Genomic DNA, 57,055 nt, shown 5'->3' with positions numbered 1-57,055 from the left:
TATCCGGCTTCTGGAAAAAAAGGTGGTCCGTCTTCATCCTGATGAGATTGAGATTCTTAAACAAGACAGGTTAATAGAAACAGCCAAACAAATCGTTCACCTATTAGAGTTGGATACCGTCGAATCAGAATTGGCCTACCTTGTCATTCAGTTATTAGGACTTTCATTGGGAAATGCATCTGCTGTACAGGATGATTATGATCTGTTGCTGCAAATATGTGAAAGGCTGGTCACAGACTTTGAATCCAAGGCATGCATCTCATTTGAAGAAAAGAATACAGTCGTTGAAACACTCTATCAGCATCTGAAACCCGCTTACTACCGGATGAAGTACCGAATACCCATCCACAATCCTTTGCTTATTCAGATCAGAGAAGAACACAGGGAACTATATACGATTGTAAAGGAACTGCTTGAGCCCGTTGAAATCCTTCTCAATATCTCTATACCCGAGGAAGAAGCAGGGTTTATTACCATCCATTTTGGAGCTTTGCTCGAAAAACCGAAGCACATTGCAGCTAGAAAAAAGAGAGCATGGGTGGTTTGTCCGAGTGGAATAAGTTCCTCACTGATGGTAAAGCACCAGCTCGAGTCCCTGTTTTCAGAGATCACGATTGACCGTACGATGTCATTGCAGGAATTTAAAAAGGATCAGAGCTCCAATTTTGATCTTATTTTCTCGACTGTACAGCTTCCGACAAAAAAACGCTATTTCCTTGTCAAACCGATCATGACGCCCGTTGAAAAAAGTACGCTTATCAATGATGTTTATCAATTTTTATTTGGGATCCAATATGAGCCGGTTTCAACAAAAGACATCCTTACTATTGTTGAAGGTTTTGGGGAGATCCATGATAAAGCAGGTTTGACCGAGGCTTTAAATCAATTTATGTTTCAAAAAAGGACCAACGTAAACAGGAGGAACAGACCAGTGCTAAGTGACTTAATTACAAATGATACCATCCAATTTGCGGAACAGCTCCCAGACTGGGAGGAAGCGATAAAGGAGGCAGCCCAGCCGCTTCTTATTAAAGGGGTAATAGAGTCTTCCTACATTGATGCCATGATCGAAAACGTACACACCATGGGCCCTTATGTCATTTTGGGCCAAGAAATTGCTATTCCGCATGCACGCCCGGAAATGGGAGTGAATCAGGTAGGTATGAGTTTTCTTAAACTTGAGCGGCCAGTCTATTTTTTGAACGATGAGAAGCATCCTGTGTCCTTATTGTTCTGTATAGCTGCGATCGATAATACGACCCACTTGCAGGCTCTGTCACAGCTTACAAAACTTTTAAGCAATAAAGACAATGTAAAAAGATTAAAAGCTATGAAAAACATAGATGAAATCATGGAGCTTATTCATGAATATTCCAAAGCGGTGCAGTAAAAAAAGGAGGGACTAGAAATGAAAATTTTAGCTATTTGCGGTTCAGGTTTAGGAAGCAGTTTTATTCTTGAAATGAATGTTCAGGAAATTATTAACGAGCTGGGGGTGTCAGGTGTGGAGGTAAGCCATTCTGATTTAAGCTCTGCGACCCCTGATATGGCAGATCTATTTATCGCTGCCAGGGATATTGCGGAAAGTGCCACCCACTTGGGAGAGGTCGTTGTCATTGACAGCATTATTGATATGGATGGAATTCGAGAGAAACTAAGAGAAGAGTTTACCAAAAAAGGAATGCTCTAAAGAGCCTGAAGGGGGAACTGGTCATGGGTGAAAGATTTCTTAAATTGATGATGGATATTCTAAGTCAGCCTGCTGTTCTTGTTGCTTTGATTTCTTTGATTGGTCTGCTTCTTCAGAAAAAACCAGCGAGTGAGGTTGTCAAAGGAACAACAAAGTCCTTTTTAGGATTTCTTGTTATTGCTGCAGGCGCAAATATCCTCGTTGGGGCACTCGATCCATTCGGAAAAATGTTTCAGGAAGCGTTTCATGTAAATGGTGTCGTGCCCAATAATGAAGCCATTGTAGCAATGGCATTGACAAAGTACGGATCGGCTACGGCATTAATCATGTTTTTTGGAATGATTGCCAACATTCTCGTTGCCAGATTTACCAAATTAAAATATATCTTTCTCACAGGACATCACACATTATACATGGCTTGTATGATTGCCATTATATTGGTGGTTTCAGGGTTAAAAGGGATAGGGCTCATTGTTGTGGGTTCCATTGCCCTTGGTTTAACGATGGCAGTTTTCCCGGCGATGACCCAGCCTTTTATGCGAAAAATAGTAGGAAACGATAATGTAGGATTCGGACACTTCTCTTCTCTTGGCTATATCCTGTCAGGATTGGTAGGAAAAGCAGTTGGAAAGGGATCTCGCTCTACAGAGAAAATCAATTTCCCTAAAGGCCTTGCTTTTCTTCGTGACAGTTCAGTCACTATTGCACTTACGATGACGGTTCTTTACTTGGTTATTGCCTTGTTTGCGGGCCCTTCCTATGTTGAGAAGGAATTAAGCAATGGAACACATTACCTTGTCTTCGCTGTCATTCAGGCGGTCACATTTGCTGCCGGGGTGTTTGTGATCCTTTCCGGTGTTCGACTCGTATTGGCTGAAATTGTACCTGCTTTTAAAGGAATATCTACTAAACTCGTGCCAAATTCCAAACCTGCACTTGATTGTCCAATTGTATTTCCTTATGCACCAAACGCGGTTTTAATAGGTTTTTTCTGCAGCTTTTTGGGCGGAATCGTAGGCATGGCAATCTTGGGCTGGGCTGGTGCCGTAATCATATTGCCAGGAGTTGTCCCTCATTTCTTTACAGGGGCTACGGCAGGTGTATTCGGTAATGCTACAGGAGGTATACGCGGTGCGACCATTGGATCGTTTGCTAACGGTTTGCTTATTACATTTCTTCCTGTTTTCCTGCTTCCGGTACTTGGGGATCTTGGATTTGCGAATACCACCTTCTCAGACAGCGACTTTGGGGGCGCTGGAATTATTTTAGGAAATGTGGCTGATTCGTTCGGGGCGACAGGTGTTACGGTCTTTGTGGCAGCCATGTTAGTGATTGCCGTTCTCTTCGGGTTACGAAAAAAACCGCAGCAAGAAAAGGAAGAGATTTCGGCTTAAAGCGAAGTGCTAATATGGGAGGTTTTCGATGAGTCAAACGATTACTGAAATGGAACTCTTAAGAGATAAGATCCGTTTAAAAACGTTAAAGGAACTCCACCATCTGGGCTTTGGTCATTATGGGGGCAGCTTATCGATTGTTGAAACGCTGGCTGTGCTATATGGAGGCGTCATGAAGATTGACCGTGCCAACCCCAAGTGGGAGGAACGGGATTACTTTATCCTGTCAAAAGGCCACGGAGGCCCGGCGTATTATGCGGCCTTAGCAATGAAGGGATTTTTCGCGGAAGAGGTGCTGTACACTCTAAATCAGAATGGGACATCGCTGCCCTCGCACCCTGATCGAAACCTGACATCGGGAGTCGATATGACAACAGGTTCACTTGGCCAGGGTATTTCTGTAGCGGTAGGGGTGGCTCTTTCTCATAAACTGTCAGGCAAGTCGAATAGCACCTATTGCATTGTGGGTGACGGTGAATTAAACGAGGGGCAGTGCTGGGAGGCGTTTCAGTTTGCGGCGCATCACAAATTACACCATCTTTCTGTTTTTGTAGATGATAATAAAAAGCAGCTCGACGGATTAACAAAGGATATCATCGAGCCCATCGATTTTGCTGAAAAGTTTAATGCCTTTGGATTCTATACCTTAAAAGTAGACGGAAGCTCCATTCCTGAAATTTACGATGCGATTAAGCTTGGAAAGTCGCAAATTGAAAAACCGGTTGCCATTGTATTAGACACGATAAAAGGCCAGGGCGTTCCATACCTTGAAACAAAAGCAGACAATCACCACATCCGTCCTAATGCTAAAGATGAAGCGGCCATACTCGAAGCGATAGCAGAACTTGAGCGCAGTATGGAAAGGAGGATAACAGGATGATTGAATCAGCAGCTGCATTTTACGAAGTGGAAGAAGTTGAAATGAGGCAGGCATATGCCAGCACTCTGCTTGAGCTGGCAAAACAAAATCCAAACATCATTGCACTGGAAGCTGACCTCATGAGCTCGATCTCTACCAATAAAATTCAGGGGCAGATACCGGGGCAGCTGATCAACTGCGGCATCATGGAAGCCAACATGATGGGAGTAGCTGCCGGGCTCGCACTGACAGGAAAAATTCCTTTTCTCCATACATTTGCCCAGTTTGCAACCCGACGTGCCTTTGATCAGTTGTTTGTCTCAGGGGGATATGCACGGTTAAACCTGAAAATTTTGGGCTCTGATTCAGGGGTAACGGCGGAACACAATGGTGGAACACATATGGCATTTGAAGATATGGGACTCGTTCGTCTGATCCCGAATGCCGTTGTATACGAAGCAAGCGACTCAACCATGTTGTCCTATTTACTCCGTAAAATTTCCAGTGAATACGGTGTGCATTATATACGGACGATGAGGAAAGCAGCCATGAAAATTTATAATTCCGGCGAGACTTTTGAAGAAGGAAAAGGAAAGATTCTCCGTGAAGGAGGCGATGTAACGATCATCGCCAGTGGGATCATGGTAGCCGAGGCTTTAAAGGCTGCCGATATCCTCCGAAATCATGGAGTACGGACAACGGTGGTAGATATGTATTCCATAAAGCCGATCGATGAAGAGTTAATTATTAAGTTGGCAAGAAAAACGGGGGCAGTCGTAACCGCGGAAAACCACAATGTCATTGGAGGGCTGGGAAGTGCAGTGGCTGAAGTATTAAGTGAGCATTGTCCTACACCTTTGAGAAGGATCGGCGTCAGGGAACAGTTTGGCCAGGTAGGTAAAACTGAATATTTGAAGGAAGTTTACAACCTGGCAGCCAAGAATATTGCCGAGGCTGTAAGAGAGTTAAAGCCGTATTAAAAGCAAACCCATTGGGTTTGCTTTTTTTCATCACATCCACTACCGAAGATAAACGAAATCTTCTCCCAGTAAATAAGAATTTATTCCTAGATAGAAAAGGTGAAAAAAGTAAAAAACTCACATTCAATTATTGGATATTTATGGAATAATAATACTTGTTTAATCCATAAAGGAGGGAATTAGATTGAAAGTATTAAAAGCTATGTTAGTTTCAGTCAGCTTGTTTGCATTGTGCCTGACATACGTGCCGAAGCCGGCAGAAGCAGCTAAAGTGAAGGGGTTTGATTACAAAGCAGGAGATATATTGATCACCAAATCCTATAACTCCTACAAATTGGTCGGTCATGCGGGAATTGTGCTGCCCGATGGAAAAAATGTTCTCTTTACGAGCATGAGCTACAATAAAAAGCCTTATGTGTGGAGCATCAGCAAGTGGCTAGACCATTATGACACGACGAAGGTCGTTCGCCACAATAAAGCGTCTGTTGCAAACAAAGCAGCTCAAAATGCGTATGATAATTATTGGAAGAAAGGCGCGAAATATAAAAATAGTACATATAAGGTTTCAACTGATCCTACTAATCGAAAATATTTGTATTGTTCCGAGATCGTTTGGCAGGCTTATTATTATGGAACTGGCGTTGATTATCAAATGAAAATGTATAACCATGGTACCGGAAAGGAAATCTACGTAAGACCCTCTGTAGTAAAGCCGTATTTCTATGTGGACACAGAACTTCAAAAACATAATGGCTTTAAAACGGTGAAGAAGATCAATTGGAAGTAAATAAAAAAAGCAGACATTATGTCTGCTTTTTTTATTTACCGATGGTTTTGTAGGCGGGGATCTCCAGAATGAGTTTATAAGATGAGAGCAGTTTGTACAGGTTGTACATTTGGGTCGTCTGTTTGGAAGCCCAGCCGATATCTGTTGCATATTGATGAGTCGCCGTGCCGGTTAAAGACGCAGCCAGCGGATTCCATCTCATTTTATAAAGAGTATCCTGTCCAGCCTGGATATAATCTTTGGAAATAAACTTTGCTCCGCCGATAATGGCGGCTCTAGGGGTAAACCAGCCTTCGTCGTAGGCGCGTTTGGCTCCCATGTTGATCGGGTCGCGGTCAACCGCTCCAATTCCATACATATTGTAAACGGTTTTGCCATTATAGACGACACCGGTTGCGAGTTTGGATTTTCCGTTCCCGGTTTCAAGCAAAGCATGGGAGATGAGGTAAATTTCATTTATTCCGTACGCTTTTCCAGCTTCAATAAAAGCATCGGCGTTTCCTTCCAAAATGCCCTTGCCTGCCAGAATCTTTTCATTGACTTCACTGTTATCTAAGCTCGCACTCTGAGAAAGTTTTAAAAATTGATAGGACTTAACCGGATCGTTTTTAAAATTGTTAACGTTCAGCTGGTATCTTACGTCCTTAGGGCTGGCATTGACCCATGTTTTATTGTAGATCACCTGATACCAGGTATAGCCGTCAGAGCCTTTAACCGTATTCACTATCTGAAGCTTTTCCCCGTTGCTGACATTGCCGACAACCCAGTATTGATCTCCTGCGCCGCCCCTGACACGCCAGCCGGTCCCATCCACCACCCCGGTGGTGCTGCTCGTAAGATCAAGCGCATCTTTACGGATAAACGTAGTGTACTTTTTATCGGTTTGCGGGTTCACTTTCATCTGAATGGCGGCCATCTCATCCAGTGTCATTCCATAAGCTGTATTGGTGATCCCTGGATTGGTTTCTGCCTGAACCGCCAAGTAGGAAGTACTGACATACCCGGTTTTTCCGCCGGCAGATACTTTGGCCCAGCCCTTGGCCTCCGAATGAACGGTGACAGGCGTGTTGTGTTTAAGTACGGCCATTATGGAATACGTAGTTGCAGGACCAGAACGCATGTTAAGGCTCGAGTTTATTCCGACCTTAACAAACTTAGTCACTGTCTTTGCAGGTTCAGCAGGCTTGCTGGGCACTGGCTTAGCAGCAGAGAGATAGCTTGAATCCACATACCCGTTTTTATTGTTGGCCTTAATCTTAGCCCAGCCATTGGATTCGGAATAGACCGTTACTTGCAGGCCGTTCACAAGTTTAGTAATGATGGCTGCATTGGCCGAAGGGCTTTTTCTCAGATTTAGCTTATCGGATGATGATACCTTTACATATTTGGTTGTCGGTTTGGGAGCTGGCTTGGATGCACTAACCACCGGCTTCTTGGCAGATAGATACACGGAGCCGGCATACCCGTCCTTGCCATTGGCTTTGATTTTAGCCCACCCTTTCGACTCGGAATAGACCGTAACCGCTAAACCATTCTTTAGTTTTGTTACGATCGCTGATGTGGCAGAAGCACTTTTTCTCAGATTGAGAGTGTCTCCTGACTTCACCATAACATATTTCGTAACGGTTTTCGGTTTAGCTGTATTTGGGGCAGCCGGAGGGTTTGAAGTGGACAAATAAGCTGAGCTGACATAGCCTGTTTTTCCACCGGCTGTGATTTTTGACCATCCCCTGGATTCAGAATAGAAGGTCACCTTTGTTCCTTTTGCTAATTTGGCGATGACCGCTGCACTTGAAGAGGCGCTTTTGCGCATATTTAAAGTGCCCTGGCTTACTTTTACATATTTAATGGCCGTTTGTGGTTTCGCGGCGCTTATCGTTGTTTTGGCTGAAGGTTTGGTAATCAGGTACTTGGAACTGACATAGCCATATTTCCCGTTGTACTTAAGCCTTGCCCATCCTTTGCTTTCTGAATAGACGATTACCTTGTTGCCTTGGCGATAATGGCTGACTTTGTCGTTGCGCTTTTTCGCAAGTTCAGGCTTGAGCTTGCACTGACATTCACATACTTCGTTTTTAACTCCTGAGCGGACACGGGTTTGGCATGTATACTCTGGTATAAAGCGGCTGTGGTTAGTACGGCAAAACAAAACCCCGGAATTGCTAGCTTTTTCATCTCGATCTCCTCTGCACATCATTCTAAAATCAAAATGCTTCACATTGTTTGATTCATAGATGTGTATCGGCCACTGGTACGAAATGTTTTATTACATTTAGTTAACAAATCGGAAAAATAGTTCTATTTACGCAGACGATTAACAAGGGATTCAAAGGCATTCTGGGGAATTAGTACCTAACAGATTATAGGCTCTAACAACTTCAGCATGGCATTGCTTGTTTTCACTCTAAAAAAAGTGGGAGGAAGAATGGATGTATCCGACGATTGGAAGGTTATTTGAGCAGACGGTAAGCAAGTATCCGAATAAGGAAGCGCTGGTTGATGTGTCCTGTAACCGAAGATGGACGTATGGAGAATGGGATCAGTATGTCAACCGGACTGCACAGGCGTTCTTAGCTGCGGGGGTAAAGAAGGGGGATGTGGTTTCTGTCTTCATGTACAACACGAGTGAATTTGCGACGGTTTACTTTGCTTGTGCAAAAATAGGCGCCGTCATCAATGCGATTAATTTCCGGTTAAAATCAGGTGAAGTCTCGTATATTCTCAATGATTCCAAACCTGTTCTTTTTATTTATGAAAAAGATCTGGAGCAGCAGGTGAAGGTTTTGTTTGATGAGTTTCCACTTGTTTCCTTCTGGTCGGTCAGCGATGAAGCACCGGAGCGGGCAGTTCGTTTTCACGACAGGGTTCAAGAAGCTCAAGGCTCACCGCCACATGTTGAAATGGACGAGAACGACTTGTATGCGATCATGTATACGAGCGGAACGACTGGACAGCCAAAAGGAGTGATGCACCGCCACAGGGACATGGTCGAGCAGAGTTTAACCTGCATGCAGGCTCTGCAGCTGAGGCCGTCAGACAGAGGATTGGCGGCTGCTCCCATGTTCCATTGTGCTGAACTGCACTGTGCATTTTTGCCGCGGGTCCATAATGGATGTACGACAGTAATCATGCACCATTTTGATGCAAAAAAAGTCCTTCAAACGATTCAGGACGAAAAAATTTCGGTGATGTTTGCCGCGCCTACCATGTGGAACATGATGCTGCAGGAAGAACTCTCTCAATACGAGACCTCTTCCATGAGGTTCGGTCTTTATGGCGGAGCATCGATGGCCCCCGTTCTCGTTCGGGCGCTTGGGGAGAAGCTGGGCATTCAGCTTGTACAAGCGTATGGTATGACGGAGATGGGACCCGCTATCGCCTTTTTGTTTGAAGACGAACAGGAAGCAAAAGCCGGCTCTGCCGGAAAAGCTTGCTTTAATCATGAAATCCGTGTCGTTCGGCCCGGTACTAAAGGTCCGTCTGACCCCGAAGACATCCTTCCGCCGGGAGAGGCCGGAGAGATCATCGTCCGGGGGCCAAGCATGATGAAAGGGTACTACAACCGGTATGATGCAACCGAGCAAGCAGTACATAAAGGATGGTATCATAGCGGAGATATTGGTTATATGGATGAGGAAGGATACCTTTTTGTTTCTGACCGGATGGACGATATGATAATCAGCGGGGGAGAAAATATCTACCCGCGTGAAGTGGAAGATCTTTTATACGAGCATGACGGAGTACTTGATGTAGCTGTGCTTGGAGAGCCTGATGAAAAGTGGGGAGAGCGGGTGACGGCCATCGTCGTGAGGAAAACAGGGGAACTTTCCGAGGAAAACCTTGATGCCTTCTGTAAAAACAGCCAGAAGCTGGCGGATTACAAGCGGCCAAGAAGATTTGTTTTTGTCGATGAAATGCCGAGAAACGCAAGCGGCAAAATTCAAAAGTTCCTGCTCCGTGAAAAGTATACAAACATACCTGCACAATAAAAAAGCAGCCGGTGACGGCTGCTTTTTAACACGAAAGTTCCATTACAATTGCTGAAGGAGGGCTTGCTGAATTCTTCGGATAACGTCTCCGCGGCTGATGACACCGACAACCCGTTTTTCCTTGTCAACCACCGGAAGCTTTTTAAAGTGATGTTTAGCGAGAAGATGCAGTACTTTTTCCATTTCATCCTGCGGAGAAACGGTGACGAGTCCTGTTCGCTTGGCGATTTTCAGCACGGAAACTTCCCCTAATTCTTTAAGATAGCTTTCGAGCTCCTGCCTTTCTTCATAGATGACGAAGGAAAAGAAATCATAGATTTGCCGTTCACGGGGTTTGATGGAACGTAATATATCACCGTCGGACACCATACCAAGCAGCTTTCCGTGCTCATCGACCACTGGCACTCCACCGATCTTTTCTTGAACAAGCAAACGAAGGACGTTTCGGAGGGTATCATCCGGGTTGGCTTTAATTGGAGATCATGAACTCTTGAACTTTCATAAAAAGCACCTCTTTTAAAATGGTTAGTGAAAAGCCATAGAAGTCAACATTCTATGGCTTTTCTCTATTTATTATCGCGTTTTTTATTCATTGCTTTTAAAGCGTTGCGGTAATCGCTATCTTTCATCGAAAGCTTCTCCGGTTCATCCTGAGGAGCCGCAGGCTTAGACGTTTTTAATCTCTGCAATGCATGACGGTACTCGATGTCACCCATCTCATTCGAGTCTTTCTCAGGCACGTTCTCTTGTACTGCTGGCGATGATGCAGCTATATTCTCGTGATTTTCCTGGGCAGCGGCGGTTTCATCTCGTGCAGGTTTGTGCACGGGTTCTTCCACAGCTGGAGACTGAACGTCTTCATTCTCCGTATTTGCCTTGTTCCTGGCGGCAAAAGCCCTCGTATTAATAACAATTAAGACTGCAATTAAAATCACGGCGACTACTATAAGTAATATGCCGATCATTTTTCCATCACCTACCGTTCTGTAAATTGCTGTACAACCTGAGCTACACGCTCTCCCAATGCGCGTCCAAGCGCCTGGTCGTCCTCGGTAATGAGGTCATTCCCTTCAATCGGACAAGTTATTCCGACGCCGTAGTAAGATCCATACAGGGCATTTTCCGGGATGTTGCCAGGAAGGCCTGCAATAATCATACCTTGGTGAAGCATTGGAGTAATGAGGTTAAGAAGAGTCGCTTCCAATCCTCCGTGGGTGGTGGCTGTTGTACAGAATACAGCCCCCACTTTGTTGATGAGTTTTCCTTCCGCCCATAAATAGCCAAGCTTGTCGATCCAGCTTTTTAGGCCAGAGCTGATGGTTCCGAAATGGCCGGGGCATCCCCAAATGATCGCATCCATCTTAGGAAGGGAATAAACATCAGCTTCATCTACATGCTGCAGGTACACATTGGCGCCGCTCACTTGCTGTGCTCCGGCTGCGATGGATTCGGCTAATGCCTTTGTGTGGCCGCCTTCACTATCATAGACAATACATATATTCATGAAACATTCCTCCAGATTTTAATACAGTACGTTGTTAGGACACGTTCTTAGGCGCAGGCAGCAGCAGAATTTCATCTTTCTGAGGCACTGGCGCGGCCGCTTCTCTGACCTTGTCTTTTCGAACGTCACGGAGAAAGAGGCTTAGTACCAAACCAATGGCCGAAATAACGGTTGCGATAATGAAAGCATCGTTAATGCCATTAATGCTGGACTGCTGGCTCGCTTTTCCAAATAGAATCGTTACCGCCTGCTGCTGAGCCTGTGAAACAGGCAGATGCAGTGTGACCGCTACTTTTTGAACAAATTCATGGAAGGATGCCATAAAGAAAGGATCAGCTGTATTCATGGATCCCTCCATTTCATTCATATGAAACGTTGTCCGGTTTGTAAAAATCGTAGTGATCAGGCTGATACCAATGGAGCCCGAGACCTGGCGCAGCGTATTGGACATCGATGTACCATGGCTGCTCAGGTGCTTAGGCAGCTGGTTAAGACCCGCTGTCATGATCGGCATCATTAAGAATGACATTCCGAACATACGGAACATATATAGGATGACGATGAACGTGTAAGGTGTATCCATCGTTAATCGTGTAAAGAAATAAGTCGTTACCGTTGTGATCGCCATACCAAAAATCGCGAGAGGACGAGGCCCCAATTTATCAAACAGTGTTCCTGAGACCGGAGACATGACCAGCATGATCAATGCTCCCGGCAGCAATAGCAGTCCGGAATCAAGCGGTGAATAGCCGCGGATGGTCTGCAGATAGATCGGAAGCAAGAACATCCCGGAGAATAAACTGATCGTCAAAACGACATTTATAACACTGGCTAATGAGAAGATTCCATAGTTAAAGATCCGCATGTCGAGCAGCGGCTTCTCAATACGAAGCTGCCTGATCGTGAAAATCATGAGCAGGACAGCCCCTGCAATCATGGTTGAAAGTACGACCGCATCATCCCAGCCATCATTTCCTGCTTCACTGAATCCATAAAGGAGCAGCGACATACCGGCAAGAGATGTAAAGACGGAAGGGCCATCAACCGTAACCTTTTTTGGCGGCTGTATGTCCTTCAGGCTGAAAAACGCGAGAATTAAGACGACAAAACCGAGCGGCACCATTCCAGTAAAGAGAAGATGCCAGTCATAGTTCTGTACGACGAAACCTGAGAGTGTGGGGCCGACTGCTGGAGCAAACATCATGGCAAGACCAAAAATCCCCATCCCTTTACCTCGGATTTCCGGAGGGAATATAAAGATAATGATGGTCATTACAAGAGGTGCCAGCACACCGCCGCCAACGGCCTGGATTAAACGTCCAACCAGCATGATCGGGAACCCTGTTGAGATCCCGCAGATCAAAGAGCCGAGCGTAAAGCAGAACATGGCGAACAAAAAGAGGCGGCGAACCGCGAACCGCTCAATCAGAAACGGTGAGAGCGGAATAAGTGCACCATTGACCAGCATATAGCCTGTCAGCAGCCATTGTGCTGTATTTGCTGACACTCCGAATTCCGTGATTAAGTGGGGAATGGCCACGTTCAGCAGCGTCTGATTCAGGATTGCAAGGAATAAACCGACCATGAGTATGGCTAATAAAGGAATAAATCTTTTTATATTGTGTGAGTCTTGCGGCTGTTGAAATTCGCTTGACATGTTATTCTTCCTCCTTTCTTAGGAAGTATCATTCTGATCAATCATTAGTTTTTAGAAATTTTTACTTCTGCGTTCATACCTGGCAATACTTTATCAGATGAGTTTGTGATTGGAATTTTAACAGGTACAGTTTGAGTTACTTTTGTGTAGTTGCCGTCATCGTTTGATTTAGGCATTAATGAGAATAAAGAATTTGTGGCAAAACCAATTTTTTCAACGTTCCCATCAAGGGTAGTTTCATCGTCACCATCGACAGTAACGTCAACTGGGTCACCCTCTTCAATATCTTTTAATTCGTCTTCTTTAATGTTCGCGATCACGTATAGATCGTCCATGTTGACTTCACTTGCAAGGGTTTGGCCCGCTTGAACCATTTGGTCATCGCTCGCTTGTTTTTTAATGATGGTTCCATCGGCAGGAGTTTTAATATCCATTGATTTTTCAGCACCGGAAATTTTTCCGATTTTATCATCCTTTGTGACCTTTTTACCTTCTTCCAGGTTCCAATCAGAAAGTTTTCCATCGGTTGGAGCTGTGATGTTGCGCAGATCACCTGTTACCTTTGCATTGTCAGTCGAAACATAATTGCTATTCTGGAAATAGTAATACGCTCCTCCTGCGATTAAAACTATGACTACGAGAAATGCTACGATGTTGGTCATGAGTAAACGACCTCTAGACATTTAGTTGCCCTCCTTAATTATTAATATTATTAACTGTAGATCACAGCTAACTGTTAATGATTGATACCTCTGTGAAGTTTTACTTTTATCCAAAGATACTTTATGATAAAGGTATTATATAAGTAAACACTTTACCACAAAAAGGCTGAAGTGCACAATAAAAATGAATTTTAATTTTTTAAGGGTTAATGATACTATCATGTTGAGCCAAATAACCCAAAGGGGATTGCCATGGAACAAAAATTACAAGCTCAAATCGAGCAGCTTGATCGCATCAAGGACACGTTCTTTCAATTGCAAAGAGCGTTTATTCAAAATCAAATCAAGGAATTCCCATATAGTTTGACACCAACCAAGTACGCGGTGCTTAAGATGCTGTTTCAGAAACAAAGAAGCATGGTAGTGGATATTTCCAAGACGATGGGAATGACTTCAGGAGCGACAACGACACTTTTGAACCAGCTGGAAGAAGACCAGCTGATCCAGCGTACACGTGATGAAAAGGATCGGAGAGTGGTCTGGGTCGTATTATCGGAAGCCGGAGAATCGCTCATTTCTGCCATCATTGAAAAACGGAATGGCTTTTGGGCAGAAATGCTTTCCACTCTAACCAAGGAAGAGCAAGATGAATATATTCGATTGTTAAAAAAAATAGAAGCTGGGATTAAAGCCAAAGTTTGACGCAAGCCAGGCTTTGCTTCATCATTTCCTGCAATGCCAGCAAGGAGAATAGCTATGAAAAACCGAGAAGCGCTCGTTCAGGATCTCGTGACAACCTATAGAAATCAAAATAGAAAGGCCAGGGCATGTTTTCATCCTTTGCTAAAGGATTTTATTCCGCTTAACGAATATGCGGCTCTAAAGGTACTTCGCTGCCACGGTGATCAGATGGTATCGGAAATTGCGGATCGGCTGCAGGTGACGAACAGCCATATTTCTGTGACAAGCGATAAATTGATCAACCGCGGTCTCGTCACACGAAAACACAGTGAGCAGGACCGGAGAATCGTTTATTTATCGATCACGCCAAAAGGGGAACAGCTCGGGGATGAAATGGATCAAGTCCTGCATGATTTCTATCAGGAAACGTTCAGTGAATTTACAGTAGAAGAAATAGAAATATTTATCAAGTTATTGAATAAAATAAAAGTGTAAATCAGAAGGGGGAGGCACCCTTTTTCATTGGGAATTCGATTGTAAATTTTCTGAAATGCTTTAGTATTAAAGGGTATAGTCTACATACAAAGGACGTGCTCAATGAAAAAGCATATACCCAATCTGCTGACACTTGGAAATTTATATTGCGGTTTTTTTTCGATCGGCTATATTATAGAGGGCGACAGCAAGAACGCCACCATCCTGATCTTTATCGCCATCATGCTCGATGCGGTTGACGGCAGGGCAGCAAGAATTCTTGGAGTGACCAATGAGATGGGAAAGGAACTCGATTCCCTAGCAGATATCGTTTCATTCGGGGTAGCACCAGCCTTTTTAGCCGCTCATACGTACTTTGCCGACTTTCATTATATATACGGGGTAGCGATGTCCGGAATCTTTCCAGTGTTCGGAGCCTACCGTCTGGCCCGTTTCAATGTAACCTCCCAAGAAGAATCGCTAAAGCACTTCACCGGAATCCCGATCACACTGGCAGGAGCGATCGTTACGTTCTTGGTTCTGTTTGTAAAAATGATCCCGCTGTGGGTTTTCATCATTGCTTTCTACGGGTTGGCGATTCTGATGGTCAGCACCATTAAAATTCCAAGCTTCAAAAACATCAAACTGCCCAAAAACGGTGTCATCGTCACTCTGTTTTTGTTCTATATGTTCTATCTCCTGGCTAAGGCAAGATTTGAGAAAGTGCCGGTGTTCTTCTATGTAGCACTGGCGATCTACATCCTGTTTATCATCATTCGGTTTATCCGTGTTAAAGAGCCGAGGCTTCCGAAGTGGAAGCGCGGGAGATGATCTTGGAGCACCCATCCTTATTAGTGAAGGATGGGTGTTTTTGTGTGTCAAAACATGTCGATGTATGCCTAACATCAATATGCAGTTTTCGAACGCCTCCTTTTAGAGCTCAAGCCATGGAAATCGTTATCATCATAAAGCAAACAAAAACTTATGCATTTTCACCGGGAATATCTTTGCAGCAGCCTGGCTGAATTTTGACGAAAAAATCTTGTTGACCAGAGTGGTCAACGAGCATATACTGACATTGACCGATATGGTCAACCGATTGGCGATAAATGATGAAAGAAGTGCTGCCTGTGTTTTCGAAATTTTACAATCTGGAAGATGAAAAACAAATCAAAATCTTGAATGCTGCCATCAAAGTGTATGTGCAGAAGGGGTATGACCATGCTTCGACCAACGAAATCGTGAAGGAGGCTGGCATATCTAAAGGATTGCTGTTTCATTACTTTAAGAATAAAAAGACGTTGTATCTTTTTTTGTTTGATCACTGTATGGAGGTGGTCGTGGAAGACTTTTACAAAAAGGTGGTCATGGAGGAAACAGACTTCTTCAAAAGGCTCCAGGACATGACGCTGATTAAGATTGAGCTTCTTCATACGTATCCAGATATCTTCCGATTTTTTGAGAAAGCGCTGCTGGAGGAATCGGATCAAATCAGAGGCGATTTTCAAAGCAAGATTAAGGATTTTAAGGCTAGCAGCTGCACGTGGCTTTTTGATGGAATTGACACCTCGAAGTTTCGGGACGATCTGGATCTTACAAAAGTCATTAAAAGTATGCTTTGGGCTTTTGATGGCCTCAGTGAAGAAATACTGGCCAAAGCGAAAGTGCAGGATGAGGCGGTTGATTATGACGAGGTGTTTGCGGAAGCCAGTGAGTACATTGATTTATTCAAAAAGGCTTATTACAGATAAGGAGGCTTGGGCCATGAATGTGATTGAAATTAAGAACTTAACGAAAAGATATGGCAATGCCAGAGGAATCGAGGACATCAGCTTTCATGTGGAAGAAGGGGAGATCTTTGGTTTCATCGGTCCGAATGGCGCCGGTAAATCCACAACACTCCGAACACTGTTGTCCATCATCTTTCCAACAAGCGGAAGCGCAACGATTTTCGGTAAAGACGTCATTAAACACGGGCCGGAAATCAAAAAACAAATCGGGTATCTGCCTTCAGAGGTGTTCTACTACGACAAAATGAAAGTGAAGGACCTCCTGAACTATTCGGCGAGCTTTTATAAAAAAGACTGCAGAAAAAGGATTCATGAACTCGCGGAAATCATGGATCTGAACCTTAATAAGCGCATCGAGGATTTGTCCTACGGAAACCGGAAAAAGGTGGGTATCGTTCAGGGGATGCTGCACGAGCCGAAGCTGATCATTCTGGATGAGCCGACTGGGGGATTGGATCCGTTGATGCAGCAAAAGTTCTTTGATTTATTAAAAGAAGAGAACAAAAAGGGAGCGACCATCCTGTTTTCTTCCCACATTCTGAGTGAAGTGCAGAAGATGTGTGACCGGGTCGCGATCATTAAAGAAGGAGAGCTCATTACCGTCGAGAAGATCAGCACCCTTCAGGAAAACAACCATAAGAAGATTAGAATTGAAACAAAACAGCCGGTGGATGCTGGATGGTTTGCAGTGGATGGCGTCACCAACATTGAGAGTGATGGTCATAAAATCAGCTTCCTGTACAGCGGCAACATTAACATCATCATGAAAAAGCTTGCCGAAATGGAACTGTCCAACCTTTGGGTGGATGAACCAGACCTTGAGGAAATCTTTCTTCATTATTATGAGAAGGAGGAGGGTTCCAAGTGAATATCTTCTTGCATGAGCTTAAGGTGAACCGTAAGTCCATGCTAATATGGGCATTTGCGCTGGCGGCAGTCACGGTGCTGTTTTTTTCGATCTACCCATCAGTTGAAAAGGATGGTGATCAGTTTATTAAGGTCCTTCAAAATTATCCGGAAGGTGTGCTTAAGGCATTAGGCGTTCAGATCAGCACGATCACATCACTTCTGGGATTTTACTCGTATTTCTTTTTATATGTGATGCTGTGCGGTGCCATTCAGGCGATGAACCTTGGCACTGGCATTCTTTCCAAGGAAGTCAGCGGGAAGACAGCCGAGTTTATTCTCACGAAACCAGTGACAAGAGCACGGATCATCACGTCTAAGCTGCTGGCTGTCCTTTGTACGCTGGTTTTCACGAATGTCATTTTTATCGCTGTTTCATACGGTATGGCATCTGCAGCAGCGACATCTGATTTTAATGAAAAAGCTTTCTTTTTCATGTCTGCGGCAAATTTCTTTGTTCAACTCGTGTTTGCATCGCTTGGTTTTCTCGTAGCTTCAGCTTTTTCAAGGATTCGGCAAGTATTGCCGATTTCGCTCGGTACGGTATTTGCTTTCTTTATCATCAGCACGTTCGGCTCTGTTATAGGGGATAAAGCCATACGTTATATTACACCGTTTAAATTTTTCGATCTGCCGTATATTATGAAGCATTCCTCTTATGAACCGGTATATATCAGTATTGGTGCGTCCGTTGTAGTGGTGGCGGTGGCTGCCAGTTACATGCTGTTTACGAAAAAAGACATCCATGCGGCATAGCAGGATAAGGAAGAGGTGACAAACAATGAATATCTTTTGGAGAGAGCTGAAATATAGCCGTAAGTCCATGATTTGGTGGTGCGTCGGCATTCTGTTTATGGTGGTTTCAGGAATGAGCAAGTATGGAACGATGAAAAGTTCCGGGCAGTCGGCGAACGAGATCTTCGGTGCGATGCCTAAATCACTTCAGGCGATATTTGGGTTGAGCTCACTGGATTTGTCAACGGTCATGGGGTTTTACGGAATGCTGTTTTCGTATCTCGTCTTAATGGCAACTATCCATGCTGTCATGCTCGGAGCCAATATGGTTGCAAAAGAAGAGCGTGACAAAACATCAGAGTTTCTAATGGCCAAACCCGTCTCCCGCATAAAAATCATAACATCGAAGCTTGCAGCATCACTCGTGCTGCTCGTTATCTTTAATCTCGTAACCTATGCTTTTTCCACTGCCATGGTGAAGCACTATGAGTCCACTGCAGACACAGGTGAGATTTGGAAGCTCATGGCTGGATTGTTTTTGCTGCAGGTCTTGTTCCTGGCAATCGGCATGGTGATCGCGGCTATCACCAAGCATCCTAAGAGGGCCACGTCCCTGGCGGCCGGGATCCTTCTCGCTGCCTATATCCTGTCGATCGTCATCGAACTGAATGACAAGCTTGATGCTCTCAAGTACATTACGCCTTTTAAATACTTTGAGGCGAAGAACCTGTTAAGTGACAGCGGGGTGGACGCGGTGTTGGTTACTCTGGCAGCGGTTATTTGTGCAGCTTGCTTATCGGCTGCCTTTGTCTTTTATAAAAAGAGAGATTTGAAGAGTTAAAGAAAATGCAGGGACAAAACCATCTTCCCGGATGGTTTTGTTTTTTTATGGATCAGCGTGTATAGCAACTTTCAAAATGAATAATCGGAATAGTCGAAAAGTATTCTCATTCTTCTTTCAATATGGTAGTGTAAGAATTAACGAAGTATTTGATTCTCTTTTATAAAAAATGAAGGATTTAATTCTAAAAGGAAAGGAGTATTTGATGGATCAGCTTCCTTTTAAACGTTTAGTAAAAGAAAAATTCCCGCATTTATCGGGAGGCCAGAAAAAGGTCGCAAACTATCTGATCGAAAACCTGGATGAAGCAGTCTTTAAGACCGCTTATCAGATTGGAAAAAAAGCAGGTGTAAGTGAAACGACGGTTATACGTCTTTCTTACGCATTAGGCTTTGAAAGTTTCAGTAAAATGCATGATCAGATTCAAGATCAGCTGCTGCAACTGGCTCAAACTGATCATTTGAAGGAAAAAGAACGTGATGACCGCCATGATCTTTTTACCAAAGTCATCGAAAGCGAAGTCCACATTTTAAGGCATCTCTTAAACGAGGCCAATGTCCAGGAAATTTGGAAGGCAGTAGAGGTCTTGATCCAGGCGGATCAAATATTAATTGCGGGTCATCGTATTTCACATGCAGCGGCTTACTGGTTTTCCTATACGCTAGGCTCTTTACGAGAAAATGTTTGGTTAAGTTCTCCTTCTGGAGATTTTTTTGAAAAGTTCTGCAGTCTTACCGACAAATCGGCCGTCGTTATCTTCTCTTTTCCGAGATATGCAACCGAAGCCCTGAAAATGGCAGAAATCGCGAAAAAACACGGGATTTGCCTCATATCGGTCACTGACCGTCTCCTTTCTCCCGTCGGAAGCATTTCTGATATTGCATTAACCACGGAAGAAAATGCAGAAGCCGGCCCGAATTCCATTGCGTCTGTTATTACCTTATTGGATCTGATCATTGCAGGTATTTATGAGAAGGACAAAAAACGCATTCAAACCAGGCAGGAAAAATTAGAGAATCTGTACACAAACTACGATGTTTTTAGTGAATAAGAAAAAGAAAAAGACGGATAAAAATTAGAGAAAGAGGTGTAATAATCATCGTGCAAAATTCTCCATCAGCCGTTCGTATTGAAGATGCAGCACGGCCAGTTTCCGGCGAAACACACTTGGAGAGAAAGCTTAAAACAAGACATCTTTCCATGATTGCCATTGGAGGCACCATTGGAACGGGACTGTTTTTAGCCAGTGGTTCAATCATTCACACAGCAGGACCCGGCGGTGCAGTTGCTGCTTATTTGGTTGCAGGTGTTATGGTTTACTTTCTCATGACGAGCTTAGCTGAAATGGCGGCGTTCATTCCTATTACCGGTTCTTTTAGTACGTATACGTCCAAGTTTGTCGATCCTGCTCTGGGATTTGCAATAGGCTGGAACTATTGGTATAACAATGCAATTGTCGTCGCTCTGGAATTGGCAGCTTCATCTCTGATCATGAAATACTGGCTTCCTGGTGTGCCTGGTATTGTCTGGAGTGCTTTATTTTTGGCTCTTATCTTCGGCTTAAATATTTTATCGGTAAAGGGTTATGGTGAATCTGAGTTTTGGTTTGCGATCATAAAGGTAGCGACTATTATTATTTTCTTAGCTGTAGGAGTGTTGATGATTTTTGGGATTATGCACGGGAATTCAGCAGGATTTGAAAATTTCACTAAGGGACCGGCGCCGTTTAATGGAGGTATTTTTTCTATTTTAGGAGTGTTTATGGTGGTCGGCTTTGCCTTTCAGGGTACGGAGCTCGTAGGGATTGCGGCAGGAGAAAGTGAAAACCCGAAAAAGAACATCCCAAAAGCAATTAAACAGATTTTCTGGAGACTGCTTTTATTCTATGTACTGGCCATTATTGTCATTGGATTTTTGATCAGTTATGATGACCCGCGATTGTTAAGCACGGATATACAAGATATTGCGGTCAGCCCTTTTACGCTCGTCTTTAAAAATGCAGGGCTTGCGATGGCAGCTTCTGTTATGAATGCAGTCATTCTTACTTCTGTGCTATCCGCCGGAAATTCAGCGATGTATGGAGCATCGCGGGTCTTATGGGTACTTGCTAAAGAGGGCAAAGCCCCTTCGTTCCTGAAAAAAGTAAATGCAGGCGGGGTGCCGGCAAACGCCGTGTACTTTTCCGCCATTATTGGGATGGCCGCTTTTCTAACTTCGCTTTTTGGAGAGGGAACGGTCTATACTTGGCTGCTGAATGCAGCAGGCCTGTCGGGCTTCCTTTCATGGCTGGGAATTTCCATTACACATTATCGCTTCCGAAAAGCCTACCTGGCTCAGGGTAGAGCGTTACATGATTTGCCATACGTATCTAAATGGTTTCCGCTAGGTCCGATCTTGGCTACCGTCCTGTGCCTGACTGCCATATTCGGACAAAATTACGCTGCTTTCTTTGGAACGCAGATCGACTGGTATGGCATATTAGTGTCCTATATTGGACTTCCTTTGTTTTTACTTGCTTTTCTCGGATACAAAATGATAAAGAAAACAAAAATGGTTCCATTGCAGAAAGCGGATTTCAACCAGGATTAAACGGAGGTGCTGCATGACACAGAGTATTGTAATCCGATCCCTTCGTCTTATTGAAGAGCTGGAGGATGTAAGAAGGCTGGAGGCAAAGATCTGGGGAGAAGCCGACTCGACACCATCACACCAGACCATTACTGCAGTGAAAAACGGCGGATTGGTATTAGGAGCCTATGACGGGGAACGCCTGGTGGGATTTCAATACAGCTTTCCAGGATATAACGGAAAAACGAGTTATCTTTGTTCCCATATGCTTGGGATTGATGAAGAGTTTCGAAATAAAAAAATTGGAGAGAAATTAAAGATCGCCCAGTGTGAGGAGGCAAAAAAGATAGGCTACCCTCTTATTACCTGGACGTATGATCCATTGGAAAGTATTAATGGTTATTTGAATATCTCAAAGCTTGGCGGCGTTTGTTCTTCCTATATTAAAAACTGTTATGGTGAACTGGAAGATCCATTGAACAGTAAAATTCCTACAGACCGCTTTCTTGTCGAATGGCATATCTATCAGGAGCACATCCCCCGCAGATCTTCGGTTCATCACCTTGAACAGGCGGTGGAAATGTCACTCATTCAATGGAAGAAAAATGGGGACGGGCTGCCCGTTCCTTTGAGCGCTCCTCTGGCTGGGACAGAAAGCGATAAGGCGATTGTGGCTATCCCAAAGAATTTTAGAATGATCAGAGAAGCCAGCCTGAAGGAAGCCATAAACTGGCGTTTGAAAACACGGGAAATTTTTACTGGCTTGTTTCAGAACGGCTGGCAGGTGACCGATTTCATAAAGAATGACGTTAAGGAGCTTCCAGTACAATTTTATGTGCTGACCAAAAGATAATTGGACTTTGCTTTATGGCGAAGGAAAAGAGGAGAAACTGCAAATGAAAATAAGCCAAGTCATATTACGGCATATGAAACTAGATTTACTCCACCCCTTTACAACCAGCTTCGCCACAGAATATGACAGGGAATTTATTCTCGTCGAAGTAAGAAGTGAGGATGGAACTTCTGGATGGGCAGAATCAGTAGCGATGCCTGATCCTGTCTATAATGAAGAAACAGTGAAAACCAACTGGCACATGCTCGAGGATTACTTAATCCCCATCTTGCTTCATAACGATATTCAGCATCCAGATGAACTCACTGAACAATACTTTGCTTTCATGAAAGGCAATTATATGGCAAAAGCTGCTATAGAGGGGGCCGTTTGGGATTTGTATGCGAAAAAGCAAAACCAGCCCCTTTCAAGTGCACTTGGAGGAACAAAAAAACAAATTGAGGTCGGCGTCAGTATCGGAATAAAAGACTCTGTTGCGGAAACGCTAAAAACGATTGAATCCCGTCTTGCAGAGGGCTATAAACGCTTTAAACTTAAAATTAAACCAGGATGGGACATTGAATTAATCGAAAAGGTACGTTCGGCTTTTCCAGATATCCCTCTTATGGCTGATGCAAATTCTGCGTACACCTTAAATGATGTGGATCGGTTAAGAGCGCTTGACGATTATCATTTAATGATGATTGAACAGCCGCTCGCCTATAACGACATTATTGACCATGCAGACTTGCAGGCCGAACTGAAAACACCGATTTGCCTCGATGAAAGCATCCACTCTTTGGATGATGCCCGAAAGGCTTTAAAGCTGGGAAGCTGTAAAATTATTAATATCAAAATTGGCCGTGTGGGAGGCCTTACTCAAGCCAAAAAAATTCATGACCTGTGCCAGGATCAGGGTATTCCTGTATGGTGCGGGGGGATGCTCGAATCGGGAGTGGGAAGAGCCCACAATATTGCGATTACTACTCTTCCGAACTTTGTTTTGCCAGGTGATACTGCGGCCTCCTCACTTTACTGGGCAGATGACATTATTGAGCCTGAGGTAACAGTGGAAAATGGATGGATCTCAGTTCCAGACTCCCCAGGTATCGGCTATCAGCCAAGCCTTGAAAAAATAAATAAATATACGACATATAGCCGAACATATAGAACGGAGAGGACTGCAGCCCAAACCGAGTCTTGCCCCATCTAAGTACAAACCAGAAGCACAACAACCCGTATGGAGAGTTGTGCTTTATTTTATGGCATTAATGATTTCTTTCGCCAGAAGTATTATAATGACAGAACGTGAACCAGAAAATTGATCGATGAATTGGGTGGAATGATGAGTACAGCTCGTGTGAAAATAAAATCTTCCGATAAAAGCATCAAAGGTGGATCACCGCTGATCGTAAGCGATGCCGTCTCCTGCGCAGACAAAGGTCTTGTCGAGGGGACAATCATTGAAGTGGCTGATGATAGCGGCAAGTTTATAGGCAAAGGTTATTATGGCAAGCAGAATAAAGGGATCGGCTGGATTTTGAGCCGGAACCCCAAGGAACGGATCGACCAGTCCTTTTTTGAAAAGAAATTAAAGGCAGCCTTCAAAGACCGGGAGCCGTTTTTTGAAGATCCGCTCACTACCGCCTTCCGTGTTTTTAACGGAGAAGGTGACGGAATCGGCGGTGTCACCATGGATTATTTTGATGGATATTACGTCATCAATTGGTACAGTGAAGGGATCTATCAATTCAAGGAATTTATTTTACAAGCGCTTAGAAACCTTATTGATTTTAGAGGGATCTATGAGAAAAAGCGGTTTGCTGAAAAAGGAACGTACATTGAAGATGATGACTTTGTTGAAGGAGAGCGAGCGCAGTTTCCACTTATCGTCCAGGAAAACGGCATACACTTTGCGACGTATTTAAATGAAAGTGCGATGGTCGGTGTATTCCTGGATCAGCGGGAAGTGAGGAAAGCCATCCGGGACAAGTACTCGGAAGGCAAGAGGGTATTGAATACCTTTTCGTATACCGGTGCTTTTTCTGTGGCAGCCGTATTGGGCGGAGCAGTAAAAACGACGAGTGTCGATCTGGCCAATCGAAGCCGAAGCAAGACACAGGAACAGTTCAGCATCAATGGTATTGATTATGAGTCACAAGATATTATCGTCGAGGACGTATTTAACTATTTCAAATATGCGGTAAGAAAAAAGCTGCTTTTTGATCTGGTCATTCTCGATCCGCCGAGCTTTGCGCGTTCCAAGAAACATACGTTCAGCGCTGGAAAAGACTATCCGGCACTGCTGGAACAGGCAATAGCGATTACCGAAAAAAATGGTGTGATCGTTGCTTCCTCCAACTGCAGCACGTTTGGGATGAAGAAGTTTAAAGGATTTATTGATAAAGCGTTCATCCAGACCGGCGGGAAATATAAAATCCTTGAAGAGCATACCCTTCCTGAAGATTTTAAGACGATCAAAGAGTTTAAAGAAGGGGACTATCTTAAAGTCGTCATCCTGAAAAAACTGGCATAAAAGAAAAAGCATCGGCCTTTCGGGCGGATGCTTTTCTTTTTTTAAGTGAAACCGCATTTTATTCAGCCGCTTCTGCTGAGATTTTCAAATCATGCTTGACTGCCCCAATTAATTCCATTACCATTAAGATTGAAAAATTTGAATATTTGGTAAACCGCTGGGATTCATTTGGCAAGGAACAGCGAACCTGTCGCCTGTTAAAGGGGTTTTCTGTAAGCGTTTAAAAAACCGGATAAGTATACCACAGCGAACCTGTGATTGCTGCCGCCGCAATCTTTTTTCTTATAGAGCTATTAAACTATAAGGCGAGTTTGGGCGGTTTTTTTATTTACATATAAGAGGAGAGGATTATTGATGAGCAAGATCAAAAATCGATGGCTTATCGCGCTGTCGGGCGTGGGAATTCATATTTCCATCGGCTCCGTTTATGCGTGGAGCAATTTTACCACGCCTTTATCGGAAAAGTTTAAGTGGACAGCCAGTGAGGTGCAGCTGACGTTCAGTCTGGCCATTCTTTTTCTGGGGCTGTCTGCAGCATTTTTGGGGCATTTCGTAGAGAAGTACGGCCCTCGTAAATCCGGATTGCTGGCTGCCGCCTTTTTTGGGGCCGGTGTGGCTGGTTCGGGACTGGCCGTTCAGTTAGAATCATTGCCATTATTGTATGTTTTTTATGGGGTACTTGGAGGAATCGGTCTTGGCGTAGGTTACATCGCTCCGGTATCGACACTAGTAAAGTGGTTTCCTGATCGAAGAGGGCTGGCGACCGGACTTGCCATCATGGGGTTTGGATTCGCTGCGGCCATCAGCTCGCCGATCATGGACAGTCTCATTAAATCAGTCGGGATTGCCAACACGTTTTATATCCTTGGAATCTCATATTTTGTGGTCATGGTTCTTTCCTCTTTATACCTGGAAAAACCAAAAGAGGGCTGGGTGCCTGCAGGCTATCGGAAGAAGGTGGACAGCGGAAAGGCAGCTGTCACTGAGGACTTGTCGCAGCTGACAGCCAATGAGGCGGTTAAGACAAAACGATTCTATTATTTATGGCTCATGCTGTTCATTAACGTGACCTGTGGGATCGCTATTCTATCAGCAGCTAAACCGCTCGCTGAGGAAAGCATAGGAATGACTACCACCGAAGCGGCAGCGCTGGTGGGTGTTTTAGGCTTATTTAATGGATTTGGAAGGATCGGCTGGGCGTCCGTATCCGACTATATCGGCAGGACCAATACGTACACAACGTTTTTCGCCGTGCAGATCGTCCTGTTCTTTTTACTTCCGAACGTTACGACCACGATCATTTTTGAAATCATGCTCGCTATCGTATATACCTGTTATGGAGGAGGATTTGCGTCCATTCCGGCATATATCGGTGATTTATTTGGAACCAGACAGCTCGGTGCCATCCATGGTTACATTTTAACGGCATGGGCAGCCGCAGGATTGGCAGGTCCGCTGTTTGCCGCCTGGGTGAAGGATACTACAGGAAGCTACGCAGAAAGTCTTACCTTCTTCGCTGCCCTGTTTATCGTGGCGCTGATCGTTTCATTCCTTGCACGGTTGGATATCCGCAGGATTAAAAGGGAGAAAGAATCGGACGAACAGTTGCGCGTTCTCCATTTGTGATTTATAATTTTATAAGCAAAAAGCACAAAAAAAGGTTGTCGTTTATGAACAATTATGAAGCGGAATTCAGTAATCTGGTAAGAGCTTTTCGTAAGCGCCATATGGGGAAAGGCCCCCGGCAGATTAAAACGACCTTTTGCAAAAATTGGGCCATTTGTGAAATGGAAGGCAATCTTTCACCGGTCGAGAAGTTTATTTCAGGCTCTAATGAAGGCAGGCAGATGCTTCGTTCGGCTCGAACCGAGATGGTAAAGGACATGTACAAAAAGAACCATCCAGTTGAAATGGAAGAATTGCTGGGCGCTTCGTTTCTGGAGCTTTTTGTAGATATTGATATCGAAAAAGACTTCGGGATGTCCATCTTCGTTTTTAACGAAAATATTCAAGACAAATTTATTAAAAAGTAAGGACCATCTGTGTTGGCACTTGGCAGCGTTCCTGTTAAAGACTACCACCGCGGTTCCCGGTTTCGCGTAATCGGGTCCCCGGTGGTTTTTGTTTTTTAAGGGCTGGTTCTGAAATTCTATGTTCCAGCACCCCATATACTTTTAAGAGGAATTAGATAATCGACAATCGCAATCATTCGACAGCCTATAAAAAAGTTAAAAAGGAGTGTGCCGTATGGGAAAAACGAAACATCAAGGACCGATAAAACTTCCAAAAACACCTGCTCCCAAGCATTGGGTCAGCCCGGTTCCATTTGGCCTTGGAAAGATAAAGCCCGGCCATATTCGTGATACGATGAAAGCCGCATGGGAAAACCGAGATAATCTTTCTTACGCGGGCAAGATCCTGACGCAGGGCGTCTGTGACGGGTGTGCGCTTGGGGTGTCCGGACTTTACGACCAAACCCTCGCTGGGCCGCACGTTTGTACGACACGATTAAATGTCCTTCGATTGAACACCATGCCGGCGATGAAAGAAGAGATCGTTCATGCTGACATTGACGAACTTCGTAAATACTCAAGCGCCGAGCTGAGAAAGCTTGGACGTGTTCCTTATCCTCTCATCCGCCGCAAAGGAGAGCGAAAGTTTTCACGAATTTCATGGGATGACGCCATGAACACCATCGCGGGTAAGATGAAGAAGCTTGATCCAAAACAGATCTCGTTCTTCCTTACATCAAGGGGGATTACGAACGAATCGTATTATGTGGCGGCCAAAGTGGCGCGGTATCTGGGAGTGAACAATATTGATAACGCTTCCCGCATCTGCCACTCGCCGTCAAAAACCGCTTTGAAACGATCGGTTGGAGTGGGTGCTTCTACCTGTAACTATCAGGAATGGATCGGATCGGACGTTATTGTCTTTTGGGGTTCAGTCGCCGCGAACAACCAGCCGGTCTCCACAAAATACATGTATGCAGCTAAGCGTAACGGCACGAAGATCATCTGCATTAATCCGTACCGTGAACCATCGATGGAGAAGTACTGGATTCCGTCCATTGGAGAATCTGCCCTTTTCGGAACGAAGCTCGCGGATGATTTTTATCAAGTCAATATTGGCGGAGATATCGCGTTCATGCACGGCATCATGAAGCATTGGTTTGAGATGGAGAAGAGAGAGCGCGGCTCAGCGATCGACCACAATTTTGTGAATCAGCATGTGAACGGCTATGAGGAATTAAAGAGGAAGGTTCAGAAACAGAGCTGGGAAGCGATTGAACAGTCATCAGGCGTCAGCAAGGAGCGCATCTATGAACTTGCAGAGCTTCTTGCCAGAAGCAAGTCCGGTGTTTTCGTCTGGTCCCTTGGATTAACGATGCATACCTTTGCTTCTGATAACATCTCACAGGTTGCCAATCTGGCGCTGCTGAGGGGCTTTTTGGGACGGAAGCATTGCGGGCTTATGCCGATACGGGGGCATTCCAGTGTTCAGGGGTCCGGGGAGATGGGTGCCGATCCTTTTGTACTGCCGGGAGGTGATTTTGAACCGAAAAATATAGAGCGAATTGAAAAGCTGTGGGGATTTGAGATTCCAAAGTGGCAGGGAGATGTACTGGGCGTTTCACTTGAAAATATCATGCTGCCAGAGGGACATGAACGGAAAATCAAAATGTATTATCTGTCCGGCGGCAATTTTCTTGAAACGATGCCGGATCCGGTCTTTGTGGAGAAGGCACTCTCTTCCCTTGAGCTGCGTGTCCATCAGGATATCATCTTTAACACATCTACATTGGTGGATGCAAAAGAGACAGTCATCGTTCTTCCTGCAAAAACACGCTACGAGCAGGAGGACGGAGGGACCTCGACTTCCACCGAACGCATGGTGTATTTTTCCCCTGAAATTAAAGGGAACAGCCAGAAGGTTGAGGAAGCGAGAACCGAATGGAAAATTTACATCGATCTTGCTAAGCGTGTAAAACCAAAGAACGCCCATCTGGTTGGATTTAAGAGCGGCCATGAGATTCGCCGGGAGATTGCAAAAGCCAATCCGAACTACGAGGGGATCCAGCATTTAAAAGACCGAGGCGATGTATTCCAATGGGGAGGCGCATGGCTCTGTGAAGATGGGATCTGCCCGACTCCGGACGGCAAAGGCAACTTAATTCCAGTCGATATTCCTGATTTGAAAAAGGGTAAAGGAACGTATTATGTAACTACGCGGAGAGGAAAGCAGTTTAACTCCATGGTCTATAACGAATCCGATCCGTTCAATGGTGCAGAGAGATACGATGTGCTGATGAATGAAAAGGATGCGAAGGAACTGTCCATCGAAGATCGAGAGAACATCGTCGTTTATAATCAGCACGGCGTTTTCCAGGGGCGTGCCAAGTTCATCGACATCGCCAAAGGAAACATTGAGCTTCATTTTCCTGAAGGCAACTTCCTGCTGCCTAAAGGTGTGTATGAAAAATTCGCCAAGATCCCAAGCTATAATGTTGCGGTCAAAGTGGAAAAAGCAGAGAGATTTAACGCCCGCAAGGATATGAATTACCTGGAGAAGCCGATTCCTGATCTGGAAACGGAGATCAGCTAAAAGGAGCAGCCATGAAAGATAACGTCATGAAAAGCATCAACATTGTAAAATATGATGGGGATTCATTCCGTCACGTACAGGATCAAGTAGCGAATGAATACGCCCTGACCATCTATGTGAATGATGATGAGTTCGCCACCATGGTCTGCACGCCGACCTATATGGAGGATCTCGTCACCGGTTTTTTGGCGTCAGAGGGTGTCATCCGTCTGCCGCGAGAAATCGAGTCGCTGTCCATCGATGAAGACAGAGGGTTTGCGTATGTACAGCTGGTGGATAAGAAGCCGGTGGCAAATCAGCTTCAATCCAAGCGGTTCATCGGATCCTGCTGCGGAAAGAGCCGGCAGTTCTACTTTCAAAGTGATGTGAAGAATGCCAAAACCATCCTATCGAAATCAACCATTGGGGCGGAGGAGTGCATCAAGCTGATGGAAGCGATGCAGGACTGCTCGGATGATTTTCATTCTACCGGGGGCCTGCATAATGCTGCTCTTTGTACGAGTGACGAGCTGCTTCTCTCCCGTTCGGATATTGGCCGCCACAATGCGCTGGATAAAATTTACGGACATTGCCTCAAAAACAAAATTGCGCTTGGCGATAAAGTGATTGCGTTCAGCGGAAGGATCTCATCGGAAGTGCTGCTGAAGGTATCCAAGATTGGAGCGGGCATCATCCTTTCGAAGTCAGCCCCAACCACACTGGCTCTAGAACTCGCACATGATCTTGGAATTACAGCTGTCGGATTCATCCGCGGCAGCCGGTTGAATGTGTATACGCATCCTGAGAGGATTATTTTGTAATGCCGAAAGCCGATTCTTCAATGGAATCGGCTTTCTGCTATGTGTGGATTGAATAAAAAAACCGGACTAATCCCATCCCTAATTAAATGGATAAATGATGACAGACACCGTGTGAAGTATTCATATACCCAATGAGTCTTTTAAAAAAGTTGTCAAGTATTCGACACTAGTTATTTTTTTATTGCATTCGCTGCTATCAGCGCAAATAAGATTGCCGATGGCCTTGTAGTAATCCGGGTTTTTAGACTGTTTCGCTTTGGTTACAGTGGAAAAATAGTCGACCTGGCCATAACCATTACAGAAGGAACAAATATTACTTTTATTAGTTGGTGTAAATTTACATTCAATGCCTGCCATTCTTCCATCCAGCTCATATACAATAAATTTTTTATTGGATCTTAGATCGTTCCAGCTTAAATAGGTCAGCTGGCTGTGGTCTATTTTTGATAAATCAGGCAGCTTTAATTTTTTATTCTTCGGAAACATTATTTTAAGCTGCTGTTCGGTGATTTTTGGAAAGGGCAGCAAAAAGGCTGAAAGACGCTGGATATATTGCTCATACTCGGCATCTGTTTTCAATCTCGAAAGATCGAGGATTTCTTGCTGGTCAAATGATGCATTTGGAATGTGGCCCAAGATTTTGGCAGTGGCTGAGTCGACCACAGCCGCCAAAACAGTTGTAGGTAAATTCTTTTTGGTGCTGTCCTTGATCAAGGAAATCTGTTGTTTTATAAAATTTAACTGTTCATTTTTAATGAATCTTTCGGTCATCACATATCTCTCCAATCATTTGCTGACGTCTCTTTCCATTTATTCTAAAAAATTCAGCAGGCTTTTAAAATGGAGAAAATGACTTGGAAATGTTTTTTACATAAAAAAGCACTGATGGAGGATTTTCACCAGTGCGGTTCTCTACTTTTTTTGTGAATAAACGATTTTCTTAATGGTTTCGGTCGAGAGGTAATATTTCTTAGCGAGTTGCTGGATACTGCTGCCACTAATAAAAGAATGTTTAATGGCGGTATTCCGATGATCAAGCAGCCGTCTCCCGCCACTTAAAGTTCCCCATTTCCGATACTCCGTTTCCTGCTTAGGAATGTAAAGGGTCTCCCCTTGAACATACTTTTGGATTTCCACAATCAGATTTTCAGGTAAAACTTTGTTTGCATTAATATATTTCAATTTTGCCAGCCCCTTATTTTGATTTTGAGAAAATAAGGTGCAAAGCCAAAATATTAGAAAAGCCTGTTCAGCGATAGAACTAAATGTTTCGCCCCATGCAAAGTATCGCCTTTCCAATAATAGGCTTTGCATGAGTGGTAGAAGTTCCAGAAAATCTTATGCGATTTTCCATCAGTAAGCACCTCCTTTACCTTATTATAACGAAATTTTCGATTTGGTCGAAACGATTTAGCTTTTTTTATATGCACACCTGTCCATAAAAGAACAGATCTTTCCGTATTGTTTTCAGTTCCTTCCTTCAAAAAACCAGATTTATGATGAAATTGTCGAATGCCGATGCTCCGAGCCGAATTTTTTCATTTGGACAAGCGTTTTGCTAACATAGAGTCATCAATAAACAAGGAGTTGAGCACTACATGGCAAATCAAACGAGACTAGGAAGGACAGATCTGTTAGTTAACCCGATTGGACTTGGCACTAACGCGGTAGGAGGACATAATCTGTACCCCAATCTGGATGAGGAAGCAGGTAAAGAATTGGTGCGCCGGGCATTAGACATCGGCATTAACTTTTTGGATACCGCTTTTATTTATGGCCCTGAGCGCTCAGAGGAATTGATCGGCCAGGTATTAAAAGAAACAGGCAGCCGTAATAAAGCAGTCGTTGCTACAAAAGGAGCTCACAAATTCGTTGGCAAAGAGATCGTGTTCGATAACTCGCCTGCTTTCTTGAAAGAAGCGGTGGATGGAAGCTTAAAGCGTCTGCAGACTGACTATATTGATCTGTTTTATATTCACTTTCCTGACGAGGACACACCAAAGGACGAAGCGGTCGGCGCCCTCAAGGAACTGAAGGATCAGGGGAAAATCAAGGCGATCGGAGTCTCTAATTTTTCCATCGAACAATTAAAGCAAGCTAATGCTGATGGCTATGTCGACGTATTCCAGGGAGAGTACAATCTATTGCAGCGTGACGCTGAAAAAGAACTGCTTCCTTATACTGCAGATAAAGGGATTTCTTTTGTTCCTTATTTCCCTCTGGCGTCCGGATTGTTGGCCGGACAGTATGACAAGGATACGAAGTTTGATGACCTTCGTGCCAAGATGCCTCACTTCCAGGGCGAGAACTTTGTCCGCAACCTGGAGAAGGTCGACCAGATCCGTAAGATTGCGGATGCTAAAAATGCAGAAGTCGCACATGTTGTTTTGGCATGGTACTTGACCCAGCCTTCCATTGATACGATCATTCCGGGAGCAAAGCGTGCGGATCAAGTAAGCAATAACCTGAAAACATTGGATGTTCAATTGACGGATGAGGAGATCAGGGAGATCGGGAGAATTTTCTCTTAAGAACAACGCTTGAAGAAAAAAAGGAATGGGTGGATAATAGGTTTGATATGATGCTGTAAGGTTTTTGAATATGGCAGCACGGAAAAGGTGAACCCCCATGTATCTCTCCTTGAAAGAAACGGCGGAGTTTCTTGATCTGCCGGAAACGTATATTGAAAGTTTAATTCAGCAAAAAAAGATTCGTGCTTTTCATGATGGGAACGAGTATCTCATCAATAAAGAGCAGTTCAATACCCACCTTGAGCAGATGGAGAAGTACAAGAAGCTGGTGGAAGAGTATATGAACGAGCCCATTCCTGAAGATTGGGATGCAAAAGATGAGGACTGATGAAAACCCTGAACGCAATCTGAGGATGCGTTCAGGGTTTTTTCATGAGGAATCAGTGCACTCCTTGGGTGAGCCGATATAACTAGTGACAAATGTAAACGTATTCATTCGATGGAAATGAGAGGAACGTAAACGATGAGTTTGATGCACTATAAATGAACGCGATCTCCACGAACGTAAGAGATTTGTCCAACACCGTAAAAGGGCTCGGAGCCCGCTCTGGGTGAGATCGGTCACATTGTTGAAGTGATTGAAGGAATTTCGGAACAGACGAACCCTTTGGCGCTCAATACGGCCATTGAAGCGGCAAGAGCAGGGGAGCACGGAAAAGGTTTCGCAGTCGTGGCAAGCGAAGTACGGAAGCTTGCCGAACAATCCGGAGAAGCCACTCGGCAGATCAGTGACATTATTTTTCACATACAAAATGAGACGGTGCAAGTGGTCCAGAAGATGGAACTTGTGAATGCAGAGGTAAGAGAAGGGATCGGTGTAATGAATGAGGCAGGTGCATCCTTTAAACAGATTCAGCATTCCATTCAGTCAGTGACAGAGCATATCAGACGGGTTTCTGACGCCATGCATGGCGTCTCTGCAGGAACCGAACAGCGGTTTCGTCCATGGATTCCATCTCGGGGATAGCCGCCGAAACAGCCAGGTCTTCACAGCAAGTTCTGGCTTCAACACAGGAACAGTTGGCTTCCATCGAAGAAATGTCAGCCTATACCGCTTCACTGGCAGAGCTGGCACATACGTTTAAAATGTAAAAAAAAAAGCAGAGAGTTTCTGCTTCTTTTTTATGTTTAGTTAATGATCGCGGAAGTTCCTACTAATGATTCAGGTGTTCTTCCAATGGACAGCAGGCTAAGTTTAGCATAGCCTGCATTGTGGCATCGTGCGATGGTTTCACGCAGAGCCCCAATGTTTGTATCTGCCAAAAGTTTTTCAACTTCACTTTTATAGAGCTGGATGACAGATTCATGGACGAACTCTGGAGAGTAGCGTCTGCAATCTTCATTCATGATAAGAGACCCCATGTATTGATATTTGAACTGAAGGGCTCGAGTGAGATTGATGATGTGTACCCATTTTTCGTAGAGGGAAGGAAACGTACGCTCAAGGTTTTCTAATGCTGCCTTCGCTTCTTTCAATTCGCTGTGGCTGCTTAGGGTGATCATACTAATGCGCCTTCCTTCTCCCAAGGTTTACGGAGTGAAATGACCTCAGCGAGTTCTTTGCTTCGCGCTCTGCGGATCTTACGCATTTCTGCGCGGTCGCTTGCTGTATTGAAAAGGAATTTTTCCTCTTCGGTTTCAGGAATCACAGCCGGTACTTCAACCGGACGTTTGTCATCACCTAATGCAACAAATGTTAAAAAGGCTGTAGCTGCAATTCTTCTTTCACCTGTAATGATATCTTCGGCAATTACTTTACAGAAAATCTCCATCGAGCTTTTTCCTGTATAAGAGACGAAGGACTCAATACAAACGGAGTCGGTCTGGTGAATGGGGTGCAAGAAATCGATGGAATCGGTTGATGCTGTCACACATGTTTTCACACGGGCATGCCGGCGTGCCGATAAGGACGCAGCAGCGTCGAGTTTTTTCATCAGTACTCCGCCAAATAAAGTATTGTAGTTATTCAAGTCGCAGGATAAAACCTGATCTGTATTTATAATACGGCTTTCGCTTGTTTTTTTAGCTTCCAAAACAATCTTCCTTTCTTCATGTACATCTTGCTGTCACCGGGGATACTTTTTATGAGTTTCTCTCTTACAGGTACCAAGTGTACTCCTCCAGGAAAAGGAAGTACAATTGTAATTTTTTATCCTTTACATAGACAGAATCTATGTAAATGCTTTCACCTATACATAAAAAGTATGAACATTGAATAGGAAAAAGGCGGCTCCCTAAGGGGAACCGCCTTTCTTTTTTAACCCTCTGCTAATTGTTCCTTTGCATAGTTGAGCCACTCTTTTGCAGCAAAGGATAAGTATTGATCTTTATTCCAGATCAAGGCAAGGTGCCAGCTGATGGAAGGGTTGATGACTTTAATCGCAAGCACTTCCTCAGACAGATGCCGGCAGATGCTCTCAGGAAGAAGAGATACACCCAATTTACAGATGACCATTTCCTCGATAAACGACCACTGCGAGCTTTCGGATGTTATATGAGGACTGAACCCCGCCTGATTGCAGGAAGAGATGATGCGGTCATGAAGCACAAAATCCTTGTTGAACAGGATAAATGATTCGTTGCTGAGCTCCACAAGATTGATTTCCTCCTGGTCCGCCAGCGGGTGATCCGGGTGGATAATCAGCCGCAAATCCTCTTCCATAAATGCAAAATACTCAAACATGTCATTGTTTGTGGGCAATACGATCACCCCTATATCCAGCTGAAGGCTGGCGACTTCTTCCTCAATTTTCTTCGATCCATCCTCCACGAGTTCAAACGTGATGTGAGGGTATTTACCGTGAAAACTGCCGATCAATTTTGGAAAGAGACGAGGATCAAAGATGGGAGGAAGACCGATCCTGATATGCCCCTTTTTTAAGCCGACGAGGTTATCCAGCTCCATTTCCAGATTGTTGAACGCTTTATCGACGAGCTTCGCCTGCTCAAAAATGGTCCGTCCGGCATCCGTCAAGGTCAGTCCTTTTCGCGATCTGTCAAAGAGAACGACGCCAAGCTCGTCCTCCAGATTTTTGATCATTTTGCTGATGGTCGGCTGGGTTATGAAAAGAGCATCAGCTGCCCGGGTGAAGCTGTTATATTTGGCTACTTCAATAAAATACTGTAATTGTTTAATATCCACGATTGCACCTGCTTGCCGCTTGAACGGCGTTATTTTTATGTAGTTTATCACGATTGCTGGATAAAAACCAAAACAAGACAATTGTGCATATACTGTTTTATTGAAATCGAAAGGCGGGGACCACGAATGTACAGACAGCGGCAGGAAGTTGATATAAAAAGGGGAAATGTAATCGGCGACGGTGCGATTGATACGGTTTATCTCATGGCTGAAAAAACACCGCACAGTCCGTACTGGGTGAACATTGAAGCCGTCGTTCAGGACGGAAGAACGAACAGGTACACAAGGATTCCGCTCAAAGAAAATTCAGGATACAATCCTACCCTCTTTCTTGGCGATTTTACAGGGGATAAGGTAGAAGACATCATGGTGGTCATGGATACGGGAGGCAGCGGCGGGATGATCAACGCCTATATCTTCGCCTTCAGAAACGGACAATTCCGACCGCTATTTGACTCCGAGGTTTTCAATAACAGATACAAGTACAGTGTCTTTTACCTGAACCAATATAAAGCCCAGGTCAACAGCATTAATGTGCGCCAAACATTCATCATCGATCTAAGTACAAAAAACAAGGAATATCTATCGGAGATCTATAATGCGGATGGAACGTTAAAATCACCGATCCAGGGCTTTGTCTCTCCATTAGCCGGCCTTTACCCTGTTGATTTTGACCGAAATGGGGTCTATGAGCTGCTCGCTTACCAAAACATCGCCGGCCGATATAACGCCGACCGCCTCGGCTATGTGCAGACCACCATGAAGTGGAACGGCCGGGAGTTTGGTACGGAGGTGCAGAATGTGGCGATTTTTGGCGGGGATCAAATGGGCTAAGTGGCAAACCTCTCTTGCCGGAGAGGTTTTTTACAGTTAAGAAGATACACAAAGAACAATCCTGCTGCTTCCTCGGAATTCTATAAAAAATTATTGACTTTCCCCCTTCTGCCGATTAAAGTAATAACTATATTTTCAAAAAAATAAATATTCATTCTCTTATCAAGAGTGGCAGAGGGACTGGCCCTATGACGCCCAGCAACCGTTCCGTAATGGAATTGGTGCTAATTCCAGCAAAACAGCAGGCTGTTTTGAGAGATAAGAGAGGACGGAATCGGTATACATAAAAAAACGATGAAACCTCTCTTTTCCGGAGAGGTTTTTTTTTCGTGGACATGGGCTTGTTGCCTGTACAAAATCACCTTGAAGAGAGTAGGATACAAAAAATGGGGAGTTGGGGAAATGAAAAAATTCATTAAAAGCGCGGCTGTCTCAGTGGTCGCTTTATCACTTTTATTAACAGGGTGTTCATCCGGCAGCGATACGATTAACGCCCGAAAACATGAGAAGGTGTCGTTTGATAACGTGCCGAAGCGGTTTGCTAAAGGACAGGGAGCACGGATCAAGGTCATCCGCAAAATCGGTGGTGATGATCATACGGCACAGTTTTTAGCCGGCGCTAAAGCGGAAGGAGAGGCACTTGGTTTTACGGTTGATACCTATACAGCAAACGGTGATACCGCCAAGTTTCACGATGCGATCGCCCAGGCGGCCGAGGAGAATTACGATGGTTTCATCATCTCTCACGGTGACGATGCAGCTACCATTAACGACATTAAGAAGCTGCGGGAAAAAGGAAAGAGCGTCGTGACATTCGATTCCAATCCAGACCTCGCAAAAGTAGATGGTGTCACTCTGACTTCTCAAGATGATGAGGCTCTTGCCAAGCTTGCCCTTGATCAGCTCGTGAAAGAAAATAAAGGGAAAGCCAACATCGTGTACCTCTGGGTCGACGGGTTCCCGCCGATGGTGCGACGCAATGCCGTTTATAAAGAGACATTAAAGAACAACCCGGGAATCAAAGAAATCGAGCGCTTTGGAGTCGCTTCAGCGGATACATCAGTCCAGACGCAAAATGCGGTAACAGCGATGCTCAACAAACATAAAAAAGGCGAAATCGACGCGGTATTTGCCACCTGGGATGCCTTTGCGATCGGGGCCGCACGTGCGATTAAAGAAGCTGGACGCAACGAGATTAAAATCTATGGAATCGATGTCTCCAACGCAGACCTTCAAGAGATCCAGAAGAAGGACAGCCCTTGGAAATACACAGCAGCTGTTGATCCTAAGCTTATTGGAGCAGTGGATATGAGAATTCTTTCCAAAAAGCTTGCTGGAGAAAAAACCCCACCAACGTATGATCTGAAGGCTTCTTTGGTTTCACAAAAGGATCTTCAAAAGTCAAACGAAGGCGTGAACATGGTAAACCTGTCCAAGGAAATTAAAGGCTGGGGAAAATCCGAAGCGTTTGAAGAAGATTGGATGAAGACGCTGAAGGATCACTACCAAAAGTAACTTTAAGTAAATCAAGTATTAAATGATAACGCGCGCTCTCTTTCTAAGCTGAAGAGAGTGTTTGCTTTGAGGAAAGGGGAGAAGCGGATGGCTCTGTTGGAGATGAAGGATATAAGTATCGAGTTTCCGGGGGTAAAGGCTTTGAATCATGTGAGCTTTGCCAGTGAGACTGGACGGGTTCATGCGCTGATCGGGGCAAATGGGGCTGGAAAGTCGACTCTCATGAAGGTTCTGTCAGGGGCTTACAGCCATTATACGGGTGAGATTCATTTGGACGGAAGGAAAGCGGTCATCACTTCACCGAGGGATGCTTTGGAAGAGGGAATTCAAATCGTGCATCAAGAGGTAGATACCGCTCTGATCCCCTATTTAACGGTTGGAGAAAACATTTTGCTCCATGGTCTGGTCAACGAAATGGGCAGAAAGCAGCTGGTAGGTTGGAAACCGCTGCATAAGAAAGCCACGCGAATTTTAGAAGAGATGAACATCAGCGTTTCATCTAAAATGCTGGTCAGTGAACTGACTCTTGCACAAAAACAGATGGTGCTCATTGCCCGTGCCGTATCAGCACAATGCCGTTTTCTTATTTTGGATGAACCGACTGCACCGTTGAGCCACTCAGAAACGAACGAGCTGTTCCGTATCGTGCGAAACCTGAAGGCACAAAATGTAGGAATAATTTTCATTTCTCACCGTCTCCCTGAAATATTTGAGATCTGCGACGATATCACGGTGATGAGGAACGGTGAATTGGTCATAAAAGAAAACATCAGTGAGACGTCGATCCATCGGGTTATCGAGCAAATGCTCGGAAAGTCGCTGGATGAGCAGTTTCCTTTCTTAAACGGCAAAGTGGGTGAAATCGTTCTGGAGGTAAAAGGGCTTTCCGACGCCGAGAAGATCAAGGATTTGAACTTAACTGTCCGCGCCGGTGAAATTATCGGGATTGCGGGACTTGTAGGTGCAGGGAAAACAGAGCTGTGCAAAACGCTGTTCGGCTGTACGAAGATTACCGCTGGCGATGTTTTTCTCAATGGGCGGAAACTGAAGCTGAAAAATCCGCATCAGGCGGTAAGGCAGGGGATGGCTCTTGTTCCTGAAGAACGGAGAAAAGAGGGGATCCTGGTTGAGGAATCAGTAGCTGCCAATTTAACAGCTGCTAATCTTGGCCAATTCACCAAAGTGTTCAGCTTTCTGGACCGCCGGGCGGAAAAGCAAAAGGCTGTTGAAATCATTCAAACCTTGGGCATCAAGACACCGTCAGAAAAAACGAAGGTTCAAAATTTGTCCGGAGGGAATCAGCAAAAGATTGCGATCGGCAAATGGCTTATTGCGGACGCTGATGTGTATATATTCGATGAACCGACGAAGGGCGTGGATGTTGGCGCTAAGAAGGACATTTTTGAACTCATTTCGGCGCTGGCTAAACGGGGGAAAGCCATTCTTTACGCGTCCTCCGAGTTTCCGGAGATCCTGGGCATCACGAACCGCCTCTACGTGCTGTATGACGGACGCGCTGTTAAGGAGCTCGAAACCTCAGCAGCCACGGAAGAAGAGCTTTTATTCTATTCAACAGGAGGAAGGTAGATGGAGGTTTCTAAACCAGTAACAGCACAGTCTTCACCAAAAAAGAAATTTGAGCTGTTCGACTTTTTTTATAAATACGGAACGATCTTAACCATCCTTGTTCTCATTGGTGTGTTCACTGCGGCTAATCCTTCTTTTGTACAGGGACATAACCTTATGAACATTCTCCGTTCCATCTCTATTGTTACGATTATTGCGATCGGGATTACGATATCCCTTTCCGTCAACGGGTTTGACCTTTCTGTCGGGTCGGTGGCGTCTCTTTCCAATGCCATTGCGATCTCCATGTTTGTCTGGTTCTCACAGAACACGGCAACAGCGATCTTTTCAGCCCTTGCAGCCGCTTTGATTGTCGGCATCATTAACTCCGTGATGATTGTTAAAGTGAAAATTCCGGATATGCTGCTGACGCTTGCGACAATGTTCATCATTCAGGGTATTGCACTCACATACACGAAAGGGGCGACCATTTCGCAAAACATGGTCATGCCTGACGGAACATTTGCGACAGGAAAGATCAGTGCAGCCTTCGAGAAAATCGGCCAAGTTCCCTGGATCATCGTCATTATGGCAGCAGCAGTCGTTCTCGTCCATGTCCTTCTCAATTACACGAAGCACGGAAGGTATATGTATGTCATAGGCGGGAATGAAGAAGCGGCAAGGCTTTCGGGCATTCCGGTGAATAAATATAAGGTGGCGGCCTATCTTCTCTCTGCCTTCTTTGCTTCCATCGGAGGAATCGTTCTGGCGTCCAGGGTGATGACTGCGGAAATTAATGCCGGAACGCCTTATTTAATGGATGCTGTAGCGGCGGCCTTCATCGGTTTTTCAGTATTTGGATCAGGCAAGCCGAATGCTTTTGGGACACTGGTCGGGGCCATCCTGATCGGCATTCTGCAAAATGGCCTAGTTATGATGTCCGTGCCTTACTATTCGATGGACATTGTAAAGGGAGCGGTCCTCGCTTTTGCGCTTGCGTTAACGTATTATAAACAAAAAAAATAAACAGCAGAGTTTGGCTTCAGGTATGCAAAATCCAACCTGGTGATGTCCAGCAGAAAGCTGCTGGATTTTTTTGTATTCCTTAATAAAGGATAAAGTAGTCTTACAGCGAATTAGTTTATATTGAAAATTAGAGGCGGGGAGAGTTGATGAAAAGTGATAGAAGAATACTATAATAATTGGCTCAAACATCGAACGGTGCTGCATGAGCTGCTCGACCAGGTCGGACCGGAGCATGTGTTCTTTAAACCTTGGAGCGAAGGATTTTCATTGGGCGAACTTGCGGTTCACATTGTAAGCTCTACTGATATGTTCCTTGCAACGGTCAAGAACGGACAATTTGCATCGCCCGGCACACCGCGCGATTTTCAGACGATGGATGAGGTGCGAGAGATCGTTCAGGAATTCACTCACAAATCAAAACGAGATTTTTCTGTTTTGAAAGAAGCCGATCTAAACAATGAGATCGATATTTTTGGATACATGGCACCAGGGAAGTATTGGATCGAGAGTTTGATCGATCATGAGATCCATCATAAAGGGCAGTTGTTTGTGTATGCTCGTATGACAGGTGCAGAGAAGGTTCCTTTTTTCAAGCAGCTGCCTTCAAGAGCTGTAAATGATGCTGCAGCCGATTGACAGGGGCTGCAAGTTATACATGAAATACGAATACGTACTCGTACAAAATATACAGATACCCACTCAGAAAGAGGTGTGCACAGGATGAAAGAATCATGGAAAACGAGAGTCGTCCGCTTTGGCTTTAACTTGTTCCCTGCCTTTAGAGGTACAGGAGCAAGAGTCCTTCATATTGCTGAAGATTATTCGGAGATCCGAATCAAGCTGCCGCTCAACTGGCGGACCCGCAACTATGTCGGCACAATCTTTGGCGGCAGCATGTATGGGGCTGTGGATCCCGTTTATATGTTCATGTTTCTAAAAATGCTCGGCAATGATTATATTGTCTGGGATAAAGCTGCTTCCATCAGGTTTAAAAAACCGGGCAAGAACACATTATATGCATCGTTTAAAATAACGGGTGAAGAGCTCGATGAAGTGAAGCGCACTCTTGAGGAAAAACGGAGTATTGACCGCGTGTATAACGTCGAGCTTGTTGATGAGAACGGTACGGTCCACGCGGCAGTCGAAAAAACCATTTACATGCGCAAAAAAGATCGGGAAGGATCCCCCTCATCCGGGAACGTTGTCTCACTGGCGAAATCAGAATCAAAATTTCAAAAAAGTGAATGAAAAACAAACTCAGCCTTTTTACGGCTGAGTTTTTGCATCATGAAGCTTCATGACCTGATCTTCAGCTTCGTAGTTTAATCCGTGTGTTTCGGGAGGATTTTTTAGTTCCCAATCTATCGTACGTTTCAATCCCTCTTCAAATGAAACCCTTTCTTTAAAGCCTAATTCATTACGTATTTTATCAGAATTAAATACTGCATCCTGAGTGGCGTCAATTCCCCAGGAATAGGTTTCTGGAAGCAGGCTGTCGGGCACTACAACAATTTTCCCTTTCCAATGGAGTGAGGAAGCCAGCTTGTTAACCCACTCTTTCATGGTGAATGTGTCGTTCTCCCCAAGGTTGTAGATCTTTCCTTTTGCCTGATCTTTTACTATAGCCTGCACGATACCCAACGCCATATTTTCTACATAGCCGCGTGTCCATCTCCAATCAGCAAGGCTTTCCGGAAGGAGGATGTACGGCCGTTGATCACTCATCGGTTTGATATAGGAATACCATCGATGTGCTTTATCGTTCGGGCCATATACGGCAGGCAGTCTAATGATTGTTCCTTGAATCGTTGGATGGTTCATGATCGTACGCTCCACCAAAATTTTATCATAGTTGCGCCTTTCCTCGGTTTTGGCAAACGCTATCTGCGGATACAGGTTGTGGCGCAGCGCACCATCTTCGTCAATCGGTACTGGTTCAATCACGCCGCTTTCCGTTCCGTTCACCAGGCCAAAGGCACGGTAAACATCTTGTGAGCTGGCTACGATGACACGGTTAACTATGCCATCCAGCGTTTGGACCAGTAATCTAGCCTGCTGTTCAGTCATACAGATCATATCCAGTACCGCATCCGGCTTTAGCTGTTGAATAGCCGTCCGATAAGAAGGCAGGTCGTTTCTGTCGCCAAGAATCTCATGCCGTCCAGAAGGAAGGTAGCCCTTGGTTTGCCCTCTGTGAAAAACTGTGACCTCGTGTCCAGAATGAAGCAGCTGTTCAATTACCTTTGGCCCCATAAAACTGGTGCCCCCAATCACAAATACATGCATATTCATTTCTCCCTTCTATTCCGTTTATGAAGAATGTATAGCCAAGGATGAAGTACGTAAAAAAATAATTGTACGTAAAGTTATTTTATTACGAATATTCAGAAATAGTCAATCTTTATGTGACAGAGTAAGCTTGTGGTAGGATGGAAAGAGAGTATTGTGTACCAGACAAGGGAGGAGAAAATCAACGAGTGAGTGCTGCAAAATTATCTGCCGGGGTCGGTGGCTGGCTGATTCTTATGGCCATTCTTGGGCTTATATTCTACCTGTACATGCATCGGGAAAGAGCCAAAAGAGAGGTTCCGATGCCCTCCGAACTTCATCCGGTCGTAGAAGAAAATAAACAGAAACTGATTCAAAGAGCGAAGGAGAAGGGAATTCCGATTGTCATTACGGATGGTTTTCGTTCCATAGAAGAACAAAATAAATTGTATGAAAAAGGCCGAACGACAGAAGGAGATATCGTCACTACCGTTAAGGGTGGAGATTCTTACCATAATTACGGTCTGGCGATCGATTTTGCGCTGTTGAACAGTGAGGGGAATGCCGTGTGGGATACAATGCGGGACAGCAACGGCAATCACAGATCCGATTGGATGGAGGTGGTTTCCATCGCCAAAATGTTAGGCTTTACATGGGGCGGTGATTGGGAGTTCAAGGACTACCCGCACCTGCAAATGGATTTCGGTCTAAGTATGAGAGATTTGAAAAACGGTGAACGGCCGCCGGAACGACGATAGAGAAAGGGAACAGCATGAAAGAATTAATTACAGAATGCTTGCTGCCATACCCAATTGAAGCAGTATGGAGCGTGATTGCTGATACAAAAACACATTCCTTATGGAACCCGCAGATCGTTTCTGTAAACGGGGAATGCAGAATAGGAAGCTGCCTGTCGGTTCGTGTAAAATCACCGATCGGCCACGGGATCCCTTTTCGTTTTAAAGCGAAAGTACTGGATTTTGAACCGAACAGAAAACTGGCGTGGACGGGCGGAATATCCGGTTTCTTGACCGGTTATCATTACTGGGAGCTGACAGACCTCGGTGATATGACCAAAGTGGTCCAAGGAGAGCGGTTTAATGGTTTATTTACCGCTTTTTTGTCAACAAAGAGAATGGAAGCGATGCGACCGGCCTATGAATCAGCCAATAGTGGGTTAGAAAGCTTTTTGAAACGCTAGAACTAAAATGATTAACAGAGGGAAGTTACGATGGAAAAAAAGGAAAAAAAATCGAAATACTTTGCGAAAATTTCATTAGGAGTGATGGGGGCAGGGTTTCTCGGAAGCATTCCCTTTCAGGATTCTTTTGTTGGAGAATTGATGCAGGGGGGGTTTGAGGCAGGACTCGTAGGTGGACTGGCCGATTGGTTTGCTGTAACGGCTCTCTTTCGCCATCCTTTGGGCATACCGATCCCTCACACGGCATTACTTCCAAAGAACCGTGACAGGATGATGAAAGCTATTGTATCCATGCTTGAAAATGATTGGCTGACAAAAGAAAGTATTCAGGGGAAAATCCAGCAAATCCAAATTACAGAGAAACTCATTCAAATGGCAGAGAAAGAATTGGATTCGGATACCTTTCATAAGGCGGTTGGAAATTTTCTTAACCAGGCGATACGCTATATTCAGCCGGAAAAACTGGCTCCGTATATTGAAAAGGAGCTAAAGGCTTATCTTCGTTCTCTTGATGCAGCAGGCTTTCTTCAGTCCTTGATTAATAAGGCCCTCGACAGAAACCTGCAGGATCGAGCATTCGATTATATTCTGGCTGAGACTGAAAAGTGGATGGTAAAAGAAGACACTAAACGAAAAATCGGCAAAATCGCGAAACAGCTGCTGGATAATACGGAGGCCGATGGTTTTATAAAGATGGCCCTTCAATCGTTCAGCAATTTTATCAGTGAAGAGAAGCTGGGGAATATCCTTCAACCCTTTTTTCTTAAAAGGATCATTTTATTGCAAGAAGCAGATAATCCTTACCGGCATTTAATCCTTAATCGAATTCGCACTGAGTTGGAAAATGTACAAGATCGGGAAAATCTGGCGGTTGAACTCAATGAATGGAAAGATAATATGGTCGATTCGTGGAGTCCTGCAGATCAAATTACCAATATTTTGGGGCAGGTTCAGAAGAAGTTGCTGCTGCTGAGCCAGGATGAAGAGTTTGTCGATGAGTATGTGATTTCATTCATTAGAGATCTCATCGAGCGAACAAAAAATGACCCTGAAAAAATGAGCAGCATTGAACGGTGGCTGCAGCTTCAAATTTCCACTCTGATTGAAAGCAACCATTCCCGAATAGGCAATCTTGTGAAAGAAAACCTTGATAAACTGGATAATGAAACACTGATCGATATGATGGAAAATAACGTGGGCAAAGAACTACAGTGGATAAGGGTCAACGGAGCCATTTGCGGGTTCTTGATAGGACTTGTCTTAACCACATTTAAGGCTCTTATCTAAGATAAATAGGGCTGGCTTAAAAGATCACAACCTGTGTCTTTTAGGCCAGCCTGTTTTTATAGGTTTTTCAATGCTTCCCGAATCGATTGTTCGCCGGAAATCAGATCAAACGAGCGTTTAAATGTGTTTTCTTCCGTAAGTGCAGCCAAAACGGTTTGAGCGACATCCTCACGCGGGATGGAGGCTCGGCGAAGGTTCTCACTGGCTTCCACTTTGCCTGTGCCCGGCTCGTTTAATAGTCCGCCCGGCCTTACAATTGTATAGTTCAAGCTGCTGCTTTCGAGAATTTTATCCGCATAGTGCTTGGCCACATAATACGGCCGTATCTTTTCGTTCCAGTTTTCACGGTTGTGCGCCTGTAGGGCACTGACCATCACAAAACGGCCGACCCCCGCCTGTTCAGCAGCTTCCACCATTTTAGCCGCACCGTCCAAGTCAACGAGGAGCGTTTTGTCAGAGCCTGTGCTGCCTCCGGATCCGGCAGAGAAAATAATGGCTTCGCTTCCTTTAACGGCTTCTGCAAGCTCAGATACACTGCCCTCCAAGTCAGCGACTACAGTTTCTGCTCCCAGCTTCTCCAGTTCGCCCGCCTGTTCAGGGTTTCGAATCATCGCCCGCACACTATGCTCTGAACTCCTGCCTAAGAGCTCAACCAATTTATGCCCAATTTGCCCATTTGCTCCTACTAAAAAGACTTTCATAACGACACTCTCCTTTTTCTATAGGATTAGGATTGACAACTCAAAGTATTTCAAACAAGGATGCACCGTTCAAATTTCCTGCTCAAAAAAGGATATATGTAGGGTTCACAATCAACTGCTAAAAATCTTCCTATACTTCCTTAACAACAGCAAAAACATAATCTCCGCCAAAAGGGAGAGCAGCAAGAACAAAACCGTGTAGGCTGTGACCAAATTCCCAATGAAATTCATGGTGAAAGGCAGAGTGATGTTTAAAATAAGCATGACAGCCATATAGGCAATCAATCGGTGTCTGGCTGAAGCATAGAGCTGTTGGTCACCCTTTCTCCTAGCGATATCCAAGAGAATATGAAAAACATAGAATACAAGAATCAGCTTTAGAATGGCGATGACTTGCGTATAGATTGGCCAGAAACTTAAATTAAACACTTTTTCTGCAAGTGCTGCCCATTGAATTTTGCTGGATAAAGACGGCAGGGATTGATAGAAAGACCATACCCAAGGCTAGATATTTAGCTTTTGCTACCGCCGGGCTGTCTTTTTTCAACATCACGATGCCAGAAAAGACAAGGTAGTAGCCGGCAGGGTCAGGCAAAATATCAAGCGCTACAATATGAATCTCTACCAAGATCAATAGAAACCCCCAGAACATTTTGTGAAAACTCTCTCTCATTTCTCCCTGCCTCCGTTTTTGGAAATGATGCGGTCAATATCATTCTGGCTGAGAACCGGCTTGAGGGTTACCCAAACATTAGAAACAGCAGGCTTTCCTTGACTTGTTCCATGAAGTTTAATCGAAATTCACCAAACGCTGCTGTGTTTGGTTTTGATTTGGCCTCAATCTCAAACCAATCCTTCTTTTTCAGGCGCATGCTGAACTTCTTATGTGGTGCGATCAACTGGAAACCATCATCATTCTTTTCGTTATGTTCCAGCCAGGAGGAAGGGCCATCACTGCTCAAATTATTTTTTATTTGCACCAATGCTTTCTGATTTGTGTTTGCTTTCACCGAAACTAGTCTTTCCGTGTCTTTATCAAAGGGCAGACTGATACTTGTCAACGTAATGGGCTTCAATGCCTGATAAATCGCGATATCACTAAAATTGTCTGAGCTTGCAATCTGTTGCTCCAGAATTTTACCTTCTTTATACGTTTTATTGATCGTTACTTCTCCGATGTCTGCTGTAAAGGTCTGGCCGTTGTTCATGGCAACCTTTATTTTATTAAAAGAAAAAGCTTCTTTGTTGTTCATCTGTGAAAGCAGATCCTCTAGTGAAACAGTAACACTTTTAAATCCTGATGAGTGTATTCCTGTTCAACGGGAGGAGTATTTTCGCCCGACATAAAATCATCCCGGGAGTAGGGAAACAATACAGCGTCCTTAATACGAACACTTTGCACGTCCTCCTTGTCATTACGATTCGCCAAGTAATAGAACTTTAAATATTGTTCTCCATCATCAGCCGCTTCGTAGAAGTGTTCTAAAAAGATCGGATGCTCGATCTGCTTTGACTGATAATAAAAGGAGTTCCCAATCCAGCTTGCTGCAGCGATAATGATTCCTGCCCAAAGCCACCCTTCTTTCACATTCATCCCCCCTAAAATCACTCGCTCATTTTACCATATTAATAGGATTTATGGTTTATATTTCTAAATTCCCGACTCTGTTATGAGCATGCTCTGTACCGCATACACTGTGATGTGACGAACAGTGGGGAGGGGCTTAGATGTATTACAACAGACCGGAATATACAACCGACCATATGAGCAGCTTGATCAGGGTTACCGGTGAAGGTTCCGTATTCGCCGTACCTGATCAAGCCAAGCTTTCTTTAGGTGTAATTACAGAAAATAAAGATGTGAACACCGCGCAAAGGCAAAACAATGAAATTATGAGGAACGTCATTCAAGGTCTGTTAACGATGGGGATTCAAAACAAAGATATCCAGACCTCGCTCTATCGCATTGAGCCGCAATATGTTTATGAGAACGGTCAGCAGAACCTTAAAGGCTATAAGGTAAACCATCAGCTTCAAATCACGGTTGATGACGTAGGAGGAACGGGAGCTGTCATCGATAGGGCTGTCAGCCAGGGAGCGAATTCCGTTTCCTCCATCCAGTTTACGGTTTCTTCTCCTGATGCTTTTTATAACAGAGCCCTTTCGCTAGCCGTTAACAGTGCCCAGCAGAAAGCAATGGCTATATCTCGTGACCTTGGTGTCACGCTCAATCGGTTTCCTGTAAAAGTAACAGAGCTGTCAAAGGGCTTCCAGCCTGTGCCAGTCCCTTATCAGGGAGCGGTGCTTTCGCAGGGAAGTCCCGTGCCGGTCCAGACTGGCGAGAATGAGATTACGGCACGCATCGAGGCGGAATTTTTTTATACTCCATAAAAAAACATAAATTTCAAAAGAAATGAGTTAGAATCTTATTGAAGGGATCTAGCTCTTTTTTTAATGCAGCTTTTATAGGATGGAGGATGGAAATGAGTTCACAGGAGCCCATTATCAGAGTAGAGCATCTCGTGAAACGCTATGGTGAGTTTACCGCTGTAAAGGGAGTTGACTTTGAAGTACATAAAGGTGAGGTGTTCGGGCTGCTCGGTCCGAATGGCGCCGGAAAAACGACCACGCTTGAAATGCTTGTCGGATTGAGAAAACCGGACGAAGGAACGGCCTGGATCGGTGAATTTGATATTAAGAAGCACCTGGAACGTGTAAAGGAAGTCATTGGAGTACAGCTTCAGTCTACGACGCTGTTTGAACTGCTCACCGTTGAAGAGATTTTGAAGATGTATGCCAGCTTCTATCCCAAGCATATATCCATCCCCGATCTCATCGAAGACATGATTTTATCCGATAAGCGTAAAAGCAGGATCAAGAGCTTATCGGGCGGCCAGAAGCAGAGGCTGGCGATCGCGCTGGCACTTGTACATGATCCATGGATTATTTTCCTGGATGAACCGACAACTGGATTGGATCCGCAGGCTCGGCGTACATTGTGGGATATTATCCTGAATTTAAAAGAAAGAGGAAAGACGGTCATGCTGACAACCCACTATATGGATGAAGCTCATGTGCTCTGTGACCGGATCGCCATTATGGATCAGGGGCTGCTGATCGCACTGGATACTCCGGAAAATCTGGTGAAGAACCTTCAGTCCGACAGCGCCGTCGAGTTCCGTTTGCCAGAAGGTGCCCCTGTACTTGATCTGAAAGAAATTGAAGGGGTTAAGCAGACAGGCAGCCATAAGGATACTCAAGTTCTCTATACCGATAATTTACAGCAGACACTGACCAGTCTGATTCAGACGGCTTCTGAAAAAGATTTGAAACTGACCGATCTGCAGACACGTACAGCAACATTGGAAGATGTGTTCATTCATATGACAGGAAGGAGCTTGAGAGAAGGATGAAAGCATATTGGCAGCTGACGTTAGCTCAATTGCGTATTTTCATGCGCAACCGCCAAGTCTTGTTTTGGACACTCGCGTTTCCGATCTTCCTCATGATCATGCTCGGCTCTTTTCTTGGGAATGGGAACGGTGTATCGGTTACGATTGGCCTTGTGGATCAGGATCACTCTCCTCAATCCAAACAATTGGCGGCGATGTTGAAGAAGAACGAAGCGATATCGCTCGAGAAATCATCGAGTGAACAAGAGGCGCTCTCTAAACTGAAAAAAGGGGACGTCCAACTCGTTCTGCAGGTTCCGAAGGGCTATGATGAGGAGATGAAGACTGCGGCTAAAGGTGAAAAGCCGTTTACGCTTCCTGTATTTTATAATGAAACAAACATGGCTGTTTCGCAGGTTGGACAGCAGCTTGTATATAATGCGGTCGATGCCGTCAGCAAACAGCAGGCAGATTATAAGCCATCGGTGGTCATCGATCCTAAAGGGGTAGAGGCACTGAATCTCCGTTATATCGATTTTCTTGTTCCGGGAATCGTAGCGATGATGATCATGAGCAATAACATGAACGGGGTAGCGGGCCAGATTGCGTCATGGCGCGAACGCGGTATTTTGCGGCGAATGCAGGGGACAACATTAAAAGCTCATACCTTTATCGCGGCACAGATTACTGCCAGGCTGATGCTGAACGGCTTGCAGGCGCTCATCGTTCTTGGTGTGGCTCGTCTTGTCTTTGATGTGGAAATCAGAGGATCGTGGCTGACGCTCGTCAGTTTTGTCATCTTGGGCACTCTTGCGTTTATGGCAATCGGATTTATTATTGCCGGGATTGCCAAAACACCTGAAAGCGCAGGCCCGATTGCCGGCTTCTTATCTTTTCCGATGCTGTTTTTGGGCGGCGTATTCTTCCCGATTAAAAATATGCCGGAATTTCTTCAGCCGATCGTGCATATCCTTCCGATAGCGCACTTAACGACAGCGATGAGAGAAACGATGAACGTGGGCGCTTCGTTTATGAGCCTGGGATCTGAAGCCTTGATCCTCAGCTGCTGGCTGGTTGGCGCTTTTATCGCAGCGAGTCTGACGTTTAAGTGGGAATAGCGAAATTTGAGCATAGGGGGCAAGCAGCATGGAAAATCAAAACTTTAAAAACCATACACGGGTGGATCCGCTGTTTCATTACGTATTAACGCTCTTTGTGCTGGGGACTCTCGTAACGTCACTGGTTTACTTTTTCCGTGAATGGAGTGATGGAGGCAGCGTACTCCTCGCCTGTGTGCTGTTTTTGGCGGCAGGGTCAATTCTCATTCTCTTTGTTCTTGTGAGAATGTATGCGCTGAAAGCCCAAGACCGGGCCATACGTGCCGAAGAGAATCTGAGGCATTTTGTCCTGACCGGAAAACTCATGGATTCCAGGCTGTCCACAGGACAGATTGTTGCTTTGCGGTTTGCCGGTAATAAGGAGCTGCCTGCGTTAAGCCAGCGAGCTGCGGAAGAAGGCATGAATTCAAAAGAAATTAAGCAATCGATCAATGATTGGCGCGGGGACTATTACCGAATATAAGAGGGAGGAAGCCGTTTTGGCTGCCTTTTTCATGGATCACCACACAAAAAAAGATAGGAGAGGCATCAGGCCTGTTCCTATCTTTTGTACTTAAAACGGGATAATGGATAAACCGAGAGCTACGAGTATCATTACACCCGTTGCACCACACGCCCATTTCAGAAAGCCTCTCTGAAGGTCCCCGAAGTCTTCGCCTACCATTCCGACTAATAGATAAGTAGATGGTACCAAAGGGCTTAATAGATGGACCGGCAATCCTAAAAGGGAAGCACGTCCGATCATGGCTGGATCAATGCCGTATCCGGCAGCGGCTTTAGCGAGCAGTGGAAGCACCCCGTAATAAAAGGCATCATTGGACATGAAAAAGGTAAAAGGTGCAGAGATAATGGCTGTAATAAGCGCAAAATGGGAGCCTAGTCCATCAGGTATGTGAGTAATCATGGAGTTGGCCATCGCATCCACCATTTTTGTACCGGAAAGAATACCTGTGAAAATACCTGCAGCAAATACCATCGTGACGACAGATAAAGCATTATCAGCATAGTTCGCAATTCGTTCTTTTTGGTCACGGAGTTTAGGATAGTTCATTGTAATCGCGATAGCAAAGCCTATCATAAATAATACGGTTGTCGGCAAAAGCTCTTTGATCAAGGCGACAAGAAGAAGGATGGTTAACAGATAGTTTACCACGATCAGTTTTGGACGCTTTAAGCTGACCGCGTCAGCATCAATAGCAGCTGCCTGCATGGCCATCGTGCTGTAATCAATTTCCGCTATACCGATGCGTCTGCGCTCTTTTTTTCCCAGAACATAGGACATGAACAGGACAAATATGACTCCTCCGATCATGGATGGGATGACGGGAGTAAAGATGTCAGACATTTCCAGTTTTAAGGCGGTCATGGCTCTGGCTGTAGGTCCGCCCCAAGGCAGGAGGTTCATGACCCCTGAAGCGGAAACAGCGATTCCTGCCAGGATGAGCGGCCTCATCCCGATTCTTTTGTACAAAGGGAGCATGGCTGAGATGGTAATCATGTATGTTGTTGTACCGTCGCCGTCTAAAGAAATCAATAGAGCGAGCACTGCAGTACCGATGGCGATCTTTACAGGATCTCCTTTTGCAACTTTTAAAATGCTTGAGATAATGGGATCAAATACACCGGCATCAATCATAATGCCGAAGAAAAGAATGGCAAACAGAATCATGATTCCTGTAGGCGCTACACTTTTTATGCCCTCGAGCGCCATCGGTCCGATTCCTTTGCCGAATCCGCCGATCAAGGCGAATGCTACAGGGACGACCATCAAGGCGATCATGGCGGTCAGGCGTTTGGTCATAATTAAAATCATGAATGTGAGTATCATCAAAAAACCTAATAATACGAGCATCGTCTTCACCTCTTTTATTTGTAAACCCAGTTTAAACAAAATATTCTGAAATGAAAACGTTTACAGAATAAAGTTATTAAAGTACTTTAAATTGATTTCGTACATAAAGTTCATGGAATAAAAAAAAGGGGACAGCACGCTCGCCATCCACTTACAGGGGGTAATATTTTTTTTCGGGCCGGCCGACAATGCCATAGACGACTTCGGCTTTGGATTGGTTTATGGAGGACAGAAACTCAAGATAGCGGCGGGCCGTAATTCTTGAGGCTCCGATTTCGTTTCCGACTTCCTCTGCGGAAAGCCCGTCCCTTTTTGCCTGCAGGACGGCCTTCACTTTGCCCAGCGTGATCTCATCAATTCCTTTTGGAAAGCCGGTTCTCTTTTTGTTCAGCTCATTTTTTCGCTTATCAAAAATCAGGTCAATCAGGTTTTGATCCACTTGTTCATTGGACGAAAGAAGTGCATGCTTTTTGATAAAGGACTGGATGATCTCATCGAATCGTTCCTGGCTCACAGGTTTGATTAAATAATTTTCCACACCATACCCCAGGGCTTTCTCAAGGAAATCCTTGTCCGTTGCAGCTGTGATCATGATAATACTCAGTTTTGCAAATTGTTCACGGATGAGAGGGAGGAGCTCAGAGCCCAGCATATCAGGCAGATAGACATCAAGAAGAAGCAGGTCGGGTTCCGATGATTTCAGCAATTGCAATGTCTGCTCTCCGGTCAATGCCTTTCCGACTACCTCAATCTCATCGAACTTCTGCAAAAACTTTTCGTGTATATCAGCGATCCTGAAATCGTCTTCCGCTATCACTGCTTTGATCATTTAAATCAGCTCCCTTATCCTTCTTAGGAAGATACACCGTAAATACAGTACCCTTGCCTGGATTACTTTGTACTTCAATTATTCCGTTCATATCCCGTACGGCCTCATCTGCGTTCGATAGTCCATACCCTCTTGGCTCATCTCCCTGTTTCGACGAGTAGCCCCGATCGAAGAGGAGGAGGATTTCATGCTCGTTCAGTCCTTTGCCATTATCCTCCACCTCAAAAATGATATCACTCCCGATATCTGTCGCAAAAAGAGTTACTTTCGGATCCTTCACATGATAAACCGCTTCGAAAGCGTTATCAATAATATTTCCCAGAATGACAATCAGGCTGGACAGCTGGAAGTGCATCGGCAGTTCTTCGAGGAAACTATCAGAAGCGATCTCGAATTGTATTTTTTTCTCGGAAGCTTTTCCGATCTTGCCTAATAGAATCGCCTGTACTTTCGTATCTTTTATTTGGTTAAAGACAACGGAATTCTGAACATGGAGAATCTGCGTTTCGCTTTTGACCATCTCAATGGCCTGTTGATATTCCCCAAGCTGCAAGAGACCGTAAAGCACGTACAGTTTATTGGTAAACTCATGGGTCTGCGAGCGAAGATCTTCGGAATACCGTTTTACTTCAGAGAGGGTGTTGATCATCTGCTCGACCTCTGTTTTATCCCGAAAGGAAGCAACCACTCCGCTGATCTTGTTTTGATGAAAGAGGGGTGTACAGTTTACGATGACCGTTTTATCTTTCCAAAACATTTCTTTATCCGTCAGTGGATTTCCGTGCTTTAACACTTCATAAAGATAGTCTGAAGGAAAGAGGCCGTCCACTTTCATATGTCTGACTGATCCTTCAATATGGAGCAGTTTTTTTGCGGATTGATTCATATTCGTAATCCGTCCTTCTTTATCAATGGCCAGGATTCCCTCTTTGACGGAATGATACACTGCGTTCTTTTCTTTATAGAGAGCCGCAATCTCAAATGGTTCAAGCCCCATCGTATCTCTCCGTATATTTCTTGAGAGCAGGAAACTCCCAATCACCGATACCAGCAGGGCAAAAAGAGAAACAAAAAGAACCTTTAAAAAGTTGTTCATGATTTGCTGATTGATATCTTCGAAAAGGAAACCCACTGAAACAAGTCCGATGATCCTTCCTTGTTTGTCATAGATGGGGGATTTTCCCCGAAGAGATAAACCGAGAGACCCTTTTGCTTTTGAAACATAGTATTCTCCTTTAAGTGCTCTCTCATTATCGCCGCCGGTCATTTTCTTGCCGATTTCTGACGAGATCGGGTGTGAATAGCGTATTCCGGATGTATTTCCGACCACAATAAATTCGGCCCCGGTGTGTTTCCTGATTTTTTCAACGAGAGGCTGTATCGTTTGGGAGGGATCACTCGTTTCAAATGCATGAATAACAGTAGGCATGAAGGAAATGGACTTTGATAACTCAAGGGCCATTTTTCCTTTGTTATCTTCAATTTGTTTGCTTTCTTTATAGCTGAAATAACCTGTCAGCAATACAATAAGCAACAAACCCAATAGCAGAACCAGCCCGAGTATTTTCATCTGCAGCGAAACTCTTATAGACTTCAGGCGGCATTCCTCCTCATTTCTTTGATTCTACTATACGCCAAACCGTCTGCTCTCTTCAAATCGATCATTGCTTACAGGTTGGTGAATTTACTCACGGGTTTCGTTCATTTACTCGCGGTTCGCACACGTTTTACTGATATGAACAAAACTGTCAACTCAAACCGTAAATTAGGTTATAGAGTTTCTTTTACGCATTCTTAATAAAAGCAGCTAGAAGTGCTCCTTTTCGCGGTTAACCATTATTTCCTTTGTCAGCTTTGCTGAAAAGAAGAATAAGCGCACGGCACGAAGGCAAAACTTCTCAACTCCGATTGGCATACTGATATCCGTGGGTTCGCACATTTTATCGTTCCGTCTGAGGCCCTTCCACTAACTCACGACGTGCGTTCATCACATGGATTAGCACAAGTAAACGCTAGTGGGTTATCCCTACGGTTTTTGCCTTTGCCTCCGGGCCCTGCGTTCAGTTCTTGGTGAATGGTTTCGTCTTGCGGCTTCGTTTTTAAGCGGAATTCTTTGATGAATCCATCTCTTGGGCAATGGCCCAAATAAAACCGGCGAGTTCTCTGGCTACAGCAGTAATGGCTTTTCCGCTGGGTTTTCCACATGATAATAACCGATAGTATTTTTTATAAAGCCGGCGCTGGGCTTTCCATGAAATCGCTTGGATGTGTTCAGAGAGGCCTTCCTGCCTCTTTAACAACTGCTCTTATAGGGCGGGCTGATACCGGTAACTCCAGGCAGATTCAAAATAAGCAGCGATCGGACATGGCGGTTTCCTGTCTTTGTAATACTGCCTTGTTTTCGGGTTTCGCCACTCGAATATTCACTCGGGACCAGCCCGGCATATGCCATAAGCTGTCTTGGAGTAGAAAAACGTTTGAAGCAGCCAATTTCTGCGACAAGCCCCGTGGCAGATATGGTCGCTACTCCCCGTAGTGCTTTTAGGGCTTGGATCATGGGAGCGTGGTATCCTTCCTTCGCTTGTTCTTCAATTTCTTTATCCATTTCTTGTAGACGAAGTTCCTGAAGTTTAACTTGGGTTAAATACTCCTGAAACGCACGATTTTTTACGGCGTTTTTAAAGGTTAACTTATTCAGCCAATGCCTGTAGTCTTTTGACCAGCGTTTGGTCCCCTTAGGGGGACGTTGATCATACCGCGTTAAAAAACTGATCAGACGTTGTTTCGCCCGCAAGGTATCTTCTTTGGCATCTTCACGTACTCGAACCAAATCTCGAAGGGCTTCATCTTCTTCTGTCGGCACATGAACGGAGGTCAATTCACCCGCACGATAGAGTTGGGCGAGACGAATGGCATCCCGGCGATCCGTCTTTACACGCTCCCCAGGTTTGTGTGGAATCAGCGAAGGGGCGGTCACTTCGCATGCGATATCCATCGAGGTGAACAAACGGTACAACCCATACCCGGTAGGACCCGCTTCATAACAGATACGAAGTCTTTTTCGATTCCCTAATTGAGTGCTTAGCTTTCTGATCGCCTGGGGCGTATGGGAATCATCCCCAAAAATCGGGGATTTTCTCGACCTTCTTCGGCAATGGCCACTGCAATTTTTTCCTTAGATACGTCTATACCTACGTATTTTTGGTATTGTTCATAGTATAGCTAGCTCCTTTCGTAATGTAGCTCTGATTTGGTTGAACTGAGGTTTCACACCATCTGTTTACCCGAATTAACCTACGATATTACGATTAAGGAGCTAGTTTTGTTCATGATAACTCACCAATCACATCATTTCATAGGTGTGGCTTCCTCGATATCGCCGCCAGACTAATCCGGTTTGCGAACAACAGCAACGGAAATAACAGCCAGATCATCAGGGGTCAACCAGCGGCCATCCGAAACACCAAAAAACCGGTCCTCCAGGTGAACTGCACCCCAAATTT

General features: G+C 44.7%; 61 protein-coding genes and 1 riboswitch (1 of these 62 cut by a window edge). Of the genes, 40 read left to right on the top strand and 21 right to left on the bottom strand.

Annotated features, from left to right (window positions below):
* The 6 genes from ABHN01_RS05145 to ABHN01_RS05120 form a co-directional block, all read left to right on the top strand.
* On the top strand, positions 1-1,390 hold the 3' portion of the coding sequence (locus ABHN01_RS05145; RefSeq protein WP_429874657.1) for a BglG family transcription antiterminator. The gene continues 668 nt to the left of window position 1, outside the view; the window shows 1,390 of its 2,058 coding nt (coding positions 669-2,058); its start codon lies beyond the left edge, outside the window; it ends in the stop codon at positions 1,388-1,390.
* Between the two features lie 18 nt (positions 1,391-1,408).
* Positions 1,409-1,690 carry a PTS sugar transporter subunit IIB gene (locus ABHN01_RS05140; protein ID WP_290401180.1) on the top strand — a complete coding sequence of 94 codons (282 nt, stop codon included), beginning with the start codon at positions 1,409-1,411 and terminating at the stop codon, positions 1,688-1,690.
* Positions 1,691-1,713: 23 nt separating this feature from the next.
* Positions 1,714-3,084, top strand: coding sequence for a PTS ascorbate transporter subunit IIC (locus ABHN01_RS05135; RefSeq protein ID WP_290401181.1), 1,371 nt, complete (start codon positions 1,714-1,716; stop codon positions 3,082-3,084).
* A 28-nt stretch (positions 3,085-3,112) separates the two neighbouring features.
* Complete coding sequence (locus ABHN01_RS05130; RefSeq protein ID WP_429874656.1) at positions 3,113-3,964, top strand: transketolase; 852 nt, start codon at positions 3,113-3,115, stop codon at positions 3,962-3,964.
* The gene (locus tag ABHN01_RS05125) at positions 3,961-4,923 is read left to right on the top strand and encodes a transketolase family protein (RefSeq protein WP_429874655.1); all 963 of its coding nucleotides are present in this window, start codon (positions 3,961-3,963) and stop codon (positions 4,921-4,923) included. Before ABHN01_RS05130 ends, ABHN01_RS05125 begins: the two co-directional genes overlap by 4 nt.
* Positions 4,924-5,107: 184 nt before the next feature.
* Entirely contained in the window at positions 5,108-5,710 is a 603-nt protein-coding gene (locus ABHN01_RS05120) for a hypothetical protein (RefSeq protein ID WP_429874654.1), read from the top strand.
* Between the two features lie 31 nt (positions 5,711-5,741).
* On the opposite strand, the gene ABHN01_RS05115 is transcribed toward ABHN01_RS05120, so the two are convergent.
* Complete coding sequence (locus ABHN01_RS05115) at positions 5,742-7,859, bottom strand: SH3 domain-containing protein (RefSeq protein ID WP_429874653.1); 2,118 nt, start codon at positions 7,857-7,859, stop codon at positions 5,742-5,744.
* A gap of 280 nt (positions 7,860-8,139) precedes the next feature.
* On the opposite strand from ABHN01_RS05115, the gene ABHN01_RS05110 reads away from it, so the two are divergent.
* Positions 8,140-9,699, top strand: a complete 1,560-nt coding sequence (locus ABHN01_RS05110) for a fatty acid--CoA ligase (RefSeq protein ID WP_429874652.1) — start codon at positions 8,140-8,142, stop codon at positions 9,697-9,699.
* Positions 9,700-9,741: 42 nt separating this feature from the next.
* Here ABHN01_RS05110 and ABHN01_RS05105 read toward each other — a convergent pair whose 3' ends face one another.
* From ABHN01_RS05105 to ABHN01_RS05085, 5 genes are all read right to left on the bottom strand, one after another.
* Positions 9,742-10,131: a CBS domain-containing protein gene (locus ABHN01_RS05105; protein WP_429874651.1), complete on the bottom strand. Its 390-nt coding sequence runs from the start codon at positions 10,129-10,131 to the stop codon at positions 9,742-9,744.
* Positions 10,132-10,265: 134 nt separating this feature from the next.
* Positions 10,266-10,664 carry a hypothetical protein gene (locus ABHN01_RS05100; RefSeq protein ID WP_290401188.1) on the bottom strand — a complete coding sequence of 133 codons (399 nt, stop codon included), beginning with the start codon at positions 10,662-10,664 and terminating at the stop codon, positions 10,266-10,268.
* Positions 10,665-10,675: 11 nt separating this feature from the next.
* Positions 10,676-11,203: an NAD(P)H-dependent oxidoreductase gene (locus tag ABHN01_RS05095; protein ID WP_429874650.1), complete on the bottom strand. Its 528-nt coding sequence runs from the start codon at positions 11,201-11,203 to the stop codon at positions 10,676-10,678.
* Between the two features lie 34 nt (positions 11,204-11,237).
* Positions 11,238-12,860, bottom strand: a complete 1,623-nt coding sequence (locus tag ABHN01_RS05090; protein WP_429874649.1) for a DHA2 family efflux MFS transporter permease subunit — start codon at positions 12,858-12,860, stop codon at positions 11,238-11,240.
* Positions 12,861-12,904: 44 nt separating this feature from the next.
* Entirely contained in the window at positions 12,905-13,543 is a 639-nt protein-coding gene (locus ABHN01_RS05085) for an HlyD family efflux transporter periplasmic adaptor subunit (RefSeq protein WP_429874648.1), read from the bottom strand.
* Positions 13,544-13,774: 231 nt separating this feature from the next.
* On the opposite strand from ABHN01_RS05085, the gene ABHN01_RS05080 reads away from it, so the two are divergent.
* The 16 genes from ABHN01_RS05080 to fdhD all read left to right on the top strand — a co-directional run bounded on the left by ABHN01_RS05080 (position 13,775) and on the right by fdhD (position 30,290).
* Positions 13,775-14,224, top strand: a complete 450-nt coding sequence (locus tag ABHN01_RS05080) for a MarR family winged helix-turn-helix transcriptional regulator (protein ID WP_290401192.1) — start codon at positions 13,775-13,777, stop codon at positions 14,222-14,224.
* 54 nt (positions 14,225-14,278) lie between these two features.
* Complete coding sequence (locus ABHN01_RS05075) at positions 14,279-14,698, top strand: MarR family winged helix-turn-helix transcriptional regulator (RefSeq protein ID WP_429874647.1); 420 nt, start codon at positions 14,279-14,281, stop codon at positions 14,696-14,698.
* A gap of 102 nt (positions 14,699-14,800) precedes the next feature.
* Positions 14,801-15,508, top strand: coding sequence for a CDP-diacylglycerol--serine O-phosphatidyltransferase (pssA, locus tag ABHN01_RS05070; RefSeq protein ID WP_429874646.1), 708 nt, complete (start codon positions 14,801-14,803; stop codon positions 15,506-15,508).
* Positions 15,509-15,789: 281 nt separating this feature from the next.
* Entirely contained in the window at positions 15,790-16,428 is a 639-nt protein-coding gene (locus tag ABHN01_RS05065; protein ID WP_429874645.1) for a TetR/AcrR family transcriptional regulator, read from the top strand.
* Positions 16,429-16,441: 13 nt separating this feature from the next.
* Positions 16,442-17,335, top strand: a complete 894-nt coding sequence (locus ABHN01_RS05060) for an ABC transporter ATP-binding protein (RefSeq protein ID WP_429874644.1) — start codon at positions 16,442-16,444, stop codon at positions 17,333-17,335.
* Positions 17,332-18,129 (top strand): ABC transporter permease subunit, encoded by a 798-nt coding sequence (locus ABHN01_RS05055; protein ID WP_429874643.1) that lies wholly within the window; start codon positions 17,332-17,334, stop codon positions 18,127-18,129. Before ABHN01_RS05060 ends, ABHN01_RS05055 begins: the two co-directional genes overlap by 4 nt.
* A 25-nt stretch (positions 18,130-18,154) precedes the next feature.
* On the top strand, positions 18,155-18,949 hold the full coding sequence (locus ABHN01_RS05050; protein WP_429874642.1) for an ABC transporter permease subunit: 795 nt from the start codon (positions 18,155-18,157) through the stop codon (positions 18,947-18,949).
* A 205-nt stretch (positions 18,950-19,154) separates the two neighbouring features.
* The gene (locus tag ABHN01_RS05045) at positions 19,155-20,000 is read left to right on the top strand and encodes a MurR/RpiR family transcriptional regulator (protein ID WP_429874641.1); all 846 of its coding nucleotides are present in this window, start codon (positions 19,155-19,157) and stop codon (positions 19,998-20,000) included.
* Positions 20,001-20,149: 149 nt separating this feature from the next.
* Entirely contained in the window at positions 20,150-21,538 is a 1,389-nt protein-coding gene (locus ABHN01_RS05040) for an amino acid permease (protein ID WP_429874668.1), read from the top strand.
* Between the two features lie 13 nt (positions 21,539-21,551).
* Positions 21,552-22,370: a GNAT family N-acetyltransferase gene (locus ABHN01_RS05035; RefSeq protein WP_429874640.1), complete on the top strand. Its 819-nt coding sequence runs from the start codon at positions 21,552-21,554 to the stop codon at positions 22,368-22,370.
* A 43-nt stretch (positions 22,371-22,413) separates the two neighbouring features.
* On the top strand, positions 22,414-23,562 hold the full coding sequence (gene menC / locus ABHN01_RS05030; RefSeq protein ID WP_429874639.1) for an o-succinylbenzoate synthase: 1,149 nt from the start codon (positions 22,414-22,416) through the stop codon (positions 23,560-23,562).
* Positions 23,563-23,694: 132 nt separating this feature from the next.
* Positions 23,695-24,885, top strand: a complete 1,191-nt coding sequence (locus ABHN01_RS05025) for a class I SAM-dependent rRNA methyltransferase (protein ID WP_429874638.1) — start codon at positions 23,695-23,697, stop codon at positions 24,883-24,885.
* Positions 24,886-25,239: 354 nt separating this feature from the next.
* Positions 25,240-26,511 (top strand): L-lactate MFS transporter, encoded by a 1,272-nt coding sequence (locus ABHN01_RS05020; RefSeq protein WP_429874637.1) that lies wholly within the window; start codon positions 25,240-25,242, stop codon positions 26,509-26,511.
* A gap of 44 nt (positions 26,512-26,555) precedes the next feature.
* On the top strand, positions 26,556-26,918 hold the full coding sequence (locus tag ABHN01_RS05015) for a DUF2294 domain-containing protein (RefSeq protein WP_290401205.1): 363 nt from the start codon (positions 26,556-26,558) through the stop codon (positions 26,916-26,918).
* A gap of 214 nt (positions 26,919-27,132) precedes the next feature.
* A complete protein-coding gene (locus ABHN01_RS05010) occupies positions 27,133-29,490 on the top strand; it encodes an FdhF/YdeP family oxidoreductase (protein ID WP_429874636.1) in 2,358 nt (785 codons plus the stop codon).
* An 11-nt stretch (positions 29,491-29,501) separates the two neighbouring features.
* Positions 29,502-30,290, top strand: a complete 789-nt coding sequence (gene fdhD / locus ABHN01_RS05005; protein WP_429874635.1) for a formate dehydrogenase accessory sulfurtransferase FdhD — start codon at positions 29,502-29,504, stop codon at positions 30,288-30,290.
* A gap of 120 nt (positions 30,291-30,410) precedes the next feature.
* On the opposite strand, the gene ABHN01_RS05000 is transcribed toward fdhD, so the two are convergent.
* Positions 30,411-31,061 carry a FusB/FusC family EF-G-binding protein gene (locus tag ABHN01_RS05000; RefSeq protein WP_429874634.1) on the bottom strand — a complete coding sequence of 217 codons (651 nt, stop codon included), beginning with the start codon at positions 31,059-31,061 and terminating at the stop codon, positions 30,411-30,413.
* A gap of 141 nt (positions 31,062-31,202) precedes the next feature.
* Positions 31,203-31,472: a CD3324 family protein gene (locus ABHN01_RS04995; RefSeq protein ID WP_429874667.1), complete on the bottom strand. Its 270-nt coding sequence runs from the start codon at positions 31,470-31,472 to the stop codon at positions 31,203-31,205.
* 416 nt (positions 31,473-31,888) lie between these two features.
* Between ABHN01_RS04995 and ABHN01_RS04990 the strand changes: the two genes are divergently transcribed.
* The 4 genes from ABHN01_RS04990 (at position 31,889) to ABHN01_RS04975 (ending at position 33,913) form a co-directional block, all read left to right on the top strand.
* Positions 31,889-32,821 carry an aldo/keto reductase gene (locus ABHN01_RS04990; protein WP_429874633.1) on the top strand — a complete coding sequence of 311 codons (933 nt, stop codon included), beginning with the start codon at positions 31,889-31,891 and terminating at the stop codon, positions 32,819-32,821.
* A gap of 97 nt (positions 32,822-32,918) precedes the next feature.
* Positions 32,919-33,149, top strand: coding sequence for an excisionase family DNA-binding protein (locus tag ABHN01_RS04985; RefSeq protein WP_290401210.1), 231 nt, complete (start codon positions 32,919-32,921; stop codon positions 33,147-33,149).
* 219 nt (positions 33,150-33,368) lie between these two features.
* Positions 33,369-33,788: a methyl-accepting chemotaxis protein gene (locus ABHN01_RS04980; RefSeq protein WP_429874666.1), complete on the top strand. Its 420-nt coding sequence runs from the start codon at positions 33,369-33,371 to the stop codon at positions 33,786-33,788.
* On the top strand, positions 33,767-33,913 hold the full coding sequence (locus tag ABHN01_RS04975) for a hypothetical protein (RefSeq protein WP_429874632.1): 147 nt from the start codon (positions 33,767-33,769) through the stop codon (positions 33,911-33,913). Before ABHN01_RS04980 ends, ABHN01_RS04975 begins: the two co-directional genes overlap by 22 nt.
* A gap of 36 nt (positions 33,914-33,949) precedes the next feature.
* Here ABHN01_RS04975 and ABHN01_RS04970 read toward each other — a convergent pair whose 3' ends face one another.
* The 3 genes from ABHN01_RS04970 to cidR all read right to left on the bottom strand — a co-directional run bounded on the left by ABHN01_RS04970 (position 33,950) and on the right by cidR (position 35,963).
* Positions 33,950-34,324, bottom strand: coding sequence for a hypothetical protein (locus tag ABHN01_RS04970; protein WP_429874631.1), 375 nt, complete (start codon positions 34,322-34,324; stop codon positions 33,950-33,952).
* Positions 34,321-34,854 carry an acyl-CoA thioesterase gene (locus ABHN01_RS04965; RefSeq protein ID WP_290401212.1) on the bottom strand — a complete coding sequence of 178 codons (534 nt, stop codon included), beginning with the start codon at positions 34,852-34,854 and terminating at the stop codon, positions 34,321-34,323. The genes ABHN01_RS04970 and ABHN01_RS04965 overlap by 4 nt, the downstream gene beginning before the upstream one ends.
* Positions 34,855-35,078: 224 nt before the next feature.
* Positions 35,079-35,963, bottom strand: a complete 885-nt coding sequence (gene cidR, locus ABHN01_RS04960) for a cidABC operon transcriptional activator CidR (RefSeq protein WP_429874630.1) — start codon at positions 35,961-35,963, stop codon at positions 35,079-35,081.
* A 60-nt stretch (positions 35,964-36,023) separates the two neighbouring features.
* Between cidR and ABHN01_RS04955 the strand changes: the two genes are divergently transcribed.
* From ABHN01_RS04955 to ABHN01_RS04930, 6 genes are all read left to right on the top strand, one after another.
* Complete coding sequence (locus tag ABHN01_RS04955; RefSeq protein WP_429874665.1) at positions 36,024-36,797, top strand: hypothetical protein; 774 nt, start codon at positions 36,024-36,026, stop codon at positions 36,795-36,797.
* A gap of 156 nt (positions 36,798-36,953) precedes the next feature.
* A riboswitch (SAM riboswitch) is annotated at positions 36,954-37,062 on the top strand.
* A 137-nt stretch (positions 37,063-37,199) separates the two neighbouring features.
* Positions 37,200-38,312, top strand: a complete 1,113-nt coding sequence (locus ABHN01_RS04950) for a sugar ABC transporter substrate-binding protein (protein ID WP_429874629.1) — start codon at positions 37,200-37,202, stop codon at positions 38,310-38,312.
* An 87-nt stretch (positions 38,313-38,399) separates the two neighbouring features.
* Positions 38,400-39,899: a sugar ABC transporter ATP-binding protein gene (locus tag ABHN01_RS04945; protein WP_429874628.1), complete on the top strand. Its 1,500-nt coding sequence runs from the start codon at positions 38,400-38,402 to the stop codon at positions 39,897-39,899.
* A complete protein-coding gene (locus tag ABHN01_RS04940; protein WP_429874627.1) occupies positions 39,900-40,904 on the top strand; it encodes an ABC transporter permease in 1,005 nt (334 codons plus the stop codon). It abuts the gene before it with no gap.
* Positions 40,905-41,057: 153 nt separating this feature from the next.
* On the top strand, positions 41,058-41,540 hold the full coding sequence (locus ABHN01_RS04935) for a DinB family protein (protein WP_290401218.1): 483 nt from the start codon (positions 41,058-41,060) through the stop codon (positions 41,538-41,540).
* A gap of 84 nt (positions 41,541-41,624) precedes the next feature.
* On the top strand, positions 41,625-42,152 hold the full coding sequence (locus ABHN01_RS04930) for a DUF4442 domain-containing protein (RefSeq protein WP_429874626.1): 528 nt from the start codon (positions 41,625-41,627) through the stop codon (positions 42,150-42,152).
* 18 nt (positions 42,153-42,170) lie between these two features.
* On the opposite strand, the gene ABHN01_RS04925 is transcribed toward ABHN01_RS04930, so the two are convergent.
* Complete coding sequence (locus ABHN01_RS04925) at positions 42,171-43,190, bottom strand: NAD-dependent epimerase/dehydratase family protein (protein WP_429874625.1); 1,020 nt, start codon at positions 43,188-43,190, stop codon at positions 42,171-42,173.
* A gap of 239 nt (positions 43,191-43,429) precedes the next feature.
* On the opposite strand from ABHN01_RS04925, the gene ABHN01_RS04920 reads away from it, so the two are divergent.
* From ABHN01_RS04920 to ABHN01_RS04910, 3 genes are read left to right on the top strand one after another with little or no spacing between them, the layout of a single operon-like run.
* Entirely contained in the window at positions 43,430-43,930 is a 501-nt protein-coding gene (locus tag ABHN01_RS04920; protein WP_429874664.1) for a M15 family metallopeptidase, read from the top strand.
* A 14-nt stretch (positions 43,931-43,944) separates the two neighbouring features.
* Positions 43,945-44,373 (top strand): SRPBCC domain-containing protein, encoded by a 429-nt coding sequence (locus tag ABHN01_RS04915; RefSeq protein WP_290401221.1) that lies wholly within the window; start codon positions 43,945-43,947, stop codon positions 44,371-44,373.
* 30 nt (positions 44,374-44,403) lie between these two features.
* Entirely contained in the window at positions 44,404-45,660 is a 1,257-nt protein-coding gene (locus tag ABHN01_RS04910) for a DUF445 domain-containing protein (protein ID WP_429874624.1), read from the top strand.
* A 56-nt stretch (positions 45,661-45,716) separates the two neighbouring features.
* Here ABHN01_RS04910 and ABHN01_RS04905 read toward each other — a convergent pair whose 3' ends face one another.
* From ABHN01_RS04905 to ABHN01_RS04885, 5 genes are all read right to left on the bottom strand, one after another.
* Complete coding sequence (locus ABHN01_RS04905; protein WP_429874623.1) at positions 45,717-46,361, bottom strand: SDR family oxidoreductase; 645 nt, start codon at positions 46,359-46,361, stop codon at positions 45,717-45,719.
* A 111-nt stretch (positions 46,362-46,472) separates the two neighbouring features.
* Complete coding sequence (locus ABHN01_RS04900; RefSeq protein WP_429874622.1) at positions 46,473-46,790, bottom strand: hypothetical protein; 318 nt, start codon at positions 46,788-46,790, stop codon at positions 46,473-46,475.
* Positions 46,783-47,034, bottom strand: a complete 252-nt coding sequence (locus ABHN01_RS04895) for a hypothetical protein (RefSeq protein WP_429874621.1) — start codon at positions 47,032-47,034, stop codon at positions 46,783-46,785. Before ABHN01_RS04895 ends, ABHN01_RS04900 begins: the two co-directional genes overlap by 8 nt.
* A gap of 67 nt (positions 47,035-47,101) precedes the next feature.
* Positions 47,102-47,614, bottom strand: a complete 513-nt coding sequence (locus ABHN01_RS04890) for a hypothetical protein (protein ID WP_429874620.1) — start codon at positions 47,612-47,614, stop codon at positions 47,102-47,104.
* Positions 47,615-47,631: 17 nt separating this feature from the next.
* Positions 47,632-47,949, bottom strand: a complete 318-nt coding sequence (locus tag ABHN01_RS04885) for a hypothetical protein (protein ID WP_429874619.1) — start codon at positions 47,947-47,949, stop codon at positions 47,632-47,634.
* Between the two features lie 140 nt (positions 47,950-48,089).
* Here ABHN01_RS04885 and ABHN01_RS04880 point away from each other — a divergent pair, with 140 nt between their 5' ends.
* From ABHN01_RS04880 to ABHN01_RS04865, 4 genes are all read left to right on the top strand, one after another.
* A complete protein-coding gene (locus ABHN01_RS04880; protein WP_429874618.1) occupies positions 48,090-48,752 on the top strand; it encodes an SIMPL domain-containing protein in 663 nt (220 codons plus the stop codon).
* Between the two features lie 92 nt (positions 48,753-48,844).
* Positions 48,845-49,774, top strand: coding sequence for an ABC transporter ATP-binding protein (locus ABHN01_RS04875; protein WP_429874617.1), 930 nt, complete (start codon positions 48,845-48,847; stop codon positions 49,772-49,774).
* Positions 49,771-50,871, top strand: a complete 1,101-nt coding sequence (locus tag ABHN01_RS04870; RefSeq protein ID WP_429874616.1) for an ABC transporter permease — start codon at positions 49,771-49,773, stop codon at positions 50,869-50,871. Before ABHN01_RS04875 ends, ABHN01_RS04870 begins: the two co-directional genes overlap by 4 nt.
* 28 nt (positions 50,872-50,899) lie before the next feature.
* Positions 50,900-51,334 carry a DUF6526 family protein gene (locus ABHN01_RS04865; RefSeq protein WP_429874615.1) on the top strand — a complete coding sequence of 145 codons (435 nt, stop codon included), beginning with the start codon at positions 50,900-50,902 and terminating at the stop codon, positions 51,332-51,334.
* A 90-nt stretch (positions 51,335-51,424) separates the two neighbouring features.
* On the opposite strand, the gene ABHN01_RS04860 is transcribed toward ABHN01_RS04865, so the two are convergent.
* The 4 genes from ABHN01_RS04860 to ABHN01_RS04845 form a co-directional block, all read right to left on the bottom strand.
* Positions 51,425-52,753, bottom strand: coding sequence for a CitMHS family transporter (locus ABHN01_RS04860; RefSeq protein ID WP_429874663.1), 1,329 nt, complete (start codon positions 52,751-52,753; stop codon positions 51,425-51,427).
* Positions 52,754-52,874: 121 nt separating this feature from the next.
* Positions 52,875-53,552: a response regulator gene (locus ABHN01_RS04855; protein WP_429874614.1), complete on the bottom strand. Its 678-nt coding sequence runs from the start codon at positions 53,550-53,552 to the stop codon at positions 52,875-52,877.
* Positions 53,509-55,122, bottom strand: coding sequence for an ATP-binding protein (locus ABHN01_RS04850; protein WP_429874613.1), 1,614 nt, complete (start codon positions 55,120-55,122; stop codon positions 53,509-53,511). The genes ABHN01_RS04855 and ABHN01_RS04850 overlap by 44 nt, the downstream gene beginning before the upstream one ends.
* 723 nt (positions 55,123-55,845) lie before the next feature.
* Positions 55,846-56,646 (bottom strand): IS110 family transposase, encoded by an 801-nt coding sequence (locus tag ABHN01_RS04845; protein WP_429874662.1) that lies wholly within the window; start codon positions 56,644-56,646, stop codon positions 55,846-55,848.
* Positions 56,647-57,055 lie beyond the last annotated feature (409 nt).

The sequence above is a fragment of the Fictibacillus sp. NRS-1165 genome (assembly GCF_050468105.1).
Lineage (GTDB): Bacteria > Bacillota > Bacilli > Bacillales > Fictibacillaceae > Fictibacillus_C > Fictibacillus_C terrinigri.
Note: the sequence above shows the minus strand (reverse complement) of the source record. Positions and strands in the feature narration are given on the sequence as shown.

Excerpts from the sequence above, each read along its gene's own strand:
- ABHN01_RS04920 (WP_429874664.1), top strand. The coding sequence starts at position 43,430 with ATGGCCATTCTTGGGCTTATATTCTACCTGTACATGCATCGGGAAAGA.
- ABHN01_RS05125 (WP_429874655.1), top strand. The coding sequence starts at position 3,961 with ATGATTGAATCAGCAGCTGCATTTTACGAAGTGGAAGAAGTTGAAATG.
- ABHN01_RS05045 (WP_429874641.1), top strand. The coding sequence starts at position 19,155 with ATGGATCAGCTTCCTTTTAAACGTTTAGTAAAAGAAAAATTCCCGCAT.
- ABHN01_RS04910 (WP_429874624.1), top strand. The coding sequence starts at position 44,404 with ATGGAAAAAAAGGAAAAAAAATCGAAATACTTTGCGAAAATTTCATTA.
- fdhD (WP_429874635.1), top strand. The coding sequence starts at position 29,502 with ATGAAAGATAACGTCATGAAAAGCATCAACATTGTAAAATATGATGGG.
- ABHN01_RS04850 (WP_429874613.1), bottom strand. The coding sequence starts at position 55,122 with ATGAAAATACTCGGGCTGGTTCTGCTATTGGGTTTGTTGCTTATTGTA.
- ABHN01_RS05025 (WP_429874638.1), top strand. The coding sequence starts at position 23,695 with ATGAGTACAGCTCGTGTGAAAATAAAATCTTCCGATAAAAGCATCAAA.
- ABHN01_RS05000 (WP_429874634.1), bottom strand. The coding sequence starts at position 31,061 with ATGACCGAAAGATTCATTAAAAATGAACAGTTAAATTTTATAAAACAA.
- ABHN01_RS04895 (WP_429874621.1), bottom strand. The coding sequence starts at position 47,034 with ATGAGAGAGAGTTTTCACAAAATGTTCTGGGGGTTTCTATTGATCTTG.
- ABHN01_RS05130 (WP_429874656.1), top strand. The coding sequence starts at position 3,113 with ATGAGTCAAACGATTACTGAAATGGAACTCTTAAGAGATAAGATCCGT.
- ABHN01_RS04940 (WP_429874627.1), top strand. The coding sequence starts at position 39,900 with ATGGAGGTTTCTAAACCAGTAACAGCACAGTCTTCACCAAAAAAGAAA.
- ABHN01_RS05050 (WP_429874642.1), top strand. The coding sequence starts at position 18,155 with ATGAATATCTTTTGGAGAGAGCTGAAATATAGCCGTAAGTCCATGATT.
- ABHN01_RS04875 (WP_429874617.1), top strand. The coding sequence starts at position 48,845 with ATGAGTTCACAGGAGCCCATTATCAGAGTAGAGCATCTCGTGAAACGC.
- ABHN01_RS05010 (WP_429874636.1), top strand. The coding sequence starts at position 27,133 with ATGGGAAAAACGAAACATCAAGGACCGATAAAACTTCCAAAAACACCT.
- ABHN01_RS05060 (WP_429874644.1), top strand. The coding sequence starts at position 16,442 with ATGAATGTGATTGAAATTAAGAACTTAACGAAAAGATATGGCAATGCC.
- ABHN01_RS04945 (WP_429874628.1), top strand. The coding sequence starts at position 38,400 with ATGGCTCTGTTGGAGATGAAGGATATAAGTATCGAGTTTCCGGGGGTA.
- pssA (WP_429874646.1), top strand. The coding sequence starts at position 14,801 with ATGAAAAAGCATATACCCAATCTGCTGACACTTGGAAATTTATATTGC.
- ABHN01_RS05065 (WP_429874645.1), top strand. The coding sequence starts at position 15,790 with ATGAAAGAAGTGCTGCCTGTGTTTTCGAAATTTTACAATCTGGAAGAT.
- ABHN01_RS05100 (WP_290401188.1), bottom strand. The coding sequence starts at position 10,664 with ATGATCGGCATATTACTTATAGTAGTCGCCGTGATTTTAATTGCAGTC.
- ABHN01_RS05085 (WP_429874648.1), bottom strand. The coding sequence starts at position 13,543 with ATGTCTAGAGGTCGTTTACTCATGACCAACATCGTAGCATTTCTCGTA.
- ABHN01_RS05035 (WP_429874640.1), top strand. The coding sequence starts at position 21,552 with ATGACACAGAGTATTGTAATCCGATCCCTTCGTCTTATTGAAGAGCTG.
- ABHN01_RS05080 (WP_290401192.1), top strand. The coding sequence starts at position 13,775 with ATGGAACAAAAATTACAAGCTCAAATCGAGCAGCTTGATCGCATCAAG.
- ABHN01_RS05095 (WP_429874650.1), bottom strand. The coding sequence starts at position 11,203 with ATGAATATATGTATTGTCTATGATAGTGAAGGCGGCCACACAAAGGCA.
- ABHN01_RS04865 (WP_429874615.1), top strand. The coding sequence starts at position 50,900 with ATGGAAAATCAAAACTTTAAAAACCATACACGGGTGGATCCGCTGTTT.
- ABHN01_RS04970 (WP_429874631.1), bottom strand. The coding sequence starts at position 34,324 with ATGATCACCCTAAGCAGCCACAGCGAATTGAAAGAAGCGAAGGCAGCA.
- ABHN01_RS04855 (WP_429874614.1), bottom strand. The coding sequence starts at position 53,552 with ATGATCAAAGCAGTGATAGCGGAAGACGATTTCAGGATCGCTGATATA.
- ABHN01_RS04915 (WP_290401221.1), top strand. The coding sequence starts at position 43,945 with ATGAAAGAATTAATTACAGAATGCTTGCTGCCATACCCAATTGAAGCA.
- ABHN01_RS05135 (WP_290401181.1), top strand. The coding sequence starts at position 1,714 with ATGGGTGAAAGATTTCTTAAATTGATGATGGATATTCTAAGTCAGCCT.
- ABHN01_RS04990 (WP_429874633.1), top strand. The coding sequence starts at position 31,889 with ATGGCAAATCAAACGAGACTAGGAAGGACAGATCTGTTAGTTAACCCG.
- ABHN01_RS04905 (WP_429874623.1), bottom strand. The coding sequence starts at position 46,361 with ATGAAAGTCTTTTTAGTAGGAGCAAATGGGCAAATTGGGCATAAATTG.
- ABHN01_RS05110 (WP_429874652.1), top strand. The coding sequence starts at position 8,140 with ATGTATCCGACGATTGGAAGGTTATTTGAGCAGACGGTAAGCAAGTAT.
- ABHN01_RS05075 (WP_429874647.1), top strand. The coding sequence starts at position 14,279 with ATGAAAAACCGAGAAGCGCTCGTTCAGGATCTCGTGACAACCTATAGA.
- ABHN01_RS05090 (WP_429874649.1), bottom strand. The coding sequence starts at position 12,860 with ATGTCAAGCGAATTTCAACAGCCGCAAGACTCACACAATATAAAAAGA.
- ABHN01_RS04950 (WP_429874629.1), top strand. The coding sequence starts at position 37,200 with ATGAAAAAATTCATTAAAAGCGCGGCTGTCTCAGTGGTCGCTTTATCA.
- ABHN01_RS05140 (WP_290401180.1), top strand. The coding sequence starts at position 1,409 with ATGAAAATTTTAGCTATTTGCGGTTCAGGTTTAGGAAGCAGTTTTATT.
- ABHN01_RS04870 (WP_429874616.1), top strand. The coding sequence starts at position 49,771 with ATGAAAGCATATTGGCAGCTGACGTTAGCTCAATTGCGTATTTTCATG.
- ABHN01_RS04925 (WP_429874625.1), bottom strand. The coding sequence starts at position 43,190 with ATGCATGTATTTGTGATTGGGGGCACCAGTTTTATGGGGCCAAAGGTA.
- ABHN01_RS04890 (WP_429874620.1), bottom strand. The coding sequence starts at position 47,614 with ATGAACAACAAAGAAGCTTTTTCTTTTAATAAAATAAAGGTTGCCATG.
- ABHN01_RS04880 (WP_429874618.1), top strand. The coding sequence starts at position 48,090 with ATGTATTACAACAGACCGGAATATACAACCGACCATATGAGCAGCTTG.
- ABHN01_RS04985 (WP_290401210.1), top strand. The coding sequence starts at position 32,919 with ATGTATCTCTCCTTGAAAGAAACGGCGGAGTTTCTTGATCTGCCGGAA.
- ABHN01_RS04930 (WP_429874626.1), top strand. The coding sequence starts at position 41,625 with ATGAAAGAATCATGGAAAACGAGAGTCGTCCGCTTTGGCTTTAACTTG.
- menC (WP_429874639.1), top strand. The coding sequence starts at position 22,414 with ATGAAAATAAGCCAAGTCATATTACGGCATATGAAACTAGATTTACTC.
- ABHN01_RS04975 (WP_429874632.1), top strand. The coding sequence starts at position 33,767 with ATGGATTCCATCTCGGGGATAGCCGCCGAAACAGCCAGGTCTTCACAG.
- ABHN01_RS05040 (WP_429874668.1), top strand. The coding sequence starts at position 20,150 with ATGATTGCCATTGGAGGCACCATTGGAACGGGACTGTTTTTAGCCAGT.
- ABHN01_RS05015 (WP_290401205.1), top strand. The coding sequence starts at position 26,556 with ATGAACAATTATGAAGCGGAATTCAGTAATCTGGTAAGAGCTTTTCGT.
- ABHN01_RS05020 (WP_429874637.1), top strand. The coding sequence starts at position 25,240 with ATGAGCAAGATCAAAAATCGATGGCTTATCGCGCTGTCGGGCGTGGGA.